This window comes from Oryzihumus sp. JJN4-3R (assembly GCF_057747915.1).
On sequence record NZ_CM173229.1, the window covers coordinates 2,814,791 to 2,870,473 of the forward strand.

Annotated in this window: 53 protein-coding genes, 2 tRNA genes and 1 riboswitch (1 of these 56 running past the window's edge); of the genes, 40 read left to right on the forward strand and 15 right to left on the reverse strand. The window is 72.1% G+C overall.

Features of this window, described 5'->3' with window-relative positions; genetic code table 11:
- The 4 genes from AC3ANM_RS13445 to AC3ANM_RS13460 all read left to right on the forward strand — a co-directional run.
- Nucleotides 1–639, forward strand: partial view of a DNA polymerase III subunit delta' gene (locus AC3ANM_RS13445; RefSeq protein ID WP_488284921.1) — the 3' portion only. Its footprint begins 501 nt before the window's first position; the window shows 639 of its 1,140 coding nt (coding positions 502–1,140); its start codon lies beyond the left edge, outside the window; its stop codon occupies nt 637–639.
- A 147-nt stretch (nt 640–786) separates the two neighbouring features.
- Entirely contained in the window at nt 787–2,292 is a 1,506-nt protein-coding gene (locus tag AC3ANM_RS13450) for an alpha/beta hydrolase (protein WP_488284922.1), read from the forward strand.
- A 132-nt stretch (nt 2,293–2,424) separates the two neighbouring features.
- A tRNA-Thr gene (locus AC3ANM_RS13455) sits at nt 2,425–2,501 on the forward strand.
- A 221-nt stretch (nt 2,502–2,722) separates the two neighbouring features.
- Nucleotides 2,723–3,013, forward strand: coding sequence for a hypothetical protein (locus tag AC3ANM_RS13460; RefSeq protein ID WP_488284923.1), 291 nt, complete (start codon nt 2,723–2,725; stop codon nt 3,011–3,013).
- A 152-nt stretch (nt 3,014–3,165) separates the two neighbouring features.
- Here the strand turns inward: AC3ANM_RS13460 and AC3ANM_RS13465 are convergent, their stop codons facing one another.
- Complete coding sequence (locus AC3ANM_RS13465; protein ID WP_488284924.1) at nt 3,166–3,381, reverse strand: PLDc N-terminal domain-containing protein; 216 nt, start codon at nt 3,379–3,381, stop codon at nt 3,166–3,168.
- 130 nt (nt 3,382–3,511) lie between these two features.
- On the opposite strand from AC3ANM_RS13465, the gene AC3ANM_RS13470 reads away from it, so the two are divergent.
- Together AC3ANM_RS13470 and AC3ANM_RS13475 are read left to right on the forward strand one after the other, a co-directional pair.
- Complete coding sequence (locus tag AC3ANM_RS13470) at nt 3,512–4,138, forward strand: SGNH/GDSL hydrolase family protein (RefSeq protein WP_488284925.1); 627 nt, start codon at nt 3,512–3,514, stop codon at nt 4,136–4,138.
- A 70-nt stretch (nt 4,139–4,208) separates the two neighbouring features.
- Nucleotides 4,209–4,460, forward strand: coding sequence for a hypothetical protein (locus tag AC3ANM_RS13475; RefSeq protein WP_488284926.1), 252 nt, complete (start codon nt 4,209–4,211; stop codon nt 4,458–4,460).
- A 73-nt stretch (nt 4,461–4,533) separates the two neighbouring features.
- Here the strand turns inward: AC3ANM_RS13475 and AC3ANM_RS13480 are convergent, their stop codons facing one another.
- On the reverse strand, nt 4,534–5,367 hold the full coding sequence (locus AC3ANM_RS13480) for an alpha/beta hydrolase (RefSeq protein WP_488284927.1): 834 nt from the start codon (nt 5,365–5,367) through the stop codon (nt 4,534–4,536).
- Nucleotides 5,368–5,692: 325 nt separating this feature from the next.
- Between AC3ANM_RS13480 and AC3ANM_RS13485 the strand changes: the two genes are divergently transcribed.
- Nucleotides 5,693–6,250: a flavodoxin family protein gene (locus tag AC3ANM_RS13485; RefSeq protein ID WP_488284928.1), complete on the forward strand. Its 558-nt coding sequence runs from the start codon at nt 5,693–5,695 to the stop codon at nt 6,248–6,250.
- Between the two features lie 102 nt (nt 6,251–6,352).
- Here the strand turns inward: AC3ANM_RS13485 and AC3ANM_RS13490 are convergent, their stop codons facing one another.
- Entirely contained in the window at nt 6,353–7,201 is an 849-nt protein-coding gene (locus AC3ANM_RS13490; RefSeq protein ID WP_488284929.1) for an alpha/beta fold hydrolase, read from the reverse strand.
- Nucleotides 7,202–7,322: 121 nt separating this feature from the next.
- Here AC3ANM_RS13490 and AC3ANM_RS13495 point away from each other — a divergent pair, with 121 nt between their 5' ends.
- Nucleotides 7,323–7,757 (forward strand): TraR/DksA family transcriptional regulator, encoded by a 435-nt coding sequence (locus AC3ANM_RS13495; protein WP_488284930.1) that lies wholly within the window; start codon nt 7,323–7,325, stop codon nt 7,755–7,757.
- Nucleotides 7,758–7,966: 209 nt separating this feature from the next.
- Here the strand turns inward: AC3ANM_RS13495 and AC3ANM_RS13500 are convergent, their stop codons facing one another.
- On the reverse strand, nt 7,967–9,268 hold the full coding sequence (locus tag AC3ANM_RS13500; protein WP_488284931.1) for a PP2C family protein-serine/threonine phosphatase: 1,302 nt from the start codon (nt 9,266–9,268) through the stop codon (nt 7,967–7,969).
- Between the two features lie 306 nt (nt 9,269–9,574).
- On the opposite strand from AC3ANM_RS13500, the gene AC3ANM_RS13505 reads away from it, so the two are divergent.
- On the forward strand, nt 9,575–10,051 hold the full coding sequence (locus tag AC3ANM_RS13505) for an Hsp20/alpha crystallin family protein (RefSeq protein WP_488284932.1): 477 nt from the start codon (nt 9,575–9,577) through the stop codon (nt 10,049–10,051).
- A gap of 116 nt (nt 10,052–10,167) precedes the next feature.
- On the opposite strand, the gene AC3ANM_RS13510 is transcribed toward AC3ANM_RS13505, so the two are convergent.
- The 3 genes from AC3ANM_RS13510 to folE (AC3ANM_RS13520) all read right to left on the reverse strand — a co-directional run bounded on the left by AC3ANM_RS13510 (nt 10,168) and on the right by folE (AC3ANM_RS13520) (nt 12,401).
- The gene (locus tag AC3ANM_RS13510) at nt 10,168–10,437 is read right to left on the reverse strand and encodes a dsRBD fold-containing protein (RefSeq protein WP_488284933.1); all 270 of its coding nucleotides are present in this window, start codon (nt 10,435–10,437) and stop codon (nt 10,168–10,170) included.
- A 76-nt stretch (nt 10,438–10,513) separates the two neighbouring features.
- Complete coding sequence (locus AC3ANM_RS13515) at nt 10,514–11,734, reverse strand: NAD(P)/FAD-dependent oxidoreductase (RefSeq protein ID WP_488284934.1); 1,221 nt, start codon at nt 11,732–11,734, stop codon at nt 10,514–10,516.
- 19 nt (nt 11,735–11,753) lie between these two features.
- Entirely contained in the window at nt 11,754–12,401 is a 648-nt protein-coding gene (gene folE, locus AC3ANM_RS13520; protein WP_488284935.1) for a GTP cyclohydrolase I FolE, read from the reverse strand.
- A gap of 89 nt (nt 12,402–12,490) precedes the next feature.
- Here folE (AC3ANM_RS13520) and AC3ANM_RS13525 point away from each other — a divergent pair, with 89 nt between their 5' ends.
- The 6 genes from AC3ANM_RS13525 (at nt 12,491) to AC3ANM_RS13550 (ending at nt 18,710) form a co-directional block, all read left to right on the forward strand.
- The gene (locus AC3ANM_RS13525; RefSeq protein WP_488284936.1) at nt 12,491–13,183 is read left to right on the forward strand and encodes a helix-turn-helix transcriptional regulator; all 693 of its coding nucleotides are present in this window, start codon (nt 12,491–12,493) and stop codon (nt 13,181–13,183) included.
- Nucleotides 13,184–13,361: 178 nt separating this feature from the next.
- Entirely contained in the window at nt 13,362–14,156 is a 795-nt protein-coding gene (locus AC3ANM_RS13530; protein WP_488284937.1) for a DUF4352 domain-containing protein, read from the forward strand.
- 96 nt (nt 14,157–14,252) lie between these two features.
- Nucleotides 14,253–14,900 carry a GntR family transcriptional regulator gene (locus AC3ANM_RS13535; protein ID WP_488284938.1) on the forward strand — a complete coding sequence of 216 codons (648 nt, stop codon included), beginning with the start codon at nt 14,253–14,255 and terminating at the stop codon, nt 14,898–14,900.
- Complete coding sequence (locus tag AC3ANM_RS13540; protein ID WP_488284939.1) at nt 14,897–16,243, forward strand: MFS transporter; 1,347 nt, start codon at nt 14,897–14,899, stop codon at nt 16,241–16,243. The genes AC3ANM_RS13535 and AC3ANM_RS13540 overlap by 4 nt, the downstream gene beginning before the upstream one ends.
- 185 nt (nt 16,244–16,428) lie before the next feature.
- Complete coding sequence (locus AC3ANM_RS13545; RefSeq protein ID WP_488284940.1) at nt 16,429–16,953, forward strand: GNAT family N-acetyltransferase; 525 nt, start codon at nt 16,429–16,431, stop codon at nt 16,951–16,953.
- 413 nt (nt 16,954–17,366) lie between these two features.
- The gene (locus AC3ANM_RS13550; protein ID WP_488284941.1) at nt 17,367–18,710 is read left to right on the forward strand and encodes a C40 family peptidase; all 1,344 of its coding nucleotides are present in this window, start codon (nt 17,367–17,369) and stop codon (nt 18,708–18,710) included.
- 193 nt (nt 18,711–18,903) lie between these two features.
- Here AC3ANM_RS13550 and AC3ANM_RS13555 read toward each other — a convergent pair whose 3' ends face one another.
- On the reverse strand, nt 18,904–19,428 hold the full coding sequence (locus AC3ANM_RS13555; protein WP_141786817.1) for an inorganic diphosphatase: 525 nt from the start codon (nt 19,426–19,428) through the stop codon (nt 18,904–18,906).
- Between the two features lie 89 nt (nt 19,429–19,517).
- On the opposite strand from AC3ANM_RS13555, the gene AC3ANM_RS13560 reads away from it, so the two are divergent.
- The 10 genes from AC3ANM_RS13560 (at nt 19,518) to AC3ANM_RS13605 (ending at nt 30,412) form a co-directional block, all read left to right on the forward strand.
- On the forward strand, nt 19,518–21,005 hold the full coding sequence (locus AC3ANM_RS13560) for a D-alanyl-D-alanine carboxypeptidase/D-alanyl-D-alanine-endopeptidase (RefSeq protein WP_488284942.1): 1,488 nt from the start codon (nt 19,518–19,520) through the stop codon (nt 21,003–21,005).
- Nucleotides 21,006–21,025: 20 nt separating this feature from the next.
- Nucleotides 21,026–22,135, forward strand: coding sequence for a zinc-dependent metalloprotease (locus AC3ANM_RS13565; protein WP_488284943.1), 1,110 nt, complete (start codon nt 21,026–21,028; stop codon nt 22,133–22,135).
- Nucleotides 22,132–23,112: a tRNA lysidine(34) synthetase TilS gene (gene tilS / locus AC3ANM_RS13570; RefSeq protein ID WP_488284944.1), complete on the forward strand. Its 981-nt coding sequence runs from the start codon at nt 22,132–22,134 to the stop codon at nt 23,110–23,112. Before AC3ANM_RS13565 ends, tilS begins: the two co-directional genes overlap by 4 nt.
- A gap of 37 nt (nt 23,113–23,149) precedes the next feature.
- Nucleotides 23,150–23,701, forward strand: a complete 552-nt coding sequence (hpt, locus tag AC3ANM_RS13575) for a hypoxanthine phosphoribosyltransferase (RefSeq protein WP_488284945.1) — start codon at nt 23,150–23,152, stop codon at nt 23,699–23,701.
- A 201-nt stretch (nt 23,702–23,902) separates the two neighbouring features.
- Nucleotides 23,903–25,939, forward strand: coding sequence for an ATP-dependent zinc metalloprotease FtsH (gene ftsH / locus AC3ANM_RS13580; protein WP_488284946.1), 2,037 nt, complete (start codon nt 23,903–23,905; stop codon nt 25,937–25,939).
- Nucleotides 25,917–26,498 carry a GTP cyclohydrolase I FolE gene (gene folE / locus AC3ANM_RS13585; RefSeq protein WP_488284947.1) on the forward strand — a complete coding sequence of 194 codons (582 nt, stop codon included), beginning with the start codon at nt 25,917–25,919 and terminating at the stop codon, nt 26,496–26,498. The genes ftsH and folE (AC3ANM_RS13585) overlap by 23 nt, the downstream gene beginning before the upstream one ends.
- On the forward strand, nt 26,495–28,231 hold the full coding sequence (locus tag AC3ANM_RS13590) for a phosphatidylglycerol lysyltransferase domain-containing protein (RefSeq protein ID WP_488284948.1): 1,737 nt from the start codon (nt 26,495–26,497) through the stop codon (nt 28,229–28,231). The genes folE (AC3ANM_RS13585) and AC3ANM_RS13590 overlap by 4 nt, the downstream gene beginning before the upstream one ends.
- A gap of 11 nt (nt 28,232–28,242) precedes the next feature.
- Nucleotides 28,243–29,040 carry a dihydropteroate synthase gene (gene folP, locus AC3ANM_RS13595; RefSeq protein WP_488287954.1) on the forward strand — a complete coding sequence of 266 codons (798 nt, stop codon included), beginning with the start codon at nt 28,243–28,245 and terminating at the stop codon, nt 29,038–29,040.
- Nucleotides 29,037–29,927 (forward strand): 2-amino-4-hydroxy-6-hydroxymethyldihydropteridine diphosphokinase, encoded by an 891-nt coding sequence (folK, locus tag AC3ANM_RS13600; RefSeq protein WP_488284949.1) that lies wholly within the window; start codon nt 29,037–29,039, stop codon nt 29,925–29,927. Before folP ends, folK begins: the two co-directional genes overlap by 4 nt.
- Complete coding sequence (locus AC3ANM_RS13605; protein ID WP_488284950.1) at nt 29,921–30,412, forward strand: DUF3180 domain-containing protein; 492 nt, start codon at nt 29,921–29,923, stop codon at nt 30,410–30,412. The genes folK and AC3ANM_RS13605 overlap by 7 nt, the downstream gene beginning before the upstream one ends.
- Before the next feature lie 77 nt (nt 30,413–30,489).
- Here AC3ANM_RS13605 and AC3ANM_RS13610 read toward each other — a convergent pair whose 3' ends face one another.
- The 3 genes from AC3ANM_RS13610 to AC3ANM_RS13620 form a co-directional block, all read right to left on the reverse strand.
- A complete protein-coding gene (locus tag AC3ANM_RS13610) occupies nt 30,490–31,752 on the reverse strand; it encodes a DUF4032 domain-containing protein (RefSeq protein ID WP_488287955.1) in 1,263 nt (420 codons plus the stop codon).
- Nucleotides 31,753–31,958: 206 nt separating this feature from the next.
- Nucleotides 31,959–33,038: an ABC transporter ATP-binding protein gene (locus AC3ANM_RS13615; RefSeq protein ID WP_488284951.1), complete on the reverse strand. Its 1,080-nt coding sequence runs from the start codon at nt 33,036–33,038 to the stop codon at nt 31,959–31,961.
- 120 nt (nt 33,039–33,158) lie between these two features.
- Nucleotides 33,159–34,370, reverse strand: coding sequence for an MFS transporter (locus AC3ANM_RS13620; protein WP_488284952.1), 1,212 nt, complete (start codon nt 34,368–34,370; stop codon nt 33,159–33,161).
- A 160-nt stretch (nt 34,371–34,530) separates the two neighbouring features.
- Here AC3ANM_RS13620 and AC3ANM_RS13625 point away from each other — a divergent pair, with 160 nt between their 5' ends.
- From AC3ANM_RS13625 to AC3ANM_RS13645, 5 genes are all read left to right on the forward strand, one after another.
- The gene (locus AC3ANM_RS13625; RefSeq protein ID WP_488284953.1) at nt 34,531–35,838 is read left to right on the forward strand and encodes a sugar ABC transporter substrate-binding protein; all 1,308 of its coding nucleotides are present in this window, start codon (nt 34,531–34,533) and stop codon (nt 35,836–35,838) included.
- Nucleotides 35,839–35,959: 121 nt separating this feature from the next.
- Complete coding sequence (locus AC3ANM_RS13630) at nt 35,960–37,483, forward strand: ABC transporter permease subunit (protein ID WP_488284954.1); 1,524 nt, start codon at nt 35,960–35,962, stop codon at nt 37,481–37,483.
- On the forward strand, nt 37,483–38,391 hold the full coding sequence (locus AC3ANM_RS13635; protein ID WP_488284955.1) for a sugar ABC transporter permease: 909 nt from the start codon (nt 37,483–37,485) through the stop codon (nt 38,389–38,391). The genes AC3ANM_RS13630 and AC3ANM_RS13635 overlap by 1 nt, the downstream gene beginning before the upstream one ends.
- Nucleotides 38,388–40,229, forward strand: coding sequence for a glycoside hydrolase family 13 protein (locus tag AC3ANM_RS13640; RefSeq protein ID WP_488284956.1), 1,842 nt, complete (start codon nt 38,388–38,390; stop codon nt 40,227–40,229). The genes AC3ANM_RS13635 and AC3ANM_RS13640 overlap by 4 nt, the downstream gene beginning before the upstream one ends.
- A 33-nt stretch (nt 40,230–40,262) precedes the next feature.
- Nucleotides 40,263–41,279 carry a LacI family DNA-binding transcriptional regulator gene (locus tag AC3ANM_RS13645; protein WP_488284957.1) on the forward strand — a complete coding sequence of 339 codons (1,017 nt, stop codon included), beginning with the start codon at nt 40,263–40,265 and terminating at the stop codon, nt 41,277–41,279.
- A 12-nt stretch (nt 41,280–41,291) separates the two neighbouring features.
- Here the strand turns inward: AC3ANM_RS13645 and otsB are convergent, their stop codons facing one another.
- Entirely contained in the window at nt 41,292–42,080 is a 789-nt protein-coding gene (gene otsB, locus AC3ANM_RS13650; protein WP_488284958.1) for a trehalose-phosphatase, read from the reverse strand.
- Nucleotides 42,077–43,522, reverse strand: a complete 1,446-nt coding sequence (locus AC3ANM_RS13655; RefSeq protein WP_488284959.1) for an alpha,alpha-trehalose-phosphate synthase (UDP-forming) — start codon at nt 43,520–43,522, stop codon at nt 42,077–42,079. Before AC3ANM_RS13655 ends, otsB begins: the two co-directional genes overlap by 4 nt.
- 105 nt (nt 43,523–43,627) lie before the next feature.
- Between AC3ANM_RS13655 and AC3ANM_RS13660 the strand changes: the two genes are divergently transcribed.
- From AC3ANM_RS13660 to AC3ANM_RS13700, 9 genes are all read left to right on the forward strand, one after another.
- Entirely contained in the window at nt 43,628–44,056 is a 429-nt protein-coding gene (locus AC3ANM_RS13660) for a CBS domain-containing protein (RefSeq protein WP_488284960.1), read from the forward strand.
- Nucleotides 44,057–44,124: 68 nt separating this feature from the next.
- On the forward strand, nt 44,125–45,810 hold the full coding sequence (locus AC3ANM_RS13665) for a serine/threonine-protein kinase (RefSeq protein WP_488284961.1): 1,686 nt from the start codon (nt 44,125–44,127) through the stop codon (nt 45,808–45,810).
- Nucleotides 45,811–45,895: 85 nt separating this feature from the next.
- On the forward strand, nt 45,896–47,416 hold the full coding sequence (locus AC3ANM_RS13670) for a threonine/serine exporter family protein (protein WP_488284962.1): 1,521 nt from the start codon (nt 45,896–45,898) through the stop codon (nt 47,414–47,416).
- Nucleotides 47,417–47,668: 252 nt separating this feature from the next.
- Nucleotides 47,669–47,830: riboswitch (cyclic di-AMP (ydaO/yuaA leader) on the forward strand.
- Between the two features lie 9 nt (nt 47,831–47,839).
- Complete coding sequence (locus AC3ANM_RS13675) at nt 47,840–48,598, forward strand: transglycosylase family protein (RefSeq protein WP_488284963.1); 759 nt, start codon at nt 47,840–47,842, stop codon at nt 48,596–48,598.
- A 200-nt stretch (nt 48,599–48,798) separates the two neighbouring features.
- Nucleotides 48,799–48,871: transfer RNA gene (locus AC3ANM_RS13680), tRNA-Thr, on the forward strand.
- Nucleotides 48,872–49,261: 390 nt separating this feature from the next.
- Complete coding sequence (locus AC3ANM_RS13685; RefSeq protein WP_488284964.1) at nt 49,262–49,744, forward strand: hypothetical protein; 483 nt, start codon at nt 49,262–49,264, stop codon at nt 49,742–49,744.
- Between the two features lie 544 nt (nt 49,745–50,288).
- Nucleotides 50,289–50,675 (forward strand): ankyrin repeat domain-containing protein, encoded by a 387-nt coding sequence (locus AC3ANM_RS13690; protein WP_488284965.1) that lies wholly within the window; start codon nt 50,289–50,291, stop codon nt 50,673–50,675.
- A gap of 223 nt (nt 50,676–50,898) precedes the next feature.
- Nucleotides 50,899–51,549 carry an endonuclease/exonuclease/phosphatase family protein gene (locus AC3ANM_RS13695; RefSeq protein ID WP_488284966.1) on the forward strand — a complete coding sequence of 217 codons (651 nt, stop codon included), beginning with the start codon at nt 50,899–50,901 and terminating at the stop codon, nt 51,547–51,549.
- A gap of 850 nt (nt 51,550–52,399) precedes the next feature.
- Nucleotides 52,400–53,449 carry an LLM class flavin-dependent oxidoreductase gene (locus AC3ANM_RS13700; protein WP_488284967.1) on the forward strand — a complete coding sequence of 350 codons (1,050 nt, stop codon included), beginning with the start codon at nt 52,400–52,402 and terminating at the stop codon, nt 53,447–53,449.
- A 343-nt stretch (nt 53,450–53,792) separates the two neighbouring features.
- On the opposite strand, the gene AC3ANM_RS13705 is transcribed toward AC3ANM_RS13700, so the two are convergent.
- Nucleotides 53,793–54,122, reverse strand: coding sequence for a hypothetical protein (locus AC3ANM_RS13705; RefSeq protein ID WP_488284968.1), 330 nt, complete (start codon nt 54,120–54,122; stop codon nt 53,793–53,795).
- A 242-nt stretch (nt 54,123–54,364) separates the two neighbouring features.
- Here AC3ANM_RS13705 and AC3ANM_RS13710 point away from each other — a divergent pair, with 242 nt between their 5' ends.
- Nucleotides 54,365–55,114 carry a dienelactone hydrolase family protein gene (locus tag AC3ANM_RS13710; RefSeq protein WP_488284969.1) on the forward strand — a complete coding sequence of 250 codons (750 nt, stop codon included), beginning with the start codon at nt 54,365–54,367 and terminating at the stop codon, nt 55,112–55,114.
- A gap of 43 nt (nt 55,115–55,157) precedes the next feature.
- Here the strand turns inward: AC3ANM_RS13710 and AC3ANM_RS13715 are convergent, their stop codons facing one another.
- Complete coding sequence (locus tag AC3ANM_RS13715) at nt 55,158–55,610, reverse strand: SRPBCC family protein (protein WP_488284970.1); 453 nt, start codon at nt 55,608–55,610, stop codon at nt 55,158–55,160.
- Between the last annotated feature and the right edge of the window lie 73 nt (nt 55,611–55,683).

Here is a 55,683-nt window from a genome sequence, read left to right on the forward strand (position 1 = left end):
GAGGCGGTCGCCGAGCTGCTGGTGCGCCGCGACGGCGTCGACGAGCCGATGGCGATGTATGCCGCCCGCGCGGCCCAGAGCCACGTGGGTCTGGCGCGGCGGCTCGCCAAGGACGAGGGGGCCCGGATCCGCCGGCGCGACGTCATCCTGCTGGCCGGCAAGATCCGCACCGTCGGCGACGCGGTCGGGGCCGCCGCCGACCTCGCCGCGATCGCCGACGAGGAGTCCTCGGCCTCCTCGGGTGAGCGAGACGCCGCGGAGAAGGCCCGGCTCATGGAGACCCTGGGGGCCGACGCGTCGTCGCGCACCCAGCCGCCGCACGTGCGCTCGCAGATCGCGGCCCTGGAGAAGGAGCAGAAGACCCGGGCCACCCGGTTCGCCCGGGACGTGGTGGACCGCTCGCTGGTCGACCTTCTGTCGGTCTACCGCGACGCCCTGATCGTGCGGTGCGGCACCCCGGTCGCCCTCGTCAACCAGGACATGGCCGACCAGGTGCGGCGCCTGGCCCAGGTGATGACCTCCGAGCAGCTGCTCGGTGCGATGGACGCCATCGGCCTGGCCCGTGAGCGGATCGACGCCAACGTCGCCCCGCTGCTGGCGCTGGAGGCGATGGCGATCTCCCTGCGGCTTCCTCGCTGAGAGCGCGCTGAGCCGCGGTCGTCCGGGCTGTGGCCGGCGTTTGCCCCGGTGGTGGCCGTTCGGGATACCGTCAGGTTCGGCGCAGCGCGAGACGAGGGAGTCACGGACGTGAGGTTCACGGGGGCTATCGGGGCCGCGGTCGCGGTCATGCTCACCACATCGGCATGCGCGGTCATCCCGTTCGTGTCCCACGACGACAACAAGGGCTCGACCAGCTCAGGGTCGGCATCTGTGGCCCCGCAGCCGCCGCCCACCGGCCAGGAGTCGCTGGCGAAGTTCTACTCCCAGAAGCTGGCCTGGCGGGACTGCGGCAACTTCCAGTGCGCCCGCATGACCGTGCCGGTCGACTACGCCAAGCCGGACGGCGAGACGGTCAAGATCGCCGTGCTCAAGGTGCCGGCGCGGGGGACGTCCAAGGGCTCGCTCGTGGTCAACCCCGGTGGCCCGGGCGGCTCGGGCGTGGAGTACGCCGCGAACCCCGACAGCGTTGCCAGCCCAGCCGTGCTGCGCTCCTACGACCTGGTGGGCTTCGACCCGCGCGGGGTCGGGTCCTCCTCGCCGATCACCTGCCTCGACGACCGGGAGCTCGACAGCTTCCTCGGCGCCGACCCGACGCCGGACAACCAGGCGGAGGAGCAGCGCTTCGTCCAGGGGGCGAAGGACTTCGCCACGAAGTGCAAGGAGAACGGCGGCCCGCTGCTGGGGCACGTCTCGACCATCGAGGCGGCCAAGGACATGGACATCCTGCGGGCGGTCCTCGGGGAGAAGAAGCTCAACTACCTCGGCAAGTCCTACGGCACGTTCCTCGGGGCGACCTACGCCGACCTGTTCCCCCAGCTGGTCGGGCGCTTCGTGCTCGACGGCGTCGTCGCCCCGGACCTGACCTCCAGCGAGGTCAACGCCGGTCAGGCCGCGGGCTTCGAGACGGCCACACGGGCCTACGTGCAGGACTGCGTCTCCGGCGGCGGTTGTCCGCTGGGCAGCTCCGTCGACGCCGGGATCAAGCGGCTGCAGGACTTCCTCAAGCAGGTCGACGCCAAGCCGATCCCGATCCGCGACCCCGACGTGCACCAGCTCACCGAGGGGTGGGCCTCGCTGGGCATCGCTGCCGCGATGTATGACCAGGGGGCCTGGAGCCAGCTGACCGACGCCCTGAGCGCGGCCTTCAACGGCGACGGCAACCCGTTGATGCGCCTGGCCAACCTCTATGCCGAGCGCAACCAGGACGGCACCTACAACGGCAACCTCATGCAGGTCATCTACGCGGTGAACTGCCTGGACCGCAAGGACAGCTCGGACACGGCGCACTACGAGGCCGAGGCCCGCAAGGACTCGGTCGCGGCGCCGACCTGGGGGCCGTTCCTGGCGTGGAGCTCGGTGCCGTGCGGCTACTGGCCGGTGCCGGCTAACAACGCGCCGAAGAAGATCTCGGCGGCCGGCAGCGGCCCGATCGTGGTCGTCGGCACCACCCGCGACCCGGCCACCCCTTACGCGTGGTCCCAGCGCCTCGCGTCCGAGCTGGCCAACGGGCACCTGGTGACGTTCAACGGCGACGGCCACACGGCATACATGCGGGCCAACTCCTGCCTGGACGGCGCGATCGACGCCTACCTGCTCAAGGGGACCGTCCCGAAGGCCGGGCTGCGCTGCTGAGTGCCGCCTCCTGAGGGGCCGCGACGGGCCTCCGTCCGGGTCCCGCGGTGCTGGTCGTGACGCGCCGCGGGCCCGGTTCGGAGATTCGGGACATCTTCCGTATACTCGTCGCTCGTGCCCCTCGGGTCACTTGCCGCCTTAGCTCAGTCGGCCAGAGCGATTCACTCGTAATGAATAGGTCATCGGTTCGATTCCGATAGGCGGCTCCACCACAGAAGCGCCCTCCTCGCGAGGGCGTTTCTGCTGTTCAGGGAAGTCTCCGCGCGGCGCATACGCTGGCGCCATGGGGGAGATACGCGACCGCATCGCGCGAGCACTTGGCCGGCAGCGACGACGGGGAGGCGGCGAACGACACCAGGCGGACCGGGCAGGTCGAGCGAGCCGGCATCGCCTCCAAGGCACCACGAGCGACGGGATCCGCGTCGACCAGGTGTTCTGGTACGGAGCGGTCGACATCGACCCGGGCAACCTGGTCGTGTGGGTGCTCCTGTCCGGCTCCCCGGACGACCAGCTGCCCGAGTGGTACTTCCCGGTGGAGGGGCAGCTCGGCGGGACGCAGGAGAACCTGGGCCGGCCGCTGCGCACCTGGCTGGAGCAGCTGCGCGACGCCGTGCAGGAGGAGTTCGCCAAAGTCGGCTGGCCCGACCCCCGGCACGTCAGCGTCGGCTTCGACAGCAGCCACCGCGTCGAGCAAGGCGGTGGGTGGGCCTACTTCAAGTAGCCGGTAGCGCCCGCCGGGCGCCTGTCGCGGCGACGGTGCGCGCCAGGAGAACCCGGCTGCAGGCAGCGTCCAGGAGGCCGGCGCGCTTTGCTGCCAACCGTGTTGCCCGCGGCCATCAGCATTGCTGCCCCGGGCGTAGGTGCGTGCACTAGCTAGCGTCGGGCCGGTGGCTGCGGCCGTCCGAGGAAGAACCACAGCAGCGCCCCGGCGGCATTCCCCAGCACCAGGACGACGAGCCACACCGGCCTGGGAAGCGTGCGGATGTCCCGCTCGTCCGTCCTGGTGAAGTCGACGAGGCACCAGGCCCAGAACCCGATCGCGACCACTCCGACGAGCAGCGGCGCCCACATCTGCACGCTTCCGTCCACCCCGGCATCCTCGCAGCGCCAGCCCGCTCGTGTTGGCGATCCGGCGCGGGGAAGGGGCGACCCGCCGGGCTGCGCGCCGCTGGGCCACGGTTGACTCCAGTGGGAAACCAACCCCAGGCAGGAGGGCACCATGCACCACGACGAGCTCGACGCCCACCGACCCCTGGTCATGATCGGTGACAGCATCACCGACGCCGACCGGGACCAGGACGCCGACGGCCTCGGACAGGGCTGGGTCCGCCGCGCCGCGGACGCCCTGGCGGCGGCCGGAGACTCCCGGCGCGTCATCAACCGCGGCATCAGCGGCGACCGGGTGTGCGACCTGCGCAGCCGCTGGCAGCGCGACGTCATCGAGCTCAATCCGGCCGTGCTCACCGTCCTGATCGGGGTCAACGAGGCGTGGCGGCGCTACGAGGACGGGATCGCGACCAGCGTCGAGGAGTTCGAGCAGGACTACAGGGCCATCCTGGCTGCTGCGCAGCGGGAGTGCGCTCCGCGGCTCATCCTGATGGAGCCGTTCCTCACCCCCACGGACGCCTCGCGACAGGGGTGGCGCGAGGACCTCGACCCCAGGCGAGTGGTCGTGGCCGGGCTCGCCGACGAGTTCGGGGCGCAGTTCGTCCCCCTGGACACACTCATGAACCAGGCCCCCGGCGGCGTGGGAGGGGACGACCTCGCCCCGGACAGCGTCCACCCCAGCCCGGCCGGCGCCCGGGTCATCGCCGACGCGTGGCTGGCGGCCTACAGCCACCTCTGAGCCACGCGCAGGGCGCCGGGATTCGAGGGACCGGCCGCGGGATAGAACGCATGTTCGATACGCTGGGCCCATGACCGACGTGCCACGGCTCGCCAAGCGCCAGCCCCGCAGCCTGGCGCCCGAGCAGCTCGGCAACCTCGACGTCACGACGGCGGCGCAGCCCGCACGGGTCATGGCCTGGGTCGTCTGGGAGGACGGGGTCGAGGAGCTCGTGCGCGCCCACGCCATCGCCTGGACCAAGCGGGCCGTCCGCGTCACCTGGGGTGCGCCGCCCCACGTCTACCAGACGTGGGTGTGGGCCGGCGCGGTCGAGCGCGCCTGAACCTCGCGGGACAGACAGGTATGCCGCGCGCCCGGTGGGCACGCGGCACACCTGCTGCTCGGGTCGGGAAGGGTCAGCTGCGCTTGTCGCTGACCTCGTCGATGCGGCCGAGCGCGATGCGCGTGATGTTGAGCAGGGAGAGGGTGTCCGGCGAGAAGTAGCCGTTGTGGCCGTGGGCCGTGCCCGTGGGCAGGCGGCGGGCGCCGAAGCCCGGGTCGGTGGGGTCGGCCCCGTGCCCGAGGTCGCCGATGGTGGTGTGCGGCACCATCGAGATGGGGTCGTCGGGGGCGGTCCCGGCCCAGATCCGCGGCTTGGCGTGCAGCTGCCCGACGGTGCTGACGTCCATGCCCGGCGCGCCGACCGCGACGATGTCGCGGGCCTTCATCGTCGATGCGGCGTGGGCACACACGACGGCCCCGTAGCTGTGGCAGACGACGCTGACGTCGGTCAGTCGGGACAGGTGGTTCACGTAGCTGGAGAGGCGCGGTGCGCCCTGGATCGCGCGGGCGCTCTCGGCGGCGTCTAGGTCCACGGTGGTCGGCGCGTCGTAGTCCAGCCACACCACGACCGCGGTGCGGGTGTGCGGGTCCATGGCGTTGGCCTCGGCCAGGATGCCGCGGGCCTGCACGGCCGGGTGGCGGCGCGTCGCCTGCGACTCGTCCAGCAGCGTCGCGCCGTTCCAGCCCACCCCTGGGACGAGCACCACGACGTGCTGGGCGTGGGCCAGGTCGCCGAAGGCCTCGACGACGTGGCCCTTCTTGTCGTTGAGCAGCACGTCGCCGTGAGGTGCGCCGGTCATCGCGGGCAGCGAGTCGACGTCCTCGGAGAGGCTGTGGGCCACGGCCGGCGTCGCATTCAGGGCGAGCACGGCCAGCGCAGAGACGATCAGGGTGGGCAGGCGTTTCACGGGCGTCGAGGATCCTCGGCGTCGGGGGCGCGGACCGCGTGCGGCGGCTCAGACGGGCATGGCACAAGCCAACCCGTCGGGCGGCGTGGGGACCGCCCTCGCAGGGGGGACTGGCGCTCGAGTTTAGCCGGGATCGGCTCTGAACCGGGCATCCGGAAAGGCCTCAGGGCCCTTGTCAGGACGGCCTCGGCCTGCTCCAGCCCCGTGGCCGGCTGCCTGCGGGTATGACCTTGGACACCAGGATCGAGGGGGTCGGCCCGCGCGGGACCATCTGCCCTGCACCGCGCCCGGCCGGTCGGGCAAGGCTGCTGGCAGGAGGTGCGACATGGACGTCGTGATCGTTTACGAGAGCCTGTTCGGCAACACGCACGCCATCGCGGAGGCGATCGGGGAGGGGGTCCGGCACGCCGACCAGCACGCCCGCGTGCGCCTGGTGCGGGCCGGCGAGGCCACGCCCGACGACGTCCGCGACGCCGACCTGGTCATCGTCGGCGGCCCGACCCACATCCGGGGGATGACCTCCGGGCGCAGCCGCCGGTCGGGGCTGGAGGGCGAGGAGAAGAAGGCCGAGGGCAAGGGGCTGCACCTCGACGCCGAGCCCGGGGCCGAGGGGCCGGGGCTGCGCGACTGGTTCGGCACCCTGCCCCACGTGAGCCGGGGCCACCGGGCCGCGGCGTTCGACACCCGGTTGGGCTCCCACCTGGCCGGGGGTGCCGCCCACGGCATCGCCCGCCGGCTGCGCCACCACGGCTATGAGCTGGTGGCCCCGCCCCAGGGCTTCGTCGTCGAGGGCACCGAGGGGCCGCTGAGCAAGGGGGAGCGGGCCAGGGCCCAGGCGTGGGGCGCCTCGCTCGTGCCGGCCCCCGCGCCGGCGAAGGCCTGACCGAGAAGACCCTGCCCGTCCGCGCGCCAGCCGCGCCATGCGCGCCAGGCGGGACAGGCGAGGTCGGCACGCGCGTCGCGTGCAGACCTCGACCGTGACTGCTCAGGCGCCCGGCTGCGCGCCGGTCTCCCCGGCACTGCGCACCCGGGCGAGGACCGCATCGGCGACCGCGCCGGGCTCGCGCTCGGGCAGCCAGTGCCCGGCGTCGAGCTCGATGAACTCGTAGGGCCCGGCCACGAACTCGGCCGTCTTCTCGGCGGCCGGTCGGTCGAGCGCGATGTCGTGCCGCCCCCACACGTAGGTCGTCGGCACGCGGGTCCGCCCGCCCCCGCCGCCGGCGCGCATCGTCGCCGGGATCCCGCGGTACCAGCCGAGGGCCGCAGTGAGCGCCCCCGGCTGAGCCAGCCGCGCGACATACCGTTGGGCCTGTTCGGCCGGCACCCCGCTGCTGCGGAGGAACCCCGGCAGCCGCGGGGCGAAGAGGCGCTCGGGCAGCCAGGGGAGCTGGAAGAAGAGCATGTACCAGCTGGTCAGTGCCTGACGGGTGTGGGTCCACGCCCACCGCATCGCCGCCGGGTGCGGGGTGGACAGGACGGTCAGGGAGGCGACCCGGTCCGGGTGCAGGTTCGCCAGGGACCACGCGGCACTGCCGCCCCAGTCGTGGCCCACCACGTGCGCGCGGTCCACCCCGGCAGCGTCGAGCAGCGCGACGAGGTCATCGCTTACCTCACCCATCCGGTATGCCGCCCGGTCCCGCGGGCGAGCCCCGGGGGAGTAGCCGCGCAGGTCCGGAGCCTGGGTGCGCAGGCCGGCGGCGTGCAGCAGGGGTGCGACCTCGTCCCACGCGGTGTGGTCCTGGGGGAAGCCGTGCAGCAGGAGAACCGTCGGGCCCTGCGCCGGGCCGGCGTCGAAGACGTCGAAGGTCAGGCCGTCACGCTCGTACTGCCACATGAACGCACCATAGGACGAGCGGGGACCGGGCGCGCGAGGGGCGGATGGCGTGCGAGGGGCGCCCGTGCAGGAAATGGACCTCGCGGGAAATGGACCTCGTCGCCGGGCTGTTGACCCTCAGATGGACAACGGTCAGGGCAGCAGCAGTCGCAAGGCGATGGAGCCGACACGGGAGCCGGCGCGGGATGCGGCAGGGGACGACGCGCAGTGGGAGGGGGTCGCACGCTCGGCGCTGGAGGCGGACCGGGCAGGGACGCTCGCCCGCATCCGGGACCTCGGCCACGACGTGGAGGGGATGATCGAGGCGGCCCGGGACGTCTCCACCGACGACGAGCACGACCCTGACGGCTCGACGATCGCCTTCGAACGCGCGCAGGCCACGGCGTTGCTGGCCCAGGAGCGCGAGCACCTGGCGGACCTGGACCGGGCGGACGAGCGGCTGCAGGACGGCAGCTACGGGCGGTGCGAGCGCTGCGGGGCGCCGATCGGGCGAGCACGCCTGGAGGCCCGGCCGACCGCCCGCACCTGCATCGCGTGCGCCTCGGTCCGCCGCTGACCGCAGCCGGTCACTGACCTCGGCTGGCCGCCGACCGGGTCGTGGCTGCGCCACGTGTGGCTGCCCCGCGCATGGGAGGGGGCGCGTCCCCTGCGGCCGCGCCCCCGAGCACGAGTTCCGTCGATGCCGGCGATCAGCGTGCTCACCCACCCGTACCCGATCCCGTCGCAGAACATGCATCGACGCTGCTCCGGCGGGTCGGCTGACGGTCAGCGGGTCAGCGTGAGCAGGGCCAGGTCGTCGCGCAGCTCGCCGTCGACGAGCTTGACCACCTCGAAGGCCAGCTCGCCCGCCAGGTCCTCGACGGAGCGCCCGTCCCGCGCTGCGAGCAGCATCGCGAGCGTCCCCTCGCCGAGCTCGACCCCGCACGGGTCGCGGGCCTCGGTGACCCCGTCGGTGTGGAGCAGCAACGTCTCCCCGGGGGCCAGCCGGACCGGGACGGTCTCGATAGCGACGTCGGGCACGGCGCCGACGAGCATCCCCGGGCACCGCACGAGGCGGACGCTGCCGTCGGAGGCACGGACCAGCGGGTCGGGGTGGCCGCCGGAGGCGACGTGCAGGGTCAGCGGACCGGGGCCGGCGTCAGCGCGGAAGGTGAGCAGGGTCAGGGTCGTGAACCGGCCGTCCCGCTCCTCGGCGAGCAGCGCGTCGTTCAGCCGGCGCAGCACGAGCGCGGGGTCGTCGGTGTCGTGGGCCAGGGCGTTCAGCAGGTGACGCACCGCCGAGCTGAGGGCCGCCGCGGCCGGCCCCCTGCCGCACACGTCGCCGAGCGTGACCCACCAGCGGTCCGGCGCTGTGCGAAACACGTCGTAGTAGTCAGCGCCGATGTCACTGCCGGTCGTGCCCGAGCGGTGGTGGGCCGACAGGCGCACGCCGGGCACGAGCGGCAGGCTCGGTGGCAGCAGGCTCGCCTGGAGCGCGTGCACGCACTGCTGCAGCTCCCCGTGGAGCCGGGCCTTGTCGATGGCCGAGCCGGCACGGCGTCCCAGCTCGGCCGCAAGGGCCTGGTCCTCGGCGCTCAGCCGGCGCCCCCCGCACGTCAGGAGCAGCATCGACCCCACCGGGCGCCCGGCGGTGGTGAGCGGCAGGGTCAGCGCGGTCGTCGCCCCCAGGCCCGCGAGCAGGTGGCGCAGGCCCGAGCCCGGAGCGTCGGGCCCGGCGGCGGGGTCGCCGGTCGTGGTGTCGAGGTCGACGACGACCCCGGCCGGCAGGCGGCTCATCAGGCCGAGCAGCAGCCGCGTGCCGGGCGCCTCGCGCAGCCGTTGCGCCAGGTCGGCGCACTGCGGGTCTCGGTGGTCGAGGGCGCAACGCCGCACGCGGTCGCCGCCGGGGACCTCCACGAGGCACCAGTCGGCGATCCCGCCCACGGCCAGCTCTGCCGTCTGCCACACGGTGTCCTCGAGCTCCAGTGGGGCGTCGAGCAGGCGCAGCGCGCGGGCCAGCATCTCCTCGCGTCGGGCGGCGGCTGGGCCCGGCTCGGGGTGGACGGCCCGGGGCGGGCCAGCCTGCACGGGCGCGCCAGGCCCTGTCTCGACAACTGCTCCCCGACCGGACATCGCTGCCCCCGTTCCCCCGCCACCCCCGGGGCGGGCTCACAGGCCACTGTGCCGCAGCAGCGCGTTCGGTGAGCCTGCTTTGGGGGAATCTGTGAGCTGCGCTGACTGCCGGGTATGCCGTGCCGCCAGTCCCTTGGCCCGCCCATGCCTCTGGTGCTACACCGAAGGTGTCGCGCGGGGGCGCCTCACCAACCAGCGTGCCCACCGCGGACCGACCGCGGCGAGGACCGCCGCGGCGCGACATACGAGGAGGTGGTTCTGGTGGCCTTCAGCTATGACCCGTTCCGTGACCTCGACGCCCTGACCGAGCGCATGTTCAGCCGGGCCTCCGAGGTGGGGCAGGCAGTGCGTGCGATGCCGGTCGACCTGTTCCGGTCGGGTGACCACTACGTCCTGCGCTGCGACCTCCCGGGGGCTGACCCCGGCTCGGTCGACGTGGGTGTCGACGGCCGGACGCTCACGATCCGCGCCCAGCGCTCGGCCCAGCCCGAGGACGTGGAATGGCTCACCCAGGAGCGGCCAACGGGAACCTTCGCGCGGCAGCTCACGCTCGGGCGCGGGCTCGACGTGGACAGCATCGAGGCGACCTACGCGGACGGGGTGTTGACCCTGAGCCTGCCGGTGGCCGCGGAGTCCAAGCCCCGGCGGATCCCCGTGTCGGTCGGCGCCGAGTCCGAGAAGCCGGCCATCAGCGGGAGCGGGCCGACCCCGGCCGCACCGGCTCCACCGGCCGGCTGAGTCGCGGCAAGGCAACGGGTCCCGGGTCGGCGCCCGGGACCCGTTGCCTTGGCTCCCCGCAGCTGCGTGTCCTCAGGCGGCTGTCGCCGGGAGGACCCTCGTTGCCTGGAGGACCCTCACTGCGTCAGGTGCACGGGCTTGTGGGTCACCGCGCCGATGTCCTCCGCTGCGGCACTCAGCAGCTGGGCCGCGAGGTCGGCCAGGGCGCGCGCCGTCGCGAGCTCGTCGCCGATCTCGGGGACCTCGGAGTCGACCGGGTTGCGCCGGGCGCTGCCGTGCCCGGTGTGCAGCGGGCCGTCCGGGTGGTGCAGCCGGGCCTGGGCGCGCGTCTCCCCGTCGTGCTCGTCGATGTAGATGTCGACCTTCCAGTGCTTGGTCTGGGTCATGGCGGCCTCCCGTCGGGTGGTCTCCAGCGTGGCTGCGCCAGAGCCCGGACGGTCAGGGGCGAAGGTCCCCGGGGGGTCAGCCGGCCAGGTCGCCCAGGTCGACGGTGCTGTCGGCGAGTTGGGCGGGGTCGACCTTGGCGCGGGAGCGCACCAGGGCCTTGATCCCGTCAGCCTGGTCCCAGATGTTGGCGTTCAGGCCCGCGACGACGCGGCCACCGGCCAGCCAGAAGGCGAGGAACTCCCGGCCGGCGGGGTCCCCGCGGAAGACGACCTGGTCCCACTCCGACGCGTAGCCGTTGTACTCCATGCCGAAGTCGTACTGGTCGGAGTAGAAGTAGGGCACCCTCTCGTAGGGTGTGCCCGCGCCGAGCATGTTGCGCGCTGCGGCCGGCCCCTGGTTCAGGGCGTTGGCCCAGTGCTCGACCCGGACCCGCTTGTCGTAGAACGGGTGCCAGGCGTTGGCCACGTCGCCGGCGGCGTAGATGTCGGGGTGGCTGGTGCGCAGTGTCGCGTCGGTGAGGACCCCGTTGTCGACGTCGAGCCCGGCGGCGCGGGCGAGCTCGTCGCGGGGGGCCGCGCCGACGCCCATGACGACGAGGTCGCCCTCGACGAGGGTCCCGTCGGCGGTGCGCACACCGGTGGCGGAGGTGTCGCCCTCGACCCGCTCCACGCCGGTCGACAGGTGCAGGTCCACGCCCTTCTCGGCGTGCAGGTCGCGGTAGACCGCGCCGAGCTCGGGCCCCATGACGCGCTCGAGGGGGACCGCCTCGGGGGCGATCATCGAGACCTCGGCGCCGAGCATGCGGGCGCAGGCGGCGACCTCGGAGCCGATCCAGCCGGCGCCGATCACGACCACGCGCGAGGCGGACTCGATGGCGGTGCGCAGGTCGGCGGACTCCCCGAGACGGCGCAACGAGACGACCCCCGGCAGGTCGGCGCCGGGGATCGGGATGCGGCGCGGGCTGGCTCCGGTGGCCAGCAGCAGCCGGTCGAAGCCCAGGCGCTCACCGCCGTCGAGGACCACCTCATGGGCTGCGGGGTCGAGCGCCGTCACCGTCGTGGAGGTGCGCAGCTCGATGTCGTGCCCGGCGTAGAAGTCCTCGTCGTGGACGTAGAGCTTCTCGGCGGCCTTCTTCCCGAGCAGGAAGCCCTTGGACAGCTCGGGCCGCTCGTAGGGCCGCTCGTCCTCCTCGCCGAGCAGGACCACCCGACCGTCGAAGCCCTCCTCGCGCAGGGTCTGTGCTGCCTTGGCGCCGGCCAGGCTGGCGCCGACGATGACGAAGGTCTGGGTGCTCACGGTGCTCCCCTTCCAGGAGTCAGAAGCCTCGAGCCAGCGTAAGGAACTCCTGCCGTGAGCGCGCGTCCTCGCGCATCGCCCCGTGGAGGGCGGAGGTGACCGTCCGCGACCCGACCGCCTGCACACCCCGCAGGGACATGCACATGTGCTCGGCCTCGATGACCACGCCGACGCCCCGGGGTGCCAGCTGCTCCTGCAGCCACCCGGCGACCTGGGTGGTGAGCCGCTCCTGCACCTGAAGGTCGCGGGCGAACAGCTCCACGACGCGGGCCAGCTTGGACAGCCCCAGCAGCCGACCGGCGGGCAGGTAGCCCACGTGTGCGACGCCGCGGAACGGCAGCAGGTGGTGCTCGCACAGCGACTGGACGGGGATGTCCCGGGCCAGGACCAGCTCGTCATACCCCTCGTCGTTGGGGAACGTCGTCAGGTCGAACTCGCGGGGGGTGATCAGCTCGCTCAGTGACTCGGCCACCCGGCGAGGGGTGTCGGCGAGGTGCTCGGTGCCCGGGTCCTTGCCGAGGGCGCGCAGCAGGTCCGCGACGGCGCGTTCCGCGGCGCCGAGGTCGACCACCTCCCGGCCGTGCACGACCCTGAGGCGGCGCGGCAGCTCCGCGTCGCCCGGGTGGGGGGAGCTGGTGGGCAGGGACTCGCGGGCGGCAGAGCTCATGGGGGACGTTCCCTTCTAAAAGTCAATACAATCGAAATTAGAAGGCTCCCATCGATTCCGTCAAGCCCGGTTGGTTTTACAGTGGAGGCGTGGACATCAGACACGGCGACGGCGTCGAGGCGGCTGCGGCGCTCGCGGAGCCGACGCGCCGGCGGCTCTACGACTTCGTCGTCCGCGCCGGCCGGCCGGTGGGTCGCGACGAGGCCGCTGAGGCCCTCGACCTGCCGCGGCAGACGGCTGCCTTCCACCTCGACCGGCTGGCCGACGAGGGCCTGCTCGACGTCCGCTTCGAGCGGCGCAGCGGTCGGGTCGGTCCGGGCGCCGGACGTCCGGCCAAGCTCTACGTCAGGTCCGGGCGCGAGGTCTCGATCCAGCTGCCGGACCGGCGCTACGACCTGGCCGGCCTGCTGCTCGCGGCGGCGCTGGAGGAGGCGCAGTCCTCGCACGAGCCGCCACGGGAGGTCCTGGAGCGGCACGCCCACAAGCTGGGTGTCGACCTCGGGACGGAGGCGGCGGGGGAGCGGCGCCCCGTCCCGGCGGTGCTCGAGGACCTGGGGTTCGAGCCCGCCGAGGAGGCCGGGGAGGTCGTCCTGCGCAACTGCCCCTTCCACGAGCTCGCCAAGCAGCACACCGAGCTCGTCTGCGGCATGAACCTCCACCTGCTCGAGGGCGTGCTCGCCGGCCTGGGCGAGAGCGGCATGGCTGCCCGGCTGGCGCCGACGCCCGGCCACTGCTGCGTGCGGATCGCCCCGGCCGGTACCGCCACCCAGCCGACCGGCTAGCGCCCGGCCAGGCGCCCTCGGGGGGTTGGCAAGAATTTTACGAAAAGCCGGATTTTTCCGGACACAAGCCACACAATGGTCATACCCCAAGGCGTGACCAGCGGCGGGGTTCCTGTCCTCCCGCCGCCCGCGCCTTTGGGTGCGCTGCGGCATGCCCTCCTGAAGGAGACCCATCCGCATGTCTGCTCGTTTCAACCCGCCGCCGAACTGGCCTGCCGCTCCCCAGGGCTGGGTGCCGCCGCAGGGCTGGCAGCCGGACCCGGCCTGGGGCCCGGCCCCCGCGGGGTGGAACCTCTGGGTCGACGAGGCCGGCAACCCGGCTGCGGCCCCGGTCGCGGCGGCTGCCTACCCGGTCGCCACGCCTGCGGTGCCCGCGCCGGCCGCCAAGCGCAACTGGTTCATGCGTCACAAGGTGCTGACCGGTCTGGGTGCGTTCGTGCTGCTGGCCATCATCATCGGCTCGACCTCCGGCGGTGGCTCCACCCAGCCCGCGACGGTGGCCCCGGCGTCCGACGCGGCGGCTGCGGTGCCGGCCAAGCCGGCGGCGGTCAAGGCGAAGCCCAAGGCCAAGCCGCTGCCCGGGCTCCACTCCAAGGTCCGCGACGGCAAGTTCGAGTTCACGGTGTCCTCGATCAAGTGCGGCGTGAAGTCGGTGGGTGACAGCATGCTCGGCCAGAAGGCCCAGGGGCAGTACTGCCTCGTCAAGCTCACCGTCGAGAACATCGGTGACGAGGCCCAGTCGCTCTTTGCCGACAACCAGTACCTCTTCGACGCCAACGGCAAGAAGTTCTCGGCCGACAGTACCGCGAGCATCTACGCCGGCGAGGACGCGCAGACGATCTACAAGGAGATCAACCCGGGCAACTCGGTCACCGGCGTCGTCTACTACGACGTCCCCAAGACGGCCAAGCCGACCAAGCTCGAGCTGCACGACTCCGCCTTCTCCGGCGGCGTCACCGTCAGCCTGCGCTGACCGCACCACCGTGCCGGAAGGGGCGCGCGCCTGCGAGGGTGCGCGCCCCTTCGCGTGTCCGGCCACTGTCCATGATGCATCTAAGATAGATGCATCATGGACACAAGCCCCGGTATGCCGTCTGCCTCCGAACGCACCTACGCCCACCTCAAGCGCGCCATCCTCGACGGCACCCACGCCGGGGGCGTGCTGGTCACCGAGGGTGAGGTCGCCGAGGCCGTCGGGGTGTCCCGGACCCCGGTGCGGGAAGCGTTGCTGCGCCTGGAGGCCGAGGGTCTGGTGCGGCTCTACCCCAAGAAGGGGGCACTCGTCATACCGGTCTCCGCGCAGGAGGCGCGCGACGTCGTGGAGGCCAGGGAGCTCATCGAGCAGTGGGCCGCCGACCGGGTGTGGGCGCGCCGCGCGGAGGTGCTCGACGACCTCGCCGCGCTGCTGGAGCAGATGAGGGACGCGCGCAAGCGGGCGGCGGTGGCCGAGTTCAGCGAGGCCGACCGGGCCTTCCACGAGCGGATCGTCGCCGGCGCGGGCAACGCGATCCTCACCCGGCAGTACCGCTCGCTGCGGGAGCGGCAGATGTGCCTGACCAGCACCGCGATGCGGGTGGCCGATGGCCGCATGGACAAGGCGATCCAGGGCCACCGACAGCTGCTCGACCTGCTGCGGTCGGGCACCAAGGCGGCGTTCCTCGCCGCGACCCGCGAGCACCTCGCCACGGCCCGGGACCAGGCCGGGGTGGCCCGGTGACCCCGCCGCCCGCGCACCTTCAGCCGACCGACCCGACCCTGAAGCACCCGCTGGGCGGGCGCCGGGCGTGGCTGGTGTGGACCGTGGCCATCGCGGTCTACCTGCTGGCCGTCTTCCACCGGACCTCCCTGGGGGTGGCCGGGCTCGTGGCGGCCGAGCGGTTCCACATCAGCTCCGCGCAGCTGGCGACCTTCACGATGGTCCAGCTGTTCGTCTACGCCGGGATGCAGATCCCCGTCGGGGCGGCGCTGGACCGGTTCGGCTCGCGGCGGATGCTGACCATCGGCCTGACCCTGATGACGCTGGCCCAGCTGGGCTTCGCCTTCGCCAACAGCTTCGCCGAAGGCGTGGTGGCGCGGGTCTTCGTCGGGATGGGCGACGCGATGGTCTTCATCAGCGTGCTGCGCCTGGTCGCGCTGTGGTTCCCGGCGGCCCGGACGCCGATGGTCACCCAGGTCACCGGTCTGGTCGGCCAGCTCGGCGCGCTCGCCGCCGCCGGCCCGCTGTCGGCGGCGCTGCACGGCCTGGGCTGGACCCGCTCCTTCGCGCTGGCCGCCTCGCTCGGCGTGGTCGCCGGGGCGCTGCTGCTCGCGGTCGTGCGGGACTCGCCCTATGAGGACCACCACCGCGAGGAGCTCAAGATGAGCGCCGTCGGGCGGGCGCTGCGGCTCGCCTGGGAGACCCCCGGCACCCGGCTGGGGCTGTGGTCCCACTTCTCGGCGCAGTTCGGGGCCAACGTGTTCACCCTGCTGTGGGGCTTCCCGTTCCTCGTCTCCGGCGAGGGCCTGAGCGAGTCCACGGCGAGCACGCTGCTCGGCCTCATGGTCGTCACCACCATCGTCTGCAGCCCGATGATCGGCAGCTTCGTCACGCGCTGGCCCTACTCGCGTTCCACCCTCATCCTGTGGATCGTCGCGGCGATCGTCTCCGTGTGGTCCGCCGTGCTGCTCTGGCCGGGCCGCGCGCCGCTGTGGCTGCTGGTGGTCCTCGTCGTCGTCACCGCCGTCGGGGGCCCCGGGTCGATGGTCGGCTTCGACCTCGCCCGCACGTTCAACCCGCCCACCCGCATCGGCAGCGCCACCGGGATCGTCAACGTCGGCGGGTTCTTCGCCGCGCTGTCGACCGTCGCGCTCATCGGGATCGTCCTGGACCACGTCGCCCCCGGTGGCCCGTCGACCTACACGGTCGGGTCGTTCAAGGCCGCCATGTCGGTGCAGTACCTCGTCTGGGCCGTCGGCGTGGTGCAGATCCTGCGCTACCGGCGCCGGACGCGCCGGCACCTGCGCGAGCAGGACCCCGAGACGTATGCCGCGATGCGCGGTGAGCGGGCCACGGTCGCCTGAGCCGCCTCCGGCCCTCCGTCCTTCCCGGGCCCTTCCCGCCGAGAGGGACGTTCCTCGGGGTTTGCGGCGGGTCCAACCCCTCGAGGAACGTCCCCCTCGACGCTCTCCTCTCCGGCCGGCGGGCCCCGGCGTGCCGGAAATTCGGGTGGAGCGCCGGCGGGCCGCTTCGTAGGGTCGGGCTCGTGATGACACATGACGCCCACGAGGCGCTCGCCCTGTCCATCGCCCCGGTCCGGACCGACCGGCTGGACCTGCCGCTGTACACCGCCGAGGACCTGGCCGCGATGCTCGAGGGACGGCGGCTGCCCGGCTGGGTCGAGGGCTACCCCCGCGAGGACGACCTGGATATCGCCCGGCACGTCTCGTCGCTGCCGGAGCCGTCCGACCGCGACCGGCGATGGCTGCCCCGACACGTCGTCGTGCGCGAGGTCGGGCTCGCCGTCGGCAGCCTCGGCTTCTTCGGCCCGCCCCAGGACGGCGTGGTCGAGATCGGCTACGGCCTGGTCGAGTCGGCGCGGCGGCAGGGCTTTGCCTCCGAGGCGGTGGCAGCCCTCGTCTCGGCCGCGGCGGCCACTGGCGAGGTCGGCATGGTCATCGCGCACACCCTCCCGGACAACGTCCCCAGCCAGGCCGTGCTGCTGCGCGGCGGCTTCGTGCCCCGGGGCGTCAACGCCGACGGCGAGCACCGCTTCGAGCGCCGCCTCGGTTGAGCGGCTGACCGACGCCCTCGCCGGGGCTGCGGGTTTGCCGCCTGCTCTGCCGAGGTCGAGGGCGCTCTGCCGCGGTTGCAACCTCGGCAGAGCGACACCTTCCTCGGCAGAGCGGCCGGCCGCGCCGCACGGAGGGCCCGACCCGCCGCGCCGAACGCCGGGTCTCGACCAGCCGGTGGACGGGCGAAGCGGGCCGGCGTGACCAAATCGTGACCGGGTGCGCCATCGAGGTCCACCGATCCACCGCCTCAGGAGTGACCTGCGGAAAAACATGGATGTCATTTCCCTCCGGCCCGTCCGTGCAGGTCAGGGCGCTGTAGGCCTTTCGGGTGGGATTTGTGTGACTGGTGGGTGCGAAGTGACGCAGCGTGCGAATCTCGATCGGCTGAGCCCCTTCGATCCGGAGGTCCCCCGTGCGCCCCGACCCTGCTGCCCTGCGCCGCGCCACCCGCGCCGTGCTCGTGCTGGCGGCGGGCCACGCCCTGGTCGTGGGCCTGGTGGCCCCGGCCTCCGCCGACCCGGTCTACCCCTCCGCCAAGCAGGTCGCCGCAGCCAAGGCTGCCGCCGCCGCGAAGGCCTCCCAGGTCGACGCGATCCAGGCGAGCCTGATCGCCTCGACCGCCCACCTGGAGGCGGTGCGGGCCACGGCGGAGCAGGCGGCCGAGCGCTACAACGGTGCGACGGTGCTGCTGGCCCAGCGCACCCAGGCCGCCCGGGCTGCCGGGGAGCGGGCCGCAGCGGCCCGTCGTGCCGCGGACCGCGCCTCCGACAAGGTCGGCCAGCTCGCAGCCGAGGCCTACATGGACGGCGGCTCGCTGGGCGGGCTCGAGAGCTTCCTGTCCAGCAGCGGGCCGCAGGACGTGCTCGACAAGGCCGCCGGCCTCAACGTGGTGAGCACGATCCGTAACCGCACCCTGGAGCAGGCCTCCGCCAGCTCGATCGTGGCGGGCGTGCTCCAGCGCCAGGCGGCACAGGCCCAGGCCCAGCAGGTCGCGGCTGCCCAGGCCGCGGACGCCGCCCGCAAGGCAGCGCAGGCCCAGGCCGACCAGGCTGCCCGCGAGACCACCCGGGTCCGCCAGGAGCAGGACCGCATGGTCACCCAGCTGGCCGGCCTGCGGAACACGTCCGTGGCCCTGGAGCGCCAGCGCCAGCAGGGCCTGCAGGCCGAAGCCGCGGCGCGGGCGGAGGCCGCCGCCCGCGCCGCTGCGCAGGCACGGGCGGCGGCGGCCCGGGCCAGTGCCGCGCGCGCGGCGGCAGCTCGTGCCGAGGCCGCACGCCGGGCCGCGCAGGCGAGGCAGCACCAGCAGCACCAGCAGGGGAGCGGCACCACCCCGGCACCGGCTCCCGCCCCCGCGCCGACGCCGGACCCGACCCCCGCACCGCCCCCCGTCTCCGGTGGGGTCGGCTCGGTGCTCGCCTTCGCGCGGGCGCAGGTCGGCGAGCCCTACGTCTGGGGCGCCGCCGGACCGGACTCGTGGGACTGCTCCGGCCTGACGATGCAGGCGTGGGCCCAGGCCGGCGTGGGCCTGTCGCACTACACCGGCTCCCAGTGGGACGAGACCGCGCGGGTGTCCGTCGACGACCTGCGCCCCGGCGACCTGGTGTTCTTCGGCGACTCGGGACCGACCAGCCACCACGTCGGCCTCTACGTCGGCGGCGGCCAGATGATCGAGGCGCCCTACACCGGGGCCACGGTCCGCTACGCCAGCATCTGGCGCAGCGACCTGCTGCCCTACGGCGGCCGCCCCGGCTGGTGACCCGCCGCCCCAGCATGTTTGCTCAGCCCAGGCCGCTTTCGGCGGCCGAAACCACCCGCCATACCGGCCTGACGTGAGCAAACCGGCCTGAGGTGAGCAGGCGCACCAGGGCCGGGACGCGCGAAGGGCGCCCGCAACAGCTGCGGGCGCCCTTCGTGGTCAGGCAGGCGTGAGCCTCAGTGGCTCGAGTGGCTCAGTGGCCCGGGTTCGGCCCCGGCCAGCGGGCCGTGGTCATGCCGGCGTCCTTGGCGCGCTGCACGGCCTCGGCGACGATCTTCTCCGCCTCGGCGCGGCCGCCCCAGTGGGCGCCCTCGACCGACTTGCCCGGCTCGAGGTCCTTGTAGGTCTCGAAGAAGTGCTGGATCTCCAGGCGGTCGAACTCGCTGACGTGCTCGAGCTCGGTGATGTGCGCCTGACGCGGGTCGCCCGCGGGGATGCACAGGATCTTGTCGTCGCCGCCGGCCTCGTCACGCATGTGGAACAGGCCGATCGGGCGGGCGGACACGAGGCAGCCGGGGAAGGTCGGCTCCTCCAGCAGCACCAGCGCGTCCAGCGGGTCGCCGTCCTCACCGAGGGTGTCCTCGACGTAGCCGTAGTCGGCCGGGTAGCGCGTCGAGGTGAACAGCAGCCGGTCCAGCCGGATGCGGCCCGTCGCGTGGTCCACCTCGTACTTGTTGCGGTGTCCCTGCGGGATCTCGATGGTGACGTCGAATTCCACGTGTGTGCCCTTTCACGGGTCTCAGCAATCTGGCTTAGGCTCGCCGTCAAGTGTCCCGCACCAGTGCAAATCCGGGTCGAGGGGGGTTCGTGCGTCGTCAGCTGGCCGTCGCGGCGGGGGTGGTCGCGCTGCTCGCCGGCTACGTGACGCTCGACGTCCACGACGTCGTCCCCGGGGTGCTCACCGACGCGGCGCCGCGCGCCGCAGCAGCCGGTATGCCGGGTGCCTCCCTCCCAGCCGGAGCCTCGCCGTCCGCGACGTCCCCCGGCGTGCCCACCCCGGCGTCCTCGTCCCCGGTCGCGGTGCCGGTGGCTCCCGTCAAGGCCGAGGGGCCGCTCGAGCCGGTCGACTCGCTGGCCGCGGAGCCGACGGCCAAGGGCCTGACCTCGGCCCTCGACCACGCCCTGCACGACCCCAGGCTGGGGGCCACGGTCAGCGTGACGGTCCGCGACGGCCTTACCGGGGAGCACCTGCTCGACCTCGCCCCCGACGTCCCGCGCACGCCCGCGTCGACGGCCAAGCTGCTCACGGCGGCCGCGCTGGCCCGGGCCGGTGGGCTGGACGCACGGATGACGACCGCCGTGGTGCAGGGCTCCGGCCCCCAGGACGTGGTCCTCGTCGCCGGCGGCGACACCCTGCTCGACCCCGGCAAGGGGCACCCGGGCGCGGTGGCCGGGCGTGCGGGGCTGCTCGACCTGGCCCGGCAGGTGGCCACCGCCGCGCGGGACAAGGGCCTGACCACGCTCCGCCTGTCCGTGGACGACTCCTATGCGCGAGGCCCGGCCTACGCCCCGGGGTGGGTCCCGGTCGACATCGCCAACGGCCTGACCGGGCCGGTGGCCATGCTCGGCCTGTCCAGCCAGCGGCCGGGGCCCGGCCACCCGGCCTCGGCGGACCCGACGATGAGCGTCGCCCGCACCCTGGCCGCCCAGCTGCGCTCCCTCGGGGTGCACGTCGCGCCGGTCGTGGCGCGCGCCCGGACGGCGCCGGCGCCCGGCGCGGCCGTCCTCGGCCAGGTCGAGTCGGCCACCGTCGGGCAGGTGCTGGCCCTGGCCCTGGACGACAGCGACAACGCGCTGACCGAGTCCCTGGCCCGGCAGGCGGCGGTGCGGGCCGGGCGGCACAGCGACTTCCCGTCCGTGGCCCGCTGGGTGCTGTCCTCGCTCAAGGCCCGCGGAGTCCGCGCCACCGGCGTGCGGCTGGTCGACAGCTGCGGGCTCACCCGGGGCACCGTCGTCCCGGCCCGGGTCCTCGGCGACGTGCTGTCCCTGGCCTCGACCGGCAAGGACGCCGCCCTCCAGTCGGTGGTGGCCGCCCTGCCGGTGGCCGGGCTGACCGGCACGCTGCACGACCGCTTCCACTCGGCCAGCTCGCGGGCGGCGGCCGGCCTCGCGCGGGCAAAGACCGGCACCCTGACCGGGGTCAGCAGCCTCGCCGGGACCGTGGTCGACCGGGACGGCCGGCTGCTGACCTTCGCCGTGCTCGCCGACCGGGTGCCGCCCGGGGTGGGAACGCTCTACGCGAGGGCCGCGTTGGACGCCTTCGTAGCGACACTCGCGACCTGCGGCTGTCGATGACGCCCCCCTACGGTGAAGGCATGGGCATGGCAACCACCACTGGACCCGCCGGCGGACGCGCCGGGACCGACCCCGGCTACGTCGACTGGGAGTTCGCCAAGGCCACCGGCAGGCGGCTCGTGCCTGCCGGCCCCAAGGTGTCCCCGGCGGAGGCGGCGCAGGCGGTCGCCGCCCTGCGGGACGCGGCCGCGCGGGCCCGACAGCCGGTGGCCGACACGGCCCGGATGCAGGCCGACGCGGCCGACCACGCGGCCCTCGTCGTCGACCGGCCCGGCTGGATCGACGCCAACGTCGACTCGCTGCGCGGCATGCTCACGCCCGTCGTGGAGCGGATGGCGGCCAAGCGTGCGGCGACCTCCAAGGCGTCGGGGACCTCCGGGGCCGCGGTCACGGCGGTCGGCGGCAAGGTCACCGGCGGCGAGACCGGCGCCCTGATGTCGTTCCTGGCGACCAAGGTCCTCGGCCAGTACGACCTGGCGCCCGACGGCACCCCGCGGCTGCTGCTCATCGCACCCAACGTGGTCCAGGCCGAGGTCGAGCTGGGGGTCGACCCGGCCGACTTCCGCCTGTGGGTGTGCCTGCACGAGGAGACCCACCGGGTGCAGTTCACCGCCGTCCCGTGGCTGCGCGAGCACCTGATCGACCGGGCCCGCGAGCTGTCCCTGGACCTGATGCCCGACCCGGACCAGCTCGGCGCCCGGTTCGAGCAGCTCGCCCAGAACCTGCCCCAGGCGTTCCGGGCCGGCGGCACCGGCCTCACCGAGCTGATGACCACCCCAGAGCAGCGCGAGAAGATCGCCGCGCTGACCGCCGTGATGTCCCTGCTCGAGGGCCACGCCGACGTGGTGATGGACGACGTGGGCCCCAAGGTCGTGCCGACCGTGGACCAGATCCGCGCCAAGTTCCAGCGCCGTCGCGAGGGCGCCGGCAGCATCGACCGGCTGCTGCGTCGCCTGCTCGGCCTCGAGGCCAAGATGCGGCAGTACCGCGACGGGGCGGCCTTCGTGCGCTCGGTCACCGAGACCGTCGGCGTCGACGGCTTCAACGCGGTGTGGACCTCGTCGGAGACCCTGCCGAAGGCCGCGGAGATCGAGGACCCCCAGGCCTGGGTCCGCCGCGTCCACGGGTGACCGGACCGCACTCCGCGGTCGCGGCCACCCGGGTCGCCGTCCGCCGTGCGCTGTCCGACGTCGGGGCGGGGTCCCTCGTCCTCGTCGGGTGCAGCGGCGGCGCGGACTCCCTCGCGCTGGCGGCGGCGCTCGCCTTCGAGGCGCCCCGCGCCGGGCTGCGCGCGGGCGCGGTCGTCGTCGACCACCAGCTCCAGGAGGGCTCGGCCGGCGTCGCCGCGCGGGCGGCCGGCCAGTGCCGGGCGCTGGACCTCGACCCGGTCGAGGTCGTGGCGGTGCGGGTCGCCGACACCGGGAAGGGACCCGAGGCGGAGGCGAGGCGGGCGCGATACGGCGCGCTGGAGGAGGCCGCCGACCGGCTGGGTGCCGCGGCGGTGCTGCTCGGGCACACCCGCGACGACCAGGCCGAGCAGGTGCTGCTCGGGCTGGTCCGGGGCTCGGGCGCGCGCTCCCTGGCCGGCATGCCGCAGCGCCGGGACGCCCTGGTCCGTCCGTTCCTGGGGCTGGACCGGGCCACCACCCGGGCCGCCTGCGAGGCGCAGGGCCTGACCCCGTGGGACGACCCGCACAACGAGGACCCCGCCTACCTGCGGGTCCGTGTCCGGCGGCTGCTCGGCGACCTCGAGCAGGCGCTCGGCCCCGGCGTCGCCGCGGCGCTGGCCCGCAGCGCCGACCTGCTGCGCCAGGACGCCGACGCCCTGGACGGCCTTGCGCGCGAGGCGCGCGCCTCGCTGGGCGAGGGGCCGTGGGAGGCGGCGGCCCTCGCCGCGCTGCCCCGCGCGATACGGACCCGGGTATGGCGGGTGCTCGCCATCGAGGCCGGCTCACCGCCGGGGGCGCTGTTCGCGGCCCACGTCGACGCGCTCGACGCCCTCGTCGCCGACTGGCACGGCCAGGGGCCGGTCGACCTGCCCGGCAAGGTGTGCGCCCGGCGGTTCGGCGGGCGGGTCACGCTGGAGGGCCCGCGTCCGGTTCAATAGGGGCTTCCGTTCATCCCCCCAGCTGTTTGGAGAAGTCGTGGACGCTGCCCACATGGGAGCCGACCTCGAGCGCGTGCTGATCACCGAGGAGGAGATCCACGCCAAGCTCGACGAGCTCGCCACCAGGATCTGGGCCGACTACGAGGGCAAGGACCTGCTCCTCGTGGGTGTGCTCAAGGGCGCGGTCATGGTCATGGCCGACCTGATGCGGGCCCTGCCGGGCACCGCACCGGTGGACTGGATGGCGATCTCCTCCTACGGCTCGGGCACCAAGTCCTCCGGCGTGGTGCGGATCCTGAAGGACCTCGACGCCGACATCACCAACCGCCACGTGCTCATCGTCGAGGACATCGTCGACTCCGGCCTGACCCTGAGCTGGATCAAGTCCAACCTGGAGTCGCGCAGTGCGGCCTCGGTGGAGATCTGCACCTTGCTGCGCAAGCCGGAGGCGGCCAAGGTGGAGGTTGACGTCAAGTACGTCGGCTTCGACATCCCCAACGAGTTCGTCGTCGGCTACGGGCTCGACTACGCCGAGAAGTACCGCAACCTGCGGGTCGTCGGCACCCTCGCGCCGCACGTGTACTCCTGACGCCGGTCCCGGGCCCCTGCCGAGGCCCCGGGACCACGCGCCGGCCACCGGAACACAGCCTTCACGCCGGTCGTTGACCAGCGAGAATGCCGCACCCCGGTGCGGTGTAGCGTCATCCCCACCGTCGGCTCGCTGGCTCTGGCCCCGCGGACGACTTTGCTGAGCGACCAGGAGGGACGGGGCAGCAGACCCCGCACACACATGGACTTCAAGCGCATCCTTCGCACCCCGATGGTCTGGGTCATCCTGATCATTGGCATCGGCGTGCTGTGGTTCTCCGTCGGCGAGACGAGCGGCTTCACCCGCATCGACACCTCCGCCGCGGAGAAGCTGATCACCGACAACAAGGTCGACTCGGCCAAGTTCGTCGACAACGAGCACATCGACCTGACCCTGAAGAAGGGTCAGAGCTACACCGGCGGAGACGTCAAGGACGCGACCCGGGTCCGCGCGTTCTACGTCCAGCCACGTGGGCCCGAGCTGGTCAAGCTGCTCAACGACCACCTGCCCCCGGCCGGCTACACCGACGAGGTCGCCCAGCCCAACTGGCTGCTCAGCCTCGCCGCCACGCTGCTCCCGCTGGTCCTCGTGCTGGGCCTGTTCTGGTTCCTGATGAACCAGATGCAGGGCGGTGGCTCCCGGGTCATGAGCTTCGGCAAGAGCCGCGCCAAGCTGGCCTCCAAGGACACCCCCAAGGTCACCTTCGCCGACGTCGCCGGCGCGGACGAGGCCGTGGAGGAGCTGCAGGAGATCAAGGAGTTCCTGGCCGAGCCGGCCAAGTTCCTCGCCGTCGGCGCCAAGATCCCCAAGGGCGTCCTGCTCTACGGCCCGCCCGGCACCGGCAAGACGCTGCTGGCCCGCGCCGTCGCCGGCGAGGCCGGGGTGCCGTTCTACTCCATCTCCGGCTCGGACTTCGTCGAGATGTTCGTCGGTGTCGGTGCCTCCCGCGTCCGCGACCTGTTCGAGCAGGCCAAGGCCAACGCGCCGGCCATCGTCTTCGTCGACGAGATCGACGCCGTCGGCCGTCACCGCGGCGCCGGCCTCGGCGGTGGCCACGACGAGCGCGAGCAGACGCTGAACCAGCTGCTCGTCGAGATGGACGGCTTCGACGTCAAGACCAACGTCATCCTCATCGCGGCGACCAACCGCCCCGACATCCTCGACCCGGCCCTGCTGCGCCCGGGCCGCTTCGACCGCCAGATCGCCGTCGAGGCCCCCGACATGCTCGGCCGCCACCACATCCTCCAGGTGCATGCCAAGGGCAAGCCGATGGCCACCGACGTCGACCTGCTCGCCGTCGCCCGCCGCACCCCCGGCTTCACCGGTGCCGACCTGGCCAACGTGCTCAACGAGGCGGCCCTGCTGACCGCCCGCGGCAACGCCAAGCTGATCGACAACCACGCCCTGGACGAGGCCATCGACCGCGTCGTGGCGGGTCCGCAGAAGCGCACCCGCATCATGAGCGCCCGGGAGAAGAAGATCACCGCCTACCACGAGGGCGGCCACGCCCTCGTCGCCGCGGCGATGAACAACACGGACCCCGTCACCAAGGTGACGATCCTGCCGCGCGGTCGCGCCCTCGGATACACGATGGTGCTGCCGGCGGACGACAAGTACTCCACCACGCGCAACGAGATGCTCGACCAGCTGGCCTACGCCCTCGGTGGCCGCGTCGCCGAGGAGATGGTCTTCCACGACCCGACCACCGGTGCCGCCAACGACATCGAGAAGGCCACTGGGCTGGCGCGCAAGATGGTCACCCAGTTCGGCATGAGCGAGCGGGTCGGCGCGATCAAGCTGGGCCAGGAGCGCGGCGAGGTCTTCCTCGGCCGGGACATGGGCCACGAGCGCGACTACTCCGAGGCTGTCGCCGGCGTCGTCGACGAGGAGGTGCGCCGCTTCATCGAGGCCGCCCACGACGAGGCCTGGAACGCCCTCAACGACAACCGCGAGGTGCTCGACCGCCTGGTGCTGGAGCTGCTCGAGAAGGAGACGCTGGGCAAGGAGCAGCTGGCGGAGATCTTCTCGCCGGTGATCAAGCGCCCGCAGCGCCCGATCTGGCTCTCCAGCGACCGTCGTCACGTCAGCGACCTGCCGCCGGTCCTCACGCCGGCGGAGAAGGCCGCCCTGGGCAACGGCTCGCGCCCCAAGGACAGCCAGCAGCACGTCGAGGAGCACCCGCCGACCGCGGTCATCGAGGTGCCCGAGGGTGGGTATGTCGACCCCGACACACATTGATCTCGAGCGCGCGGAGCGCGCCGTCCGTGAGCTGCTCGTCGCGATCGGGGAGGACCCCGATCGCGACGGGCTGCGGGCGACCCCCGGGCGGGTAGCGCGCGCCTACGCCGAGATGTTCGCCGGCATGGAGCAGGACCCCGAGGACGTGCTCAGCACGACCTTCGAGATCGGCCACTCCGAGCTGATCCTCGTGCGCGACATCGAGGTCTACAGCACCTGCGAGCACCACCTGGTGCCCTTCCACGGAGTGGCGCACGTCGGCTACATCCCGGGCCGGGACGGCCGGGTCACCGGGCTGTCCAAGCTGGCCCGCCTGGTCGACGTCTACGCGCGCCGACCGCAGGTGCAGGAGCGGCTGACCACGCAGATCGCCGACGCGATGGTCAAGCACCTCAAGCCCCAGGGGGTGATCGTCGTGGTGGAGTGCGAGCACCTGTGCATGTCCATGCGCGGGGTCCGACGGCCCGGCTCCCGCACCATCACCTCCGCGGTGCGCGGGCAGCTGCGGGACGCGGCCACCCGGGCCGAGGCGATGGGGCTGCTGGGGGGCAACCGGTGAGTGAACGCGCCTCCACGCGTCAGCCCACCTCCCTCCACCAGCGGTTCTCGGCCTTCACCCGACCGCGGTCGCAGGTGCCGCGCGTCATCGGCTTCCTGACCTACCTGATCGGCCTGGGCGACATCATCACCGGGCTGCGCCACGGCCTGGGGCACCGCCTGCACCCGATCGCGGACGTCCTGCCCGGCAGCGTCGCCAACGCCGCCTCCGCCGCCACCGTGGTCGCCGGCATCCTGCTGTTCTTCCTCGCGCACGCCCTGCGCCGTCGCAAGCGCCGGGCCTGGCGTGCCGGTGTCGTGCTGCTCAGCGTCAGCGTCCTGCTGCACGCCGAGCGGCTGGAGCTCATCGCCACCGCGGTCTCGTTGGTCGTGCTCATCGTCCTGGTCGTCAACCGCGACCAGTTCCGGGCCCTCGGCGACCCCACCACCCGCTGGCGCGCCGCCCGGGTGTTCGTGGCGCTGTCCGCGATCAGCGTCGTCATCGGGCTGGTCCTGGTCGAGTCGCGCCGGCACGCCGTCGTGGGGGGACCGCCCTCGTTCGACCAGGCGCTGTGGCAGGTGCTCACCGGGCTGGTCGGGCTCAACGGGCCCCTGGTCTTCATCAGTGACCGGGCCAACGACGTCATCGGCGCGGTCCTGCTCGGCCTGGGCCTGATGACCCTGATCACCACGGTCTACCTCGCGCTGCGCGCCCCCGAGCCGCGGCCCATGGTCACCGACGAGGACGAGGCCCGGCTGCGCGGGCTCCTGGAGCGCAGCCCCGACTCCCTGGGCTACTTCAACCTGCGCCGGGACAAGAGCGTCATCTGGTCCGAGTCCGGCAAGGCGGCCATCGCCTACCGCGTCGTCTCCGGGGTCATGCTGGCCAGCGGCGACCCGCTCGGCGACCCCGAGGCCTGGCCCGGGGCGATCGGGTGCTTCCTGCGCGAGGCCGAGCTGCACGCCTGGACGCCTGCCGTCATCGGCTGCTCCGAGCGCGGGGGCCAGGTGTGGACCCGGGAGACGGGTTTCGACATCCTCGAGCTCGGTGACGAGGCCGTGGTCGACGCCGAGGCGTTCTCCCTCGAGGGACGGCCGATGCGCAACGTGCGCCAGATGGTCAAGCGGATCGGCCGCGCCGGCTACACCACCGACGTGGTCCGCGCCTCGCAGGTGACCGAGGGGGAGCGCCGCCGGGCCCTGGCCGACGCCAACGCGTGGCGCGGCACCGAGACCGAGCGGGGCTTCTCGATGGCCCTCGGGCGCCTGGTCGACCCGGCCGACCCCGACGCGGTGCTCGTCGTCGCCCGCCAGGACGGCGTGATCCGGGCGTTCCTGCAGTTCGTGCCGTGGGGCGGCGACGGGATGTCGCTGGACGTCATGCGCCGCGACCGCACCGCCGACCCCGGGGTCAACGAGCTGATGATCGTCGACGCGCTCCGGGCGGCGCCCGAGCTCGGCGTCAAGCGGGTCTCCCTCAACTTCGCCGCGTTCCGCTCGGCGTTCGAGCGCGGTGAGCGGCTCGGGGCAGGCCCGATGGAGCGCGCCTGGTACCGCGTCCTGAAGTTCGCCTCCCGCTGGTTCCAGATCGAGAGCCTGTACCGGTTCAACGCCAAGTTCCAGCCGGAGTGGGCACCCCGTTTCGTGGTCTACCCCGCGACGCGGGACATGCCCCGGATCGCGCTGGCCGCCCTCGAGGCCGAGGCCTTCCTCACCTGGCCCAAGCTGCGCTTCTTCAGCGGGAGCTCCACGTGAGCACCCTGGTGATGGGCGTCGTCAACGTCACCCCGGACTCCTTCAGCGACGGGGGCCGCTGGTTCGAGCCGGCGGCCGCCGTCGAGCACGGCCTGGCCCTGGCCGCCGAGGGCGCCGACCTGCTCGACGTCGGCGGGGAGTCGACCCGCCCCGGCGCCGGGCGACCGGACGAGGCCGAGGAGCTGCGCCGCGTCATACCGGTGGTGCGCGAGCTGGCCCGGCAGGGAGCCCGCGTCTCCATCGACACGATGCGCTCCGGGGTCGCCCGGGCGGCGCTGGAGGCCGGCGCCACCATCGTCAACGACGTCAGCGGGGGCCTGGCCGACCCGCAGATGCCCGCGGTCGTCGCCGGCACGGACGTGCCGTTCATCGCCATGCACTGGCGCGGGCACAGCGCCGACATGCAGCAGCGGGCCCACTACAACGACGTGGTCGGCGAGGTCTGTGCCGAGCTGTCGGCCCGCGTCGACGACCTGCTTGCGTGCGGACTGCGGCGGGAGCAGCTCGTCCTCGACCCCGGCTTCGGCTTCGCCAAGCTGGCCGACCACAACTGGACGCTGCTGGCCCACCTGGAGGCCCTCACCGCGATGGGCCTGCCGGTGCTGGTCGGCACCTCGCGCAAGACCTTCCTCGGCCGGCTCGGGCTGCCCGAGGACGCCACGCCGCGGCCGCCCCTGGAGCGGGACGCCGCGACCTGCGCCACCACGGTGCTCGCCGCCCAGGCCGGCGCGTGGGCGGTCCGCGTGCACGACGTCGCCTCCAGCGTCGCCGCCCTGCGGGTCCTCGCGGCCACGGAGGCCGCGCGATGACCGACCGCATCACCGTCACCGGGATCAAGGCCCACGGCCGCCACGGCGTGCTGGAGTGGGAGAAGCAGCTTGGCCAGCCGTTCGTCGCGGACGTGGTGCTCGAGGTGGACCTCACGCGCGCCGGCGAGAGCGACGACCTGGCCCACACGGTCAACTACGCCGCGGTGGCCGCCGAGGTCGTCGAGGAGCTCGCGGGGGAGCCGGTCGACCTCATCGAGACCGTGGCGCACCGGATCGCGCTGCGCGCGCTGTGCCACTCCCTCGTCGAGGCCGTCGAGGTGACGCTGCACAAGCCCGAGGCGCCGGTCGGCGTGCCGTTCACCGACGTCAACGTCCACGTGCGGCGCGAGCGGGACACCCCGGTGGTCATCGCGGTGGGGGCCAACCTCGGGGACGTGCAGGGCACGCTGGAGTCCGCGGTCCGCGCGGTCGGCGGCCTCGAGGGGGTCCGCCTGGACTCCGTCTCCCCGCTGGTCGAGACCGACCCCGTCGGCGGGCCCGAGCAGCCCGTCTACCTCAACGCCGTGCTGCTCGCGCACACGCGCCTGGCCCCTCACCGCCTGCTGGCCGCGCTGCACCGGATCGAGGCCGCCCACGGCCGCGTCCGCGAGACCCGTTGGGGCGCAAGGACGCTCGACCTCGACCTGATCCAGTACGGCGACCCGGACGCCGGCACCGACGTCACGAGCGAGGACCCGGCGCTGACGTTGCCGCACCCCCGGGCGGGGGAGCGGGCGTTCGTGCTCACGCCGTGGCTGCGCGCCGACCCCGGGGCGCGGCTGCGGGTCGGCCCCGGACCCGAGGACGTGGCCGACGTCGCGCAGCTGCTCGAGCGCACCGACGCGGACGGCGTGCGCCCCGGACCGGATTGGAGTGCCGCATGGTGAAGGACGCGCGCGGGGTCACCGTGCGGATGGTGCTCGCGGTCATCGTGGTGGTGACCGGGCTCTCCTGGATCGCGCTGCGCTGGTGGACCAACGCCGGCCACTCGCTGCCCGGCCCCTCGTGGGGCAGCGCCGTGCTCCTGGTCTTCATGGCCGCCGGCATCTACGTCGCCGGCCTGCCGGTGCGCCGTTGGCAACGCGGCCAGGCCACCAAGCCGCTGAGCATGGTGCGTGCGCTGCGCACGCTCGTGCTCGCGCAGGCCGCCGCGCTGACCGGCTCCATGGTCACCGGCTGGTATGCCGCGCAGGTGCTGCTGCGCCTCCCCGACGTCGACGTGGCCGGCGTGCGGGCCGACGTCCTGCGGACGCTGGTGCTCCTCGCCGCCGGGGTCCTGCTCGTGGTGGCGGGGCTGCTCGCGCAGCGGATGTGCCGGGTCGACGAGGACCGCGACGAGGACCGCTCGGAGGACGCCGACGACCTGCGCTGAGGCCGTCGGGTCAGTCAGCGCTGCCGCCGCGGTCTTCGCCGCCGCGGTGTTCGCCGCCGCGGTGTTCGCCGCCGCGGTCAGCGGCGCCGGGGCGGCTCCGAGACGCGGGCGATGATCGGCATCTCCACCGTGTCGACGCCGAGGACGGCCGACTCGTCGGGCTTGGTCGGCAGGACGCGGGCGACGTAGTCCTTGATGGCGGCCTCGATCGAGACGTCGTGGCCGGCCTCCTCGGACAGGTACCAGCGGTGCTCCAGCACCTCGTGGAACAGCTCGGCCGGCTCGAGCTTGTGCGCCAGGTCGCGGGGGACCTCCCGCTGGACCGGCTCGTAGATTCGGGTGAGCCAGTCGTGGGCGACGATCTCCTCGTCGTCGCCCTGGCGGTCGGTGGCGGCCCGGTAGGCGTCGAGGTCGTTGAGCAGGCGGCGGGCCTGGTTCTCCTCCACGTCCAGCCCGGTGAGGCGCAGCAGGCGGCGGGAGTGGTGCCCGGCGTCGACCACCTTGGGCTGGATCTGGATCTGGGTGCCGCCGATGTCGGTGGAGATGGCCAGCTCGTCGACATCGAAGCCGAGCGCGTTGAGGCGCTTGATCCGGGCGTCGACCCGCCACCGGTCGCCCTGCTCGAAGCGCTCGAGCTCGGTCAGCTGCACCCACAGGTCGCGGTAGCGGTCCACGATCCGCTGGGAGGTGTCGACCGGGTCGACGTTCTCGGGCAGGAAGCCTCCCGCGGCCAGGTCCATCAGCTCGCCGGCGATGTTGACCCGGGCGATCTCCAGGTCGTGCTCGCGCTGCCCGTCGGAGAGGCTGTCGCGCAGCTCGCCGGTCTCGGCGTCGACGAGGTAGGCCGCGAAGGCCCCGGCATCCCGCCGGAACAGGGTGTTGGACAGGGACACGTCGCCCCACCAGAAGCCGGTCAGGTGCAGGCGCACCAGCAGGACGGCCAGGGCGTCGATCAGGCGCTGGGCGGTGTCCGGGCGCAGGCTCTGGCTGAACAGCGCCCGGTAGGGCAGGGAGAACTGCAGGTGCCGGGTGATCAGGCAGGCGTCCAGCTCCTCCCCGTCAGGGGTGGTGCGGCCGCTGATCACCCCGAACGCCTCGACGCACGGCTGGTCCAGCCGGGTCAGCAGGCGCAGCAGGTTGTACTCCCGGCGGGCGAGGTCCTCGCTGATCTCCTTGACGGCCAGCACACGGCCGGAGAGCTTGACGAAGCGCACGACGTGGCGGGAGATGCCGCGGGGCAGCGCCGCGAGGACGTCCTCGGGCCACTCCTCGAGCGGGACCGACCACGGCAGGTCGAGCAGCGCGGGGTCGGGTCGGGCGGCGGTGATCTGCAGGGCCACGGGGTCCATGGTGACACGCACCTCCGGACGGCCCCCGCGCCGTCCATGCGCGGTCAGTGCGTCGCGCGTGAACCCGTCCGTATGCCGTCCGGTAGCCGGGCTCTCCCGCCGACCGGAACCGCGGGAACGCGGGAAGGCCGGAAACGCCGGAGGCGGCGGCCCCCTGTGGGGTGCCGCCGCCTCCGCCCGAGCCCGAGGGCCGTCGGTCAGTCGCCGATGCGCTCGCCGCTCTCGACGTTGAACAGGTGCACGTGGCCCTGCTTGGGGGCGAAGTGCACGGTCTCGCCCTTCATCGGGGGGCGCCGGCCATCGACGCGGGCGATGATCGGCTTGACCTCACCGTGGAAGTCCGTGGAGCCGTAGACGTAGGCGTCGGCGCCGAGCTCCTCGACCACGTCGACGGTGACCGGGATGCCCTCGCTCTCGCCGGCCAGGGACAGGTCCTCGGGGCGGACACCGAGGGTGACGGCCTTGCCGGCGCCGGCGAGGTGCTCACGCTCGATCGGGGTGATGCTGGCGCCGAACTTCACGCCGCCGTCGACGACCGGCACCTCGAGCAGGTTCATCGCCGGGGAGCCGATGAAGCCGGCCACGAAGACGTTGTTGGGGTGGTCGTACATGTGCCGCGGGGTGTCGCACTGCTGCAGCAGGCCGTCCTTGAGCACGGCGACGCGGTCGCCCATCGTCATGGCCTCGACCTGGTCGTGGGTGACGTAGACGGTCGTGACGCCGAGGCGGCGCTGGAGCGAGGCGATCTGGGTGCGGGTCTGCACGCGCAGCTTGGCGTCGAGGTTGGACAGCGGCTCGTCCATGAGGAACACCTGCGGGTTGCGCACGATCGCGCGGCCCATGGCGACGCGCTGGCGCTGGCCACCGGAGAGGGCCTTCGGCTTGCGCTCGAGGTACTGCTCGAGGTCGAGGATCTTGGCGGCCTCCTGCACCCGCTTCTGGATCTCGCTCTTGTTGACGCCGGCGATCTTCAGCGCGAAGCCCATGTTGTCGGCGACCGTCATGTGCGGGTAGAGCGCGTAGTTCTGGAAGACCATCGCCACGTCGCGGTCCTTGGGCGAGAGGTCGGTGACGTCGCGGTCACCGATCCAGATCTTGCCCTCGTTGACCTCCTCGAGGCCGGCGAGCATGCGCAGGCTGGTGGACTTGCCGCAGCCGGAGGGGCCGACGAGGACGAGGAACTCGCCGTCCTGGATGTCGATGTTGAGCTTGTCGACCGAGGGGACGTCGTTGCCCGGGTAGAGCCGGGTCGCATTGTCGAACTTGACCGTTGCCATGACTGATGAACCTTCCTTCACCGGCAGGAACGTGCCGGACGATCCGTTGTAAAGGTGGTGCCCCACCGGGCGGGCGCCGACGGTGGTGAGCCGCAGTCTCCCCCATGAGGGCCGATCCGGCTAGACCTGAGTGACGCGTGTGACCAGCTCGGTATGCCGTGCCGACCGTCGATCGTGCACGGCCAGGGCCGCTGCGGTCAGGACCGCGACGGCGCCCGCGACCGGCAGCACCAGGTGCGGGGCGTGGCTCCAGGCCAGGCCGCCCAGGGGTGGGGCGAGGATGAAGCCGCCGACCGAGGCGCCGGCATACAGGCTCTGGTAGCGACCGGCATACCCCTCCGGCGCGGCCTCGGCGACCGTGGCCGTCGCGGTCGGCTTGTAGAGCATCTCCCCTGCGGTGAGCACCCCGACGCCGAGGACCGCGGTGACCAGGGCGGGGGCGGCGCCGACGACGAGCCAGGCGGCGCCGATGAGGGCGTAGCCGCCGGCCACGACCGCGGTCGCGCGCCGTCCGGCGAGGTGGACCGCGATGGGGACCTCGGCGAGCACGATGACCGAGCAGCTGAGCGTGAGCATCAGGCCGTAGGCCAGCGGGGGCAGGCCGAGGGCGCGCAGTTGGAGGGGGAAGGTCACGAAGAACTGGCGGTAGCAGGTGTCGATCACGATGACGGTGCCGAGGACCCAGAGCACGTCGGGGCGGGAGCGCAGGGACCGCCATAGCGCCCCGCGGGCCGGGCGGTCCTGGCCCGTGCGGCGCACGACCGGGGTGGCCGGCACCTGCCACTGGACCACCGCCGCCAGCACGAGGCTGGTCACGGCGTCGATGACGAAGACGAGGTCGAAGTGGGTCGCGGCGGCCAGCGCCCCCAGCGGCGGGCCGATGATCATGCCGGCGTTGTAGGCGGCCCGGGTGACTGCCGCCGCCGTCCGGCGCTGGGCGGGGTCGACCGCGGCCAGGACCACGGCCATGCCCAGCGGCCGGGTCACGCCGGCGGTGGCTCCGACGACGGCGGCCACCGGCAGCAGCGCGGCGTCGGGGCCGAACGGCAGGGCCGCGCAGGCGACGACGTAGACCAGCGTCGCCGTCACCAGCGACGGGCGCAGGCCGAAGCGGTCGCCGAGGGAGCCGCCCGAGAGGTTGCCGGCGACCAGGCCGGCGCCGTAGCCGGCGCCGATGACGCCGGCCGCGGAGGGGGACAGGCCCCGGTCCTGGACCAGGTAGAGCGTCAGGAACACCATGGCCAGCGCCCCGGCGGAGCTGACGAGCTGCCCGAGCAGCAGCACCTGCAACCAGCGCGGCAGCTCGCCGACATGACGCCAGGCCGTGAGCATCGTTCCCCCTGTGGCTGGTGGTGGCGGCGTGACGTTATCGAATAGTGGCCTGCAAGATCTTGCAGATAACCCCCTCCCGTACTGCAAGATCTTGCTACGTTTTGCAAGCTTTCAGGGGGTCGGCGTCGGCCATCCCTTCTCGCCACTGCTAGGAGACTCGATGCACAAGCGTGCGATTGGGGCCGTCGCCATCACCGGTGCCGCTGCCCTGCTGATGAGCGGGTGCGGTTCGTCCAGCGCCCCCGCCGCCACCAAGGCCACGGGCTCGGCCTCGGCCACGGCCACCACCCCGGCCGCGACGCCGACCACGACCGGTGCCCCGGTCCGTGACGCCAGCGCCGACCTGGTCATCTGGGCTGACAACGACCGCGCCCCGATCCTGCAGAAGTACGCCGACGAGTTCGGCAAGGAGAACGGCATCAAGGTCGCCGTGCAGGTCGCCACCGACGTGCGCCAGCAGTTCAAGGACGCCACCAAGGTCGGCAAGGGGCCGGACGTCATCGTCGGCGCCCACGACTGGCTGGGCGAGCTCGTCCAGAACAACACCGTCGCCCCGGTCAACCTGTCGGCCGACGTGACCGCGAAGTTCGCCCCCTCGGCGATCGCCGCCACCAAGTTCAACGGCCAGTCCTACGGCGTGCCCTACGCCGTGGAGAACATCGGCCTGGTGCGCAACACCGCCCTCGCCCCCGAGGCCCCCAAGACGATGGAGGACCTCGTCGCCAAGGGCCAGGCGCTGGTCAAGGCCGGCAAGGCCACCAACATCCTGATCCAGGAGGTGGGCAAGACCGGCAACGCGTACTACACCTACCCCTACCTGAAGGCCTTCGACGGCGGCATCTTCGCCACGAAGTCCAACGGCGACTACGACGCCACCAAGGTCATCGTCAACAGCGCGGGCTCGCTCAAGGGCGCGGCCGAGCTGAAGAAGCTCGGTGCCGAGAAGGCGCTGTCCACCAACGTCAGCGGTGACAACGCCGACGCGCTGTTCGACGCCGGCAAGGCGCCGTTCTACATCACCGGCCCGTGGGCGATCGACAAGGCCAAGAAGGCCGGCATCAAGTACGCCATCTCCCCGCTGCCCACCCTCGGCGGCGGCAAGATGCAGCCGTTCCTGGGCGTCCAGATGTTCTACGTCTCCGCCAAGGCCAAGAACGCCGCGTTCGCGCAGGAGTTCGTCACCAACTACGTCCCGCGCAAGGACGTCCAGGAGGCCCTGTTCGCCGCCGGCAACCGTCCGCCGGCGCTGACCGAGGCCTACAACGACGTCTCCGCCTCCAACCCCGACGTCAAGGCGTGGTTCGAGGCCGGCCAGGGTGGCCAGGCCATGCCGAACATCCCGGCCATGAACTCGGTCTGGGGCCCGCTGGGCCAGGCTGCCGCCGACGTCATCGCCGGCAAGGCTCAGCCGAAGGCGCGCTTCGACGCCGCCCAGAAGGAGATCGTCGCCAACATCGCCAAGGGCTGATGACGGCGCGGGTGGCCGCCGACCCCCGGTCGGCGGCCACCCGGCATACCTGCTCCACCCCCAGCACCGCCTCCTGCACCACCGTGCACGACCCCGGGAGACCTTGATGAACCGGATGAGCATGAGCGCCACCATCGCGAAGTGGAGCGCCATCGCTGTCGCGCTCGCCCTCGTCTTCTGGGTGGACACCCAGCTCGCCACGCAGGGCCACCTTCTCGCCGTGGTGCTGGTCTCGATGGTCGGCCTGGCCGGCCTCGCCGTCTACGGCACCAGGCGGGCGGTGCCGCTGAAGTACCTCTTCCCCGGCCTGCTCCTGCTGGTCGGCCTGCAGATCTGGCCGCAGGTCTACACCGCCGTCACGGCCTTCACGAACTACGGCGACGGCCACGCGATCAGCAAGCAGGAGTCGATCGACGCGATCATCGCCAACTCCGTGCGCGAGGTCCCCGGCGCGCCGCGCTACCGGCTCTCCGTGGCCGTGAAGCAGGGCGCCGACGTCGCGACCGGCGCGGCCTACTACCTGCTCACGGACCCGCAGGGCAAGACGTTCGTCGGTGACAAGACCGGCCTGAAGGACCTGACCGAGGGTGTCGAGAAGGCCCCGACCGGCAAGATCACCGCCGCCTCGGGCTACACCATCCTCACCGCGATCCAGATCAACGCCCGCAAGGACCTCGACGACTTCGCCGTGCCGAGCACCAACGGCAGCGGCATCAAGCGGATCGGCCTGTCCGAGGCGTTCGAGGGCAAGGCCTCGGTCACCTACGACGCGAAGACCGACACGCTGACGGACACCTCGACCGGCAAGAAGTACGTCGCGAAGAACGCCCGCTGGGTCCCCGCCGACGGCCAGGGCGACGCCTTCCCCCAGGGGTGGAAGGAGAACGTCGGCTTCAAGAACTTCACCACCGCACTGACCGACCCGGTGATCCGCGCCGGGTTCGTCAAGATCCTGGTCTGGAACATCGTCTTCGCGGTCGTCTCGGTCGGCAGCACGTTCATCCTCGGGATGCTGCTGGCGCTGCTGTTCAACGACCCGCGGCTGCGGGGCAAGGGCTTCTACCGCTCGCTGATGATCCTCCCGTACGCCATCCCCGGCTTCGTCACGGCGCTGGTGTGGCGCTCGATGTTCAACCAGGACTACGGCCTGATCAACCAGCTCACCCACCTCGACGTCGACTGGCTGGGCAACCCGTGGGCCGCCCGCTTCGCGATCCTGCTGGCCAACCTGTGGCTGGGCTTCCCCTACATGTTCATCGTCTGCACCGGCGCCCTGCAGTCCATCCCCGGTGACGTCAAGGAGGCGGCGCGGATCGACGGCGCCAACCCGCTGCGGATGCTGCGCTCCATCACGATGCCGTTGCTGCTCGTGGCGGTCGGGCCGCTGCTCATCGCCTCGTTCGCCTTCAACTTCAACAACTTCACGCTGATCTACCTGCTGACCGAGGGTGGCCCGTTCGAGGCCGACAACACCTCGATCGGCTCCAGCGACCTGCTGATCACCTACGCGTTCCGCCTGGCCTTCAGCGGGGTCAGCCCCAACTACGGCTTTGCCGCCGCGGTGTCGATCTTCATCTTCATCATCGTGGCGCTCATCTCGGTGCAGGGCTTCCGCCGCACCAAGGCACTGGAGGAGATCAACTGATGTCGAGCCTCACCCAGACCCTCCCCGCACCGGTCGTCACCGAGCCGGAGCCGCAGACCCGAGCCCCCCGGGGCCGGGGCGTGTGGTGGCGCCATGGCCTGGCGATCGTCGCCCTGGTGTGGTCGCTGTTCCCGATCGTGTTCATCCTGTCGGCGGCGCTCAACCCGTCCGGCACGCTGAGCACGTCCACGCTGCTGCCGACCAAGATCGGCATGGACAACTTCAACGCGCTGTTCACCGACCAGAACCGGCCGTTCCTCGAGTGGTTCAAGAACTCGATGATCATCGCCACCGTGGGTGCCCTGCTGGCCGTCTTCATCGGTGCCAGCGCCGCCTATGCCTTCTCCCGCATGCGCTTCGCCGGCCGCCGCCCGGGCCTGCTGCTGCTCCTGCTGCTGCAGATGTTCCCCTCGCTGCTGACCTTCGTGGCCATGTACATCACCTTCGTCGCCATCGGTGATGTGATCCCGGCGTTCGGCCTGAACACGAGCCTGGGCCTGATCCTCGCCTACAGCGGCGGCGCGATGGGTGCCAACGTCTGGCTGCTCAAGGGCTACTTCGACACCGTGCCGCGCGAGCTCGACGAGGCGGCCAAGGTCGACGGTGCTTCCCACGCCCGGATCTTCTTCACGATGACCCTGCGCCTGGTGCTGCCGATCCTCATCACCGTGTTCATGCTCGTCTTCGTCGGGCTGTTCAACGAGTTCCTCCTCGCCAGCATCTTCCTGCGCGACGTGGACTCCCAGACCCTCGGCGTCGGCCTCAACGCCATGCTCAAGGCCGACCGCAACCGCTACTTCGGCCAGTTCTGCGCCGGTGCCCTGCTCGTGTCCATCCCGGTCGTCCTGCTGTACCTCGGCTTCCAGAAGCAGCTCGTCGGCGGCCTCACCCAAGGTTCGGTGAAGTGAGCTCCACCCCACAGACCCTGCTGTCCCAGCCCCACCACGACGGATCCAGCCTCTACGTCTCCAACCCCGCGCCCGCGCTGGGCGAGACGGTCACGCTGCGCGTCCGGGTGCCCCACGAGGCCGCCATCACCGCGGTGCACGTGCGGCTCACCCCCGACGCCGAGCCGATGTTCGTCGACGCGGTCGTGGAGCAGCGGACCGACACCGAGACGTGGTGGAGCGCCGAGGTGGTCTGCCACAACCCGGTGACCAACTACCGGTTCATCCTCGAGGGCGGGCCGTCCGGCTACGCCTGGCTCAACGGCACCGGCGTGCACCTGCGCGACGTCCCCGACGCCGCGGACTTCCGCCTGGTGACGTATGCCGCGCCGCCCGCCTGGGCGGGCGACGCCGTGGTCTACCAGGTCTTCCCCGACCGCTTCGCCCGCTCCGCGGCGGCGGACGGGCGGGACACCCCCAAGTGGGCGATCCCCGCCGGCTGGGACGAGCCGGTCGACCTGGGCGAGAAGAAGATCGCCTGGCAGCTGTTCGGCGGCGACCTCGACGGCGTCGCCGAGCGGCTGGACCACCTCCAGCGCCTCGGCGTCAACACCGTCTACCTCACGCCGTTCTTCCCGGCGCGCTCCAACCACCGCTACGACGCCTCGACCTTCGACGCGGTCGACCCGGTGCTCGGGGGCGACGAGGCGCTGCGCCGTCTCACCGACGCCGCCCACGACCGCGGGATGCGGGTCCTCGGCGACTTCACCACCAACCACACCGGTGCCGCCCACGAGTGGTTCCTCAAGGCCCAGGCCGACCCGACCAGCGAGGAGCGCGGCTTCTACCTCTGGGACGAGGACGGGGACTACGTCGCCTGGCTGGGCGTGAAGAGCCTTCCCAAGCTCAACTACGACAGCGCCGAGCTTCGCCGCCGGGTCTTCGACGACGAGAAGGGCGTGGTGCGCCGCTGGATCACCGGCGAGCACGGCCTGGACGGCTGGCGCGTCGACGTGGCCAACATGACCGGCCGCTACCGCGACCAGGACCACAACCAGGACCTCGCCCGCCACATGCGCGAGTCCATGCTCGAGGCCCGCCCCGACACGCTCCTGGTCGGCGAGCACTGCCACGACTACACCCGCGACGCCCTCGGCGACGGCTGGCACGGCGTCATGAACTACGCCGGCTTCACCCGCCCGGTGTGGACGTGGCTGCGGGACAAGGGCTACGCCCCCAAGTTCCTCGGCTCGCCGCTGATGGTGCCGCGGCTCGGCGGCAGCTCGGTCATGGAGACGATGCGGGAGTTCACCGCCCTGGTGCCCTTCCGCACGGTCCAGCACAGCTTCAACCTGGTCGGGTCCCACGACACCACGCGCGTGCGCACCCTGGTTGGCGAGGACGCCCGCCAGGTCGACGTCGCCGCCGGGCTGCTGTTCACCATGCCCGGCATCCCGATGATGACCTACGGCGACGAGATCGGGATGCCCGGCGACTTCGGCGAGGACGGGCGCCGCCCGATGCCGTGGGATGAAAGCCGTTGGGACCAGAGGCTGTTCGACGTCTACCGTGGCCTCATCGCAGCGCGTACCGGCTCGGTCGCGCTGCGTGAAGGTGGTCTGCGCTGGGTCCACGCCTCGGACGACGCCCTGGTGTTCCTGCGCCAGACCGCGACCGAGACGGCCCTGGTCCACGCGGCCCGCTCGGAGCACGAGTCGATCACGCTGCCCACGACCCACCTGGGCGGGATCGACGGTGCGCACACGGCATACGGTCGGGACCTCGCCCTGGGCGAGGGGACGGTCGAGCTCACCGCGGAGGGGCCCGAGGTGAGCATCTGGGTCTGGCCGACTCCCTGACCGGGGCGCGACCATGAGCACGGAGGACGAGCGATGAGGGCACGACTGGCGGACATCGCCGAGCAGGCTGACGTCAGCGAGGCGACGGTCAGCCGTGTCCTCAACGGCAAGCCAGGGGTCGCCGAGTCGACCCGGCAGGCCGTCCTCACGGCTCTGGACCTGCTCGGCTACGAGCGCCCGAGCCGGCTGCGGCGCAAGAGCGCGGGCCTGGTCGGCCTCGTGATGCCGGAGCTGACCAACCCGATCTTCCCGGCGTTCGCCCAGGTCATCGAGACCGCGCTGGCTCGCCACGGCTACACCCCGGTGCTGTGCACGCAGACCCCGGGCGGGGTGCACGAGGACGACTACGTCCAGATGCTCCTCGACCGGGGCGTGGCCGGCATCATCTACGTCAGCGGCCTGCACGCCGACTCCTCCACCGACCCCCAGCGCTACGTCACGCTGCGGGACCGGGGGCTGCCGATCGTCCTGGTCAACGGGTTCCTGGAGGGAATCGACGCCCCGTTCATCTCCAACGACGACGTCGCGTCGATGGAGCTGGCGCTCACCCACCTGGTGCACCTGGGTCACACCCAGATCGGCCTCGCCGTCGGCCCGGACCGGTTCGTGCCAGTCATCCGCAAGATCGCCGGCTTCCGCAACTCCATGGCCACGCTGCTGGGGCGCGAGGACGTCGAGGACCTCATCGAGCGGACGATGTTCACCGTCGAGGGCGGCGCGGCTGCGGCCAACCGGCTGATCGACAAGGGGGCGACCGCCATCGTCTGCGGCTCCGACCTCATGGCCCTTGGCGCGATCCGCGCGGCCCGGCAGCGGGGCCTGGAGGTGCCCCGGGACCTCTCGGTCGTGGGCTACGACGACTCGACCCTGGTGGCGTTCACCGACCCGCCGCTGACCACCGTGCGCCAGAGCGTGCAGGCGATGGGCGAGGCGGCGGTGCGGGCCCTGCTCGACGAGATCGCCGGGGAGCCGGCGCCGCGGGCGGAGTACGTATTCCGCCCCGAGCTGGTCGTGCGCGGCTCGACCGGCGCCTGCCCGCGGCCCGCCTGACGCCGGCCCGGGTCAGGGCAGCTGCTCCCGGCGGGCGCGGACGAACAGCTCGAGCACCCCGACCACCTCGGGGATGCCGGGCACCCGGTGACCGGCCAGCGTCTCGCCGGCTCCGACCTTGATGCCGAGGTCGCCGCGGGCGGGGTCCAGCACTGCGAAGGCGCGCTCGTCGGTGACGTCGTCGCCGAGGTAGGCCGTCGCGTCCACCTGCTTGCTGGTGCCGAGCGAGGTGAGGGCGGTGCCCTTGGTGGCCTCGAGCACGGAGATCTCCACGACGTCCTTGCCGGGGGTGACGTGCACGCCGGTATGCCGGTCGGCCACCTCGTGCGCAGCCCTCGCCGCCTTGCTCGCCACCGGCTCGGGCACCTCACGGGTGTGCAGTGCCACCCCGGCCGGCTTGTGCTCGACCCGCGGGCCGTCGTGGTCCCGCGCGACCTGCTCCAGGCCGTCGCGCAGGCTGGACAGGGTCTGCTCCTGCTCCCGGTCGAGCAGGGCGCCGTCGACGTCACCGGCGAGGCTGGACTGGGCGCCGTGGCTTCCGACGAGCACGATCGGCTCGTCCTCGCCCACGCCGGTGAGCTGGCGCAGGGTGGCCAGGTCGCGGCCGGAGAGGATGACCACCGTGACCCCGGCGAGCCGGCTGGCAGCACGCAGGGCGTCCAGCCCGCCCGGGGCCGCCACGGCGTCCATCGGGTTCGTGACGAACGGGGCCAGGGTGCCGTCGAAGTCGACCCCCAGCAGCACACGGCGGTGCCCGGCGAACGCCGTCACGGCGCTCTGGACCTCGGGTGCCAGGCTCACCGGGGCGTCCTCTCCGGCTTGTGCGGGGCGGCATTCAGCGCGTCGAGGTAGCGCGCCGCCCAGCGCTGCACGTCGTGGTCGGCGACCCGTCGGCGCAACGCCTTCATCCGGCGGCGCTTCTCCACCGCGGGTGTCTGGATCGCGGCCATGATCGTCTGCTTCAGCCCCTCGATGTCGTGCGGGTTGCACACGAACGCCTGCTTGAGCTCCTGCCAGGCGCCGGTGAACTCCGAGAGCACCAGCGCCCCGCCGAGGTCGCTGCGACAGGTGACGTACTCCTTGGCCACGAGGTTCATCCCGTCCCGCAGCGGGGTCACGAGCATGACGTCGGCGGCGCGGAACAGCGCGGCCATCTCGGACCGGGGGTAGGAGTGGTGCAGGTAGTGCACGGCGCTGGCGCCGATGGGGGAGTACTCGCCGTTGATCCGCCCGACGGTGCCCTCGACCTCGGTGCGCAGCCGGCGGTAGGCGTCGACGCGCTCGCGGCTGGGCGTCGCCACCTGGACGAAGACGGTGTCCGGCGGGGCGATCGCCTCGTCCTGGAGCAGCTCCTCGATCGCCTTGAGCCGGTGCCGGATGCCCTTGGTGTAGTCGAGCCGGTCGACCCCGAGCATCAGGGTCTGGGGGTTGCCCAGGGACTCGCGGATCTCCTTGGCCCGGGCCTCCACCTCGGGGCTGCGGGCCAGCTCCTCCAGGCCGCGGAAGTCCACCGAGATCGGGATGGCGCTGGCGCGCACGATCCGCTCCTCGCCCTCGGTGCGGGTCGGGTTGAACGCAACCGTGTCGGCCCGGGTGGTCAGGCCGAGCAGGCGCCGGCAGGAGCGCAGGAAGTTCTCGGCGTCGGAGGTGCGCTGGAAGCCGAGGAAGTCGGCCCCGAGCAGGCCCTCGACCAGCGTCCGGCGCCACGGCAGCTGGGCGAACAGCTCGACCGGCGGGAAGGGGATGTGGTTGAACCAGCCGATGCGCACGTCCGGGCGCAGCTCGCGGATCATCGCCGGCACCAGTTGCAGCTGGTAGTCGTGGACCCAGACGGTGGCGCCCGGGGCGGCGACCTCGGCGACGGCCTCGGCGAAGCGCCGGTTGACCGAGCGGTAGCAGTTCCACCAGGCCCGGTGGAACTTCGCCGGGACGATCACGTCGTGGTAGATCGGCCACAGCGTGTCGTTGCTGAAGCCCTCGTAGTAGTCGCGCACCTCGGAGGCGGACAGGCCCACCGGCTGCAGGAACATGCCGTCCTCGTGGAACGGCTCCGGAGCGTCGCCCGGCTCCCCGGCCCAGCCCACCCAGGCCCCGTCGCGGCCCCGCATCACCGACTCCATCGCCGTGACGAGCCCGCCGGGACTGGTGCGCCAGCTCACCGTTCCGTCGTCGGCCACGACCCGGTCGACGGGCAGGCGGTTGGCGGCGATCACGAGGTCGAAGGTCTGGGGTCCTGCAGGCACGTGCGCATCAGCTCCTGGCTCGAGTTCCGTTCCCACCCTACGGGTCCGTCCGGGTGCGGCCAGCATCCTCTGGCGGAGGCGTAGTACCCGCACTACCGTCGTGTCATGAGGATCTCCGACGTCATCCGTCGCAAGGGCGACCTGGTCGTCACCATCCGCCCCGACGCCACGGTCGAGCAGCTCCTGGCGATGCTGGAGGAGCACCGGATCGGAGCCCTCGTCGTCAGCGAGGACGGCCACACGGTGGCAGGCATCGTCAGCGAGCGCGACGTGGTGCGCCACCTGCACCAGTCCGGCGCCGCCATCCTGGAGCAGGCCGTCTCCACGATCATGACCAGCGAGGTGCACACGGCCAGCCCCGACGACCACCTCGACGAGCTGGCACGGCAGATGACCGAGCTGCGGGTGCGGCACGTGCCGGTCGTCGTCGACGGCCGGCTGCGCGCGATCGTCAGCATCGGTGACGTGGTCAAGCAGCGCATCGACGAGCTGCAGACCGAGCGCGACCAGCTGGTGGGCTACATCCAGCAGTAGGGACCAGCTGGCCCGACGCGGGCCGCACCTCCCTTGCCAAGCCCGCCCCTCGGCATACCGTAGGGACCATGACTGCCGGGGCACGCGAGGACGAGGCGGTGGACGGCGTGCCCGAGCAGATGCTGGGCCCCTACCGTCTGCTGGACCAGCTGGGTGAGGGCGGCATGGGCGTCGTCCACCTCGCGCTGGCGCCGTCCGGGCGGGCGGTGGCCATCAAGGTCCTGCGCCCGCACATCGCCCATGACGCCGACGCCCGCGCGCGCCTGGCGCGCGAGGTCACGACCCTGTCGCGGGTCCAGGACCCCGGGGTCGCGGCGGTGCTCGACGCCGACACCGAGGGCGACCGGCCCTACATCGTCACCCGCTATGTCCCCGGCCCGCCGCTGGACCGGGTGGTCGCCGACCACGGGCCGCTCCAGGGCGAGGCGCTGCTCAGGGTGGGCCGCGGCCTGTCCCGCGCCCTGCGCGCGATCCACGCCGCCGGGGTGATCCACCGCGACCTCAAGCCCGCCAACGTCCTCCTCCTGCACGGTGACCCGGTCGTCATCGACTTCGGTATCGCGCACGTCGCCGACGACGTGCGCCTCACCATGACCGGGCTGGTCATGGGCACGCCGGGCTACCTGTCCCCGGAGGTCCTCGAGGGCGCACCGGTCACGGAGGCCACGGACTGGTGGGGCTGGGCGGCGACCCTGGCGTTCGCCGCCTCCGGTGTCCCGCCCTTCGGGCGGGGTCACATGGAGGCCGTCCTGGACCGGGTGCGCCGCGGCCAGGCCGACCTGTCGGGGGTCGACCCGCGGCTGCAGCCGCTGCTGCGCGCGGCGCTCTCCCCGGACGCGGCCCGGCGGCCCAGCGCGGAGGCGGTCGTCGACGCCCTCGAGCGCTACGCCGGAGGGGGCGAGGCGACGGTGACCCTCCCGCAGGTCGACCCCACCACGGTCGTGTCCGCCTCGGCGACCCGGCCGATGGAGCCCGTCGGGGGTGCCCCGGCGGCGCCGCCGGTCGCACCGCAGGAGCCGGACTGGGGGCCCCTGTCCCTGCCGGCTGACGAGGACGAGGGCTGGGAGTCCGGGCCGGGGGAGGCCTGGCCCGGTGAGGAGAGCGACTGGGAGGCCGCCCGCGAGATGGGGCCGGGCCAGCCGGACCCGCGCATCGGCCGGCCCACCCGCGCCGGGACCCTCTTCGCGATGCTCGCCGCCGTGGTCGGCGTGACCGCGATCTGGCCCGTGGCGGGCCTCGGGCTGCTCGTGCTGTGGTCCGTGCTCGCCCGCTTCGCCGACCGCTCGGTGACCTCGCTGGTCATGCGCCGGCACAGCGCCGGGCGGCGCCGCAGCGACGTGCCGGTGGCGGTCATGGCCAGCCCGTGGCACGTGCTCACCGCGGCCGTCGCGACCGTGGTGTCGCTGCTGCTGCCGCTCGTCGTGGCCGTGGCGACGACGTTCTCGGCCGCGCTCGCGCTGACCTCGCTGACCAACGGCGCTCCGCAGCCCGACACCTCCCCGGCGGTCGCGGCCGGCGCCGTCGTCGGCGTCCTCGTGGCGTGGTGGGGGCCTTCCTCGACAGCCCTGCGCCGGGGCTCGCGCAGCCTGGTCCGGGGCGTGTCCCGCACCGCTCCGGCGACGCAGGCGCTCGTCGTCGTGCTGCTGCTCGGGGCGGTCGGCCTCGGGGCGTGGGCGTGGGCCCGCCACGGGGTGGTCGACTGGTGGCCGTGGACCGGCACGCACCTGCCGCTGCCGTCCTTCCTGCACCGCTGAGCGGTCTCTCCGTAGCGCACCGGGCCGGCTGGACGTGCCCCAGCCGCCCGGCCGGGGCCGCTGCGGCCGGGTCTAGCGTGACCCCATGACCGAGGAGGACCTCTCAGACCGACCGGACCCGTGGGCGCCCCGGCTCGACCCCGGGGCGCCGCCGCCGTCGGTCTCCGAGCACCGCAGCCGGCCCCGGATCTGGCGCGGGGAGGACCTGACCGAGCCGACGCCGCTGGCCGAGTCGCTGCGGCGCACGCCCTACCGCAACCCGCGGCGGATGTCCGCCCCCGAGCAGGAGCCGGCCGTGCGGGCCGCCCTGGACCTGGCGGTGCGCGTCGGCGAGCTGATGCTGCGCTGCGGCGGCAGCGCCCGCGACGTCGAGTCGAGCGTGGTCGCCGTGGCCACGGCGGCCGGCCTGGACCGCCTCGAGGTCGACATCACCAACCAGAGCCTGCTGGTCCAGTGCATCTCGCCGTCGGGGCAGCCGCACACGGTGCTCCGCGTGGTCCGCTCGACCAGCCGTGACTTCGCCCGCCTGGCGGCGGTGCACGAGTTCGTCGAGGAGCTGGTCGCCGGGCGGATCGACCTCACCGAGGCCACCTCCCGGCTGCGCCGCATCCGGCGGCACCCCCGCTTCTGGCCGCGCTGGGCCATCACCCTCGCCTACGGCGTGCTGGCCGCCTCGGTGGCGCTCAAGCTCGGCGCGAGCCTGCCGGCGGTCGGCCTGGCGCTGCTGTCGGCGGTGGCGGTCGACCGGGTCGGCCGGGTGCTCGCCTCCCGCGGGCTGCCCTCGTTCTACCTGTCCGCCGTCGGCGGGGCGATCGCCACCGGCGTCGCCTGGTCCTCGATGCTGCTCGGCCGGGTCGGTGTCGTGGACCTCAACCGGGCGGACATGGCCTACATCGTCGCGGCGGGGATCGTGGTCCTGCTGCCGGGCCGGCACATGGTCTCGGCGGTCGAGGACGCCATCACCGGCTACCCGGTCACCGGCGCCGGGCGGCTGTTCACCGTCGGCCTGACCGCGGCCGGCATCATCACCGGCGTCGCGGCGGCGCTGTCGGTGACGGTCCGGCTGGACCAGGCGTTCGCCCTGGGGGTGAAGCTGCCCAAGATCGCGGTCGAGGGCGCCGGGGCGCCGCTGGGCCTGCTCGTCGTGGCCGGGGCGCTGGGCGCCCTCGCCTCGGCCATCGCCCAGCGCACGCGCCGCAGGCTGCTGCTGCCCACCGCCGTCCTCGGCGGCATCGGGACGCTCGTCACCGGGCTGGTGCACCAGACGCTCGGCCTGGGCTCGCTGACCGCGTTGACCATCGCGTGCGTGCTGGTCGGCTTCGGCGGACGGCTCATCGCCCTGCGGATGGGCGCGCCAGCCCTGGTCCTGGTCGTGCCGGCCGTCGGCCCGCTGCTGCCGGGGCTGGCGCTGTTCCGCGGCATGTCCGAGCTGGTCTCCGGCTCGGTCGTCGGGCAGGGCGTGGCCTCGACCTCCACCGGGTTCACGGTGCTCCTCACGGCCTCGGCGGCGGCGCTGGCCATCGCCACGGGCGTCGTCCTCGGCGACCTCATGGCCTCCCCGTTCGACCGGCAGATCGTCCGCCAGCGCCGGGCCCGCTGGCGCTGACCTGGGCCCGTCAGGCCCGGCGGCGCCGGGCTGGGACGGGACGGTCACCGGCATACCGGGGTGGCTGATGGGGCGGGCTGGAACCGGACATTCACGGCATACCGGGCCGATCTTGTCTATCCGCTGACGTCTGGTTGGGAAAATCTCGGGGAAAGCGCCCCGTCCCGATGCAGTTCCGTTATAGAACAGGGGGGTTCGCCACAACTGCATACCGACCACACGCAGCGTGCCCGCAGCGCCAAACCTCGTCCGGCGGGCACTTCACCGGAACCTCTCCGGGCATGGGCGAGGGTGGGGGACCCATGATGTTGGCCGACCTTCGGGTCGGCCTTGGGGTGAAGCCGGTCCGCCGGCCGGGCACGCCTGACACGCCCGAACCCGACAGCTGACCTCTCCGGCGCAGAGTCAGGAGAGGACGCCTCGATGCACTACAGCCCTCGGCATGCCCGGAGGTACGTGCCCCGTCACGCCGCACCCCAGGGGGTCAACAAGTCACGCGCGGCCGGTGTCGCCATCGCCGGTGCCGCCTCGGTCACGACCGGTATCGCGGTCGCCGGGCCCGCGGAGGCCTCGTCCGTCTGGGACTCCGTCGCCTCGTGTGAGAGCGGTGGCAACTGGGCGATCAACACCGGGAACGGCTACTACGGCGGCCTGCAGTTCAGCCAGAGCACCTGGGTCGCCTACGGCGGCGCCCGCTACGCCTCGCACGCGGACCAGGCCAGCCGCGAGGAGCAGATCTCGGTGGCGCAGCGCGTGCTCTCCGCGCAGGGCCCCGGCGCGTGGCCGGTGTGCAGCCGCAAGGCCGGACTGACCCGGGCGAACGGCGGCACCGGCAGCGTCGACGTCTCCCGCTCCCTGATGCGACGGTCCCTGCCGACCGGCTCGATCCCGGTCAAGCACGTCGTCAACCGCGCCGTCGGTCGCGTGGCCGTCACCGGTGCGCTCGACAGCAGCACCGTCCGCCGCGTCCAGCGCTGGGTCGGCACCTCCCAGGACGGCATCCTCGGCCCGATGACCGCCGCCGCCCTGCAGCGCAAGGTGCACGCCACACCCGACGGCGTCATCGGCCCCCAGACGGTGCGCGCACTGCAGCGTCACATCCACGCGCACCAGGACGGTGCCGGCTCCCTCAACGCGCCCACGGTGCGCGCGCTGCAGAGCTGGCTCAACAGACACCGCTGATTGCAGGGCCCCCGCCGGATCCCCCTTCCGGCGGGTCCTGGTTCCAGCGGACCTCCTGCTCCCCCTAGAGGCAGGACGAGAAGGCCCGGCGGTGACCGCCGGGCCTTCTGCGTGCCGGTAGCATTTCGCGCGTCCCATCCCCGGATGGGCGCTCGTCCCGCTCCGGCGGGGCGGATCGTCCCGCGTCCCGGCGCGGGTCGGCCGACGTGGCGCAATCGGTAGCGCACCTGTCTTGTAAACAGGTGGTTAGGGGTTCGAGTCCCCTCGTCGGCTCTGTTTCCGCAGGTGAGAGGCCCTTTGGCGTCTCGCGCATCTTGCGCTGAAGTGTCAGATCCATCGTTTACCCATCGCTTTCGGTCACGTCGTGGGCCTCGTGCGGGTCCGGGGAGGCCCCGTCGAGGGCCCGCACAACCGGCCGTCGCCGGCATCTTCGTGTTCCTGCTGGTCCCCCAGATCGAGGGCTGGGTCCAGCGACACGTGATGAGCGGATCACCCGGTGGTGCGCCGCCAGGACGCCAGTCGATGGGACCAATGCCCCTTGGCCGGGGCGGACAGCGACCCCAAAATGGTGTCAGGCCCAAGCGGGCCGCTCCCGAGGTGATTCTCCGAACGGCTCGTTGACGCGCAACATCCGTCTACCGGCCCAGAGGAGAGGAGCGTCCGATGCGCCTGCAATTCCGCACCACCCCTCGCGCCGCACTACCCGCCGGCGATGACGCGAGTCCCGGCGTCACGTCCCAGGCAGGCCGCTTCGCCCTGCACTTCGCCCAGATGTGCGTGGTCATGTGCGTCAGTCTCGTCCTGCTGGGCCTGCTTGCGGCTGCCGGCGGCGCCCTGCTCGGCTTCGCCGACCCCCGACAAAGTGCTCCTGTCCTGTCGGCTGTCGTCGTCACCCTGACTCTCAGCGCCTCCATGGTGGCCTGGATGCGATGGATGCAGATGGCTTGGCGGCCAACGCTGGAGATGGTGGCGACGACACTGCTCGTCGGGGCCGTCATGGTCATCGGCTACGGCATCGGGGCCGTATCAGCCGCGCAGTCGATCTCGGGCATCTGCGGCATGGCCTGCATCGCGATGCTCGCTCTGATGCTGGCGCGCTTCCGCATGTACGCAACCCACGCCACTCGCCACCATCACGGCGCCTGACCGGCGTTGACGAGGAACGGTCACAACGCGACAGCCGCCTCATGCCTGGTCCCCGCTGGCTCTCGCCCCGTGCATCAACCTCCAGCATCCGCTACTGCCCTGTCACCTCGTGCCGCGATCCGCGTGTACAGCGGACCGACAACTAGTGGCGGCTCCGGTCAATGGGCCCGGCCACGCCCTCCGCGCTTCGCCGGTGGGACCCCGCGCTGCGGGCGGCGCTTCGCGCCGTCCTCGCGCACCCCACAGCTACGCGCTCACGGGCTACCCGGGCCAGGACAGGGCAAAGGCGGTGCACTCCGACCCAGTCGGAACGCCCCCGCCTCAGCTGCTCGTCTGCTCACCGTCTCAGGCGCTGGCGACGACGGAGGCCCGCCCGTGGCCGGCTACCCGAAGCCCGAGATGCACCCTGTCGACGGGGCTGCCTGCTCAACCCTGTCGGCCCGGCTGCCGTACCCGCATCGCAGCGGGCCAGGGCCCAGCCACGCAGTTCACGGTCAATGCGCAAACCCGCGCGATCGGCTTCGCGGCGTGCCAAAGTCGCCTCATGGACCTCGACAGCTTCGGACGTTCGCCTTTGCACTATGCCGCGTTGAACGGTGACGTCACCGAGGTCGAACGCTGGCTGGCTCAAGGGGTCGACCCCTCGCTGGCCGACCGCTCCGGCTACACGCCCCTTCACTTCGCCGCCCAGCAACAACGCGCTGCCTGCGTGCCGATCCTCGTCGCAGCCGGGGCTCCGATCGATGTCCAGGACCAGTGGGGCAACACGCCGTTGTTCCGCGCCGTGTTCGACAGCCAAGGGAACGGCGACACAGTCAGCGCCCTGCTGGCAGCTGGAGCCGATCCGGATGCCCTCAACCACGCGGGCGTCAGCCCCCGCATCCTGGTGCAGCGGGTCGCGACGGACGACGTCATCCGCTTGATCCCCTGACACCGCCCGTGGCCGGATTTTGGCCGTGCGTTCCGTAGAACCGGCCGACGCCATGACAACGAAACCGCTGCAATCACACGGTTCGCGCCGCTGGCGCCATGACCGAAAGTGGCAGGCGGTGCCTCCCCTGTGAATGGGTCGGGTCTGCCAAGGCGTTGACCCCCCGCTGTAAATCGCTCCGTTTCGCCACGCAGGCAGGCCTGAGCCTGCCAATCTGCTGTCCATGCGAATCGGCACGTGGAACTTGGCCGGCAGGTGGTCGACGCAACATCGCACGTTGATGCTGTCCGAGAACTGCGATATCTGGCTGCTCACCGAAGTGCCACGAGGCTTGGACCTGGACGGGTTCCACCAGCATCTTTCGAAGGAGTCGATCGTTGCAGAACGCCGATGGGCTGCAGTGTTGTCCAAGGCGTGGCTGACGCCCGAGAACGACCCTCACCCGGCGAGCTGCGCAGCAACGGTGGAGGGCATCACCTTCTGCAGCTCTGTCCTGCCGTGGCGCTCTGCACGCCCCCGACACCCTTGGGTCCAGGGCAAGCACGCCGAGAAGACGCGGTCCGCCTTGGCCAGCATCGAGGCCGAGCTGGCGGGCAAGCCCGGAGTCGTTTGGGGAGGCGACTGGAACCACAGCCTCACCGGCCCCGAGACCGCTGGCTCCCTCAAGGGCCGGCTGTATCTGGCCGCAACGCTGGATCGCCTCCAGTTGCAGGTCCCGACGTCCGAGTTGCCGCACCGCCTCCCTGACATTTCCAGCATCGACCACATCGCCGTCAGTCGGGTTCTCCCGAAGCCCAAGGCGCGTTGGGTCCCTGCGGAGGCTCAAGGGCGCCGACTCTCCGACCACGACGCGTACATCGTCGAGCTCCCCTGACTGCAAGGATTCGGGGCAGCAAGTCCTAGTCCCGGAGGGTGCCACCGCCAGGCCAACGTCGCCATCGTTTATGCCATCGCTTTGAACGGGAAACGACAGGAATCGCCCGATGCGGGCGAGCAGCCAGACCGGCCAGATCGACCACAGCAGAACGCCTTTCGCCAGATTCGCGAAGCGTTGAGAAGTGCCCCGAGGGACACAGGCGGTTAAGGGGTCGAGTCCCCTCGTCGGCTCCATCACTGCAGGTCAGAGGCATGAACGGTCAGAACGCCCGGTCCATCAAGGGCCGGGGTTCCACTTTGGGGCCACAAGCACTCCAAAGCCACGCCTTCAGATGATCCGCGCCAAGGCCCGGGGAGGGTCCTCGTCGTCGCCCGGCTCGACCTGCCAGAGACCCTCGAGGGCGAACGCGGCGGCGGTATCGACGGCCCTGCGACCGAGATCGACGTCCTGAGTCACAGAGATGCGCAAGTGCCCAGCTGGTCCGCAATCGTTCGGGCACTCACGTGCCCTGGTGACGGCCTTGATGATCTGGGGCTCCGAGGTGAAATGCGCGGTTCGGGAGACCCGCACTCGCGTCACAGCACGCTACGCCGAGACGTCATCCTTCTTGGGGTTGACACCCACTTCTGAGCGGCTGTGAGGATGCTGTGAACGAGCGGCAGCGTCACAGCGTGAGCCGCCGGAGGACTCTCTGGATATCCCCGTGAGTCTCTTGGCTGCATCTAACCCGAGTGGATGCACCGCCACTTCGCCTCCGCGGTCCTGACCGGCAGCGAGCTGCTCGCCGAGGTCGAAGCAGAGGACGTACGAACCGTGGACTGACCCAGTCCATCCAGAAGGAGTCACGATGAGATTCAGCTGCGCGATGTTGTCGGACTACCCGTTGAGCGACTCCCTGTCCTCGATCAGGAAGGCAGACGAGCTCGGCTTCTACGCGGTTTACGCACCGGATGAGACCTGGCACAAAGACCTCTGGCTCCTGTTCGCCGCAGCCGCCGCGCAGACCAGCCAGATCCGGATGGGCCCGAGCGTGTCGGGCGTCGTGCTGCGCGAGCCGACCCTGATCGCGCAGGCGGCCGCAACGCTGGACGAGCTGACCAATGGGCGGGCGGAGGTCGCGGTGTCGAGCGGCAACTTCGGCCTGCTGGCGGGCTACCACATCGACTGGGCCAAGACGAAGCCACTCTCACGCGTCAAGGAGGCGGTCCATGTGATCCGCACCCTGCTGGACGAGGGCGTCATCACCCACGACGGCGAGTTCTTCAAGTACAGCGGCATATTCACCTTCGCCCGGCCGGTGCAGGAGCGGCTGCCGGTGAAGATGGGAGCGATGCGCGGCCCCAAGTCGTTCCAGGCAGCGGCAGAGGTGTCCGACGGGTGCCACCACGCGCTCAGCTACTGCCGCGAGGCCTACGACTACATGATCGAGCACTGCACGCTAGGCGCCGAGCGCGCAGGGAAGAACGTCCAGGACCTCGACCTCGGCGCCTGGATCGTCTTCTCGGTTGCCGAGGACGGTGCGGCGGCCAAGGACGCCGCGCGGAGCATGGTCGGCCTCTACGCCTCCGCCATGCCTCACGAGCAGCTCAAGCGCAACGGCGTCGACCCCAAGGAGATGGCGCCGATCATCGACGCGATCGGGGCCGGCGACATGGCCAAGGGCTTCGAGCTGACCACCCCCGACCTCGCGGAGCGCCTGTCCGTGGCGGGCACCCCGGAGGAGTGCGTCAAGAAGATGCAGAACGAGATCGCGGCCGCAGGCGTCAACCACCTGATCCTCGGCATCACCGACAAGGCTCTGGTGAAGGTTCTGACGGGACGCGAGATCGAGGGAGTCCCCGACGTCAACACCCAGCTGCAGCTCGTCCACGACAGGGTGATGCCGGCCTTCGCCTGATCGGGTTGAGGTCCCTCGACCTCGAGCCGGGTGGCGCGCTCACGGGCTACCCGGCCCAGGACACAACAACGAGGCGGGGCACTCCGATCCACTCGCAATGCCCCGCCTCGCCTCCTCCCCGGTCACCGTCTCAAGGTCTGGCGACCGATACGGGCGAGCAGCCAGATCGCCACAGCCCAACGCTTTTCGCCAGAATGCGAAGCGTCGAGAGGCGCACCGCCAGTCAGCGGAGGTTAGGGGTTCGAGTCCCCCCGTCGGTCTGTTTTCTCAGGTGAGAGGCCCTTTGAGGCCTCGCCGATCCGGCGATGAAGTGTCGGATCCATCGTTCACCCACCGCTTTCGGTCACGTCGTGGGCTCGCGAGGATCCGGGGAGGCGTCGTCGAGGGCACGCACGACCATTGGGTTCGGAGCCTTGCGCCCCATGTAGACGTCCTGGGTCATCGACGGCCGCCCGAGCTGGTCGGCGATCATCCGGGCGGTCAGGCCCGCGTCGTCCAGGATCGTGGCGCACGTCTTGCTGAAGACGTGCGACGTCACCCAGTCGAAGCCGATGCGCTTGGCCGCCGACCTCCGCTGCGTCCGGGTGTTGTGCGGATCTCGGAAACCGCCGTCGAGGTTGTGCATCACCGGCATGTCCAACCGTGCCCCGCGCAGCCACCGCTGGCGCAGCATCGCGACCGTCCAGGTCGAAGTCGACGGCCCGCTGGTCGAGGCGAATCTTGGCGAACCACTCGCGCCGCTCGTCCTCGGTCAGTACCCGGGGATTCCCGGCGGCGTTTGCCCTCCACCCACTCCAGCTCCCGCACGGGCTTGGCGACGGACGGCTCCCCACATCCGGAAGTGGGTCCCAGGGCCCCCGCCCTCCATTGCGTCCGCCCTCTAGTCGGCGCACACCAGACCGCCGACACTGAGCCATGGAGACAGAGCCGCTGGTCCAGATCGAGACTCCTCACGGCCTGATGCCGTCGTATGCGGCGGTGCCCACGACGGCGCCGCCATGGCCAGGCGTCGTCGTCATCCACGACTTCACGGGCATGAGTCAAGACTTACGTCAGCACGCGGACTGGCTTGCCGGAGAAGGCTTTGTGGCGATCGCGCCTGACCTGTACTACTGGGGCAGCCGGTTGCGCTGCCTCCGCACGATCATGCGCGACCTCGGTCCGCGCCGGGGTCGCACCTTCGACGACATCGAGGCGGCGCGGCACTGGCTACGAGACCAGGACGGCTGCACGGGAATCGTGGGGGTGGTCGGCTTCTGCATGGGTGGGGGGTACGCCATCGCGCTGGCCGAGGGCCACGGGTTCGACGCCTCGGCGGTGAACTACGGCGGATGCCCTTCTGACGCCAGGGACTGGTTGCCACGAGCCTGCCCGGTCGTCGGAAGCTTCGGCGCTGCAGACAAGTCCCCGTTGGGCGCCCGGGCCGGTCAGCGGCTGGACGGGTTACTGACCGAGTTCGCCGTGCCGCACGACGTGAAGATATATCCAGGAGTCCACCACGGATTCATGAACGACCATGCACCCGAGGACCAGACCCTGTTCCTGCGCTTCCTCGCGCGTGTGTCGGGCACCAGGTACGACCACGCGGCCACCCTGGATGCTCGTCGGCGTATCGCGGCATTCTTCAAGGAACACCTCCGCTCGGATGCACCCTCGTCGACCTGACCATGCGGATCGCGGCAGATGAGACGTCCGCCGGGCCGCGTCATCAGGCCTGGGCGCTCGAGCTCTCGAGGATCTCCTTGAGCCTCGCGAGGTCCTTGCGGTTAGCGCGCCGGACGGCCCTCGCCATGAGCGGTGCGGCCAGTTGGGAGAACCCCGACGGCTTCCCGCGGTTCCGCAGCCTCATGCGGGTGGCAGCATCGCCGATCGGCTCCCACTCGTACGTCGTCTCCATCGGGAACGGCCCCTGGGCGGTCCGCATGACGAGCCGCTCGCCCGGCGTCAGCTCGACGAGTTCGTAGGTGTAGGCGAGCCGCCGGCCCAGGAAGTGCGCCACGAAGTCCATCCGCGATCCGACGTCGAGCGGCGGAGGTGTGCGCCACTCGACGGAGCGGATGTTCGCGTACCACTCGGGCGCGTTCGTGGGGTCGGCGGCATAGGCCGCGACCACGGCGCGCGGACGACTGATCACGACCTCGGTGAGAACGTCAACGGGCATGCGCCCACCCTCTCAGGCAGCGGTTACACGTTTCCTTGCTGGCTCGGGCGCGGCTCCGCCGCGCACCTTGCCC

What these genes read in the sequence shown, in the direction of transcription:
- AC3ANM_RS13450 (WP_488284922.1), top strand. Translation starts at nt 787, where the DNA reads ATGCTCACCACATCGGCATGCGCGGTCATCCCGTTCGTGTCCCACGAC.
- AC3ANM_RS13470 (WP_488284925.1), top strand. Translation starts at nt 3,512, where the DNA reads ATGCACCACGACGAGCTCGACGCCCACCGACCCCTGGTCATGATCGGT.
- AC3ANM_RS13475 (WP_488284926.1), top strand. Translation starts at nt 4,209, where the DNA reads ATGACCGACGTGCCACGGCTCGCCAAGCGCCAGCCCCGCAGCCTGGCG.
- AC3ANM_RS13485 (WP_488284928.1), top strand. Translation starts at nt 5,693, where the DNA reads ATGGACGTCGTGATCGTTTACGAGAGCCTGTTCGGCAACACGCACGCC.
- AC3ANM_RS13490 (WP_488284929.1), bottom strand. Translation starts at nt 7,201, where the DNA reads ATGTGGCAGTACGAGCGTGACGGCCTGACCTTCGACGTCTTCGACGCC.
- AC3ANM_RS13495 (WP_488284930.1), top strand. Translation starts at nt 7,323, where the DNA reads ATGGACAACGGTCAGGGCAGCAGCAGTCGCAAGGCGATGGAGCCGACA.
- AC3ANM_RS13510 (WP_488284933.1), bottom strand. Translation starts at nt 10,437, where the DNA reads ATGACCCAGACCAAGCACTGGAAGGTCGACATCTACATCGACGAGCAC.
- folE (WP_488284935.1), bottom strand. Translation starts at nt 12,401, where the DNA reads ATGAGCTCTGCCGCCCGCGAGTCCCTGCCCACCAGCTCCCCCCACCCG.
- AC3ANM_RS13530 (WP_488284937.1), top strand. Translation starts at nt 13,362, where the DNA reads ATGTCTGCTCGTTTCAACCCGCCGCCGAACTGGCCTGCCGCTCCCCAG.
- AC3ANM_RS13535 (WP_488284938.1), top strand. Translation starts at nt 14,253, where the DNA reads ATGGACACAAGCCCCGGTATGCCGTCTGCCTCCGAACGCACCTACGCC.
- AC3ANM_RS13545 (WP_488284940.1), top strand. Translation starts at nt 16,429, where the DNA reads ATGACACATGACGCCCACGAGGCGCTCGCCCTGTCCATCGCCCCGGTC.
- AC3ANM_RS13565 (WP_488284943.1), top strand. Translation starts at nt 21,026, where the DNA reads ATGGGCATGGCAACCACCACTGGACCCGCCGGCGGACGCGCCGGGACC.
- ftsH (WP_488284946.1), top strand. Translation starts at nt 23,903, where the DNA reads ATGGACTTCAAGCGCATCCTTCGCACCCCGATGGTCTGGGTCATCCTG.
- folE (WP_488284947.1), top strand. Translation starts at nt 25,917, where the DNA reads ATGTCGACCCCGACACACATTGATCTCGAGCGCGCGGAGCGCGCCGTC.
- folP (WP_488287954.1), top strand. Translation starts at nt 28,243, where the DNA reads ATGGGCGTCGTCAACGTCACCCCGGACTCCTTCAGCGACGGGGGCCGC.
- folK (WP_488284949.1), top strand. Translation starts at nt 29,037, where the DNA reads ATGACCGACCGCATCACCGTCACCGGGATCAAGGCCCACGGCCGCCAC.
- AC3ANM_RS13605 (WP_488284950.1), top strand. Translation starts at nt 29,921, where the DNA reads ATGGTGAAGGACGCGCGCGGGGTCACCGTGCGGATGGTGCTCGCGGTC.
- AC3ANM_RS13615 (WP_488284951.1), bottom strand. Translation starts at nt 33,038, where the DNA reads ATGGCAACGGTCAAGTTCGACAATGCGACCCGGCTCTACCCGGGCAAC.
- AC3ANM_RS13620 (WP_488284952.1), bottom strand. Translation starts at nt 34,370, where the DNA reads ATGCTCACGGCCTGGCGTCATGTCGGCGAGCTGCCGCGCTGGTTGCAG.
- AC3ANM_RS13625 (WP_488284953.1), top strand. Translation starts at nt 34,531, where the DNA reads ATGCACAAGCGTGCGATTGGGGCCGTCGCCATCACCGGTGCCGCTGCC.
- AC3ANM_RS13630 (WP_488284954.1), top strand. Translation starts at nt 35,960, where the DNA reads ATGAGCGCCACCATCGCGAAGTGGAGCGCCATCGCTGTCGCGCTCGCC.
- AC3ANM_RS13635 (WP_488284955.1), top strand. Translation starts at nt 37,483, where the DNA reads ATGTCGAGCCTCACCCAGACCCTCCCCGCACCGGTCGTCACCGAGCCG.
- AC3ANM_RS13645 (WP_488284957.1), top strand. Translation starts at nt 40,263, where the DNA reads ATGAGGGCACGACTGGCGGACATCGCCGAGCAGGCTGACGTCAGCGAG.
- AC3ANM_RS13660 (WP_488284960.1), top strand. Translation starts at nt 43,628, where the DNA reads ATGAGGATCTCCGACGTCATCCGTCGCAAGGGCGACCTGGTCGTCACC.
- AC3ANM_RS13665 (WP_488284961.1), top strand. Translation starts at nt 44,125, where the DNA reads ATGACTGCCGGGGCACGCGAGGACGAGGCGGTGGACGGCGTGCCCGAG.
- AC3ANM_RS13670 (WP_488284962.1), top strand. Translation starts at nt 45,896, where the DNA reads ATGACCGAGGAGGACCTCTCAGACCGACCGGACCCGTGGGCGCCCCGG.
- AC3ANM_RS13675 (WP_488284963.1), top strand. Translation starts at nt 47,840, where the DNA reads ATGCACTACAGCCCTCGGCATGCCCGGAGGTACGTGCCCCGTCACGCC.
- AC3ANM_RS13685 (WP_488284964.1), top strand. Translation starts at nt 49,262, where the DNA reads ATGCGCCTGCAATTCCGCACCACCCCTCGCGCCGCACTACCCGCCGGC.
- AC3ANM_RS13690 (WP_488284965.1), top strand. Translation starts at nt 50,289, where the DNA reads ATGGACCTCGACAGCTTCGGACGTTCGCCTTTGCACTATGCCGCGTTG.
- AC3ANM_RS13695 (WP_488284966.1), top strand. Translation starts at nt 50,899, where the DNA reads ATGCGAATCGGCACGTGGAACTTGGCCGGCAGGTGGTCGACGCAACAT.
- AC3ANM_RS13700 (WP_488284967.1), top strand. Translation starts at nt 52,400, where the DNA reads ATGAGATTCAGCTGCGCGATGTTGTCGGACTACCCGTTGAGCGACTCC.
- AC3ANM_RS13705 (WP_488284968.1), bottom strand. Translation starts at nt 54,122, where the DNA reads ATGCTGCGCCAGCGGTGGCTGCGCGGGGCACGGTTGGACATGCCGGTG.
- AC3ANM_RS13710 (WP_488284969.1), top strand. Translation starts at nt 54,365, where the DNA reads ATGGAGACAGAGCCGCTGGTCCAGATCGAGACTCCTCACGGCCTGATG.
- AC3ANM_RS13715 (WP_488284970.1), bottom strand. Translation starts at nt 55,610, where the DNA reads ATGCCCGTTGACGTTCTCACCGAGGTCGTGATCAGTCGTCCGCGCGCC.